General features: G+C 68.5%; 49 protein-coding genes, 1 tRNA gene and 2 riboswitches (2 of these 52 running past the window's edge). Of the genes, 29 read left to right on the top strand and 21 right to left on the bottom strand.

From position 1 onward, the window contains the following. The 8 genes from CUJ89_RS00780 to CUJ89_RS00815 all read right to left on the bottom strand — a co-directional run. A protein-coding gene (locus tag CUJ89_RS00780) for an L-serine ammonia-lyase (RefSeq protein WP_114175491.1) crosses the window boundary here: on the bottom strand, positions 1–417 show its 5' end (the start). The gene continues 972 nt to the left of window position 1, outside the view; only the first 417 of its 1389 coding nucleotides appear in the window; it begins with the start codon at positions 415–417; the stop codon falls past the left edge of the window. A gap of 27 nt (positions 418–444) precedes the next feature. Then, a complete protein-coding gene (locus tag CUJ89_RS00785) occupies positions 445–1587 on the bottom strand; it encodes an alginate lyase family protein (protein ID WP_114178441.1) in 1143 nt (380 codons plus the stop codon). Between the two features lie 151 nt (positions 1588–1738). Next, positions 1739–4666 (bottom strand): aminomethyl-transferring glycine dehydrogenase, encoded by a 2928-nt coding sequence (gcvP, locus tag CUJ89_RS00790; RefSeq protein ID WP_114175493.1) that lies wholly within the window; start codon positions 4664–4666, stop codon positions 1739–1741. A 55-nt stretch (positions 4667–4721) separates the two neighbouring features. Then, entirely contained in the window at positions 4722–5102 is a 381-nt protein-coding gene (gene gcvH / locus CUJ89_RS00795) for a glycine cleavage system protein GcvH (RefSeq protein ID WP_114175495.1), read from the bottom strand. A 97-nt stretch (positions 5103–5199) separates the two neighbouring features. Then, complete coding sequence (gene gcvT, locus CUJ89_RS00800; protein WP_114175497.1) at positions 5200–6318, bottom strand: glycine cleavage system aminomethyltransferase GcvT; 1119 nt, start codon at positions 6316–6318, stop codon at positions 5200–5202. A gap of 83 nt (positions 6319–6401) precedes the next feature. Continuing rightward, a riboswitch (glycine riboswitch) is annotated at positions 6402–6535 on the bottom strand. Between the two features lie 33 nt (positions 6536–6568). Continuing rightward, positions 6569–6672: riboswitch (glycine riboswitch) on the bottom strand. Between the two features lie 118 nt (positions 6673–6790). Next, on the bottom strand, positions 6791–7153 hold the full coding sequence (locus tag CUJ89_RS00805) for a hypothetical protein (RefSeq protein WP_114178442.1): 363 nt from the start codon (positions 7151–7153) through the stop codon (positions 6791–6793). Between the two features lie 158 nt (positions 7154–7311). After that, positions 7312–8364, bottom strand: coding sequence for an oxidoreductase (locus CUJ89_RS00810; RefSeq protein WP_114175499.1), 1053 nt, complete (start codon positions 8362–8364; stop codon positions 7312–7314). A gap of 233 nt (positions 8365–8597) precedes the next feature. Next, on the bottom strand, positions 8598–9305 hold the full coding sequence (locus CUJ89_RS00815) for an SGNH/GDSL hydrolase family protein (RefSeq protein WP_114178443.1): 708 nt from the start codon (positions 9303–9305) through the stop codon (positions 8598–8600). Positions 9306–9572: 267 nt separating this feature from the next. Between CUJ89_RS00815 and CUJ89_RS00820 the strand changes: the two genes are divergently transcribed. Next, a complete protein-coding gene (locus CUJ89_RS00820; RefSeq protein ID WP_114175501.1) occupies positions 9573–11660 on the top strand; it encodes a UvrD-helicase domain-containing protein in 2088 nt (695 codons plus the stop codon). A gap of 93 nt (positions 11661–11753) precedes the next feature. Here the strand turns inward: CUJ89_RS00820 and CUJ89_RS00825 are convergent, their stop codons facing one another. Beyond that, positions 11754–12650 (bottom strand): c-type cytochrome, encoded by an 897-nt coding sequence (locus CUJ89_RS00825; RefSeq protein WP_114175503.1) that lies wholly within the window; start codon positions 12648–12650, stop codon positions 11754–11756. A 254-nt stretch (positions 12651–12904) separates the two neighbouring features. Between CUJ89_RS00825 and CUJ89_RS00830 the strand changes: the two genes are divergently transcribed. The 4 genes from CUJ89_RS00830 (at position 12905) to CUJ89_RS00840 (ending at position 15362) form a co-directional block, all read left to right on the top strand. Beyond that, positions 12905–12980 (top strand) — tRNA-Arg (locus CUJ89_RS00830). A gap of 85 nt (positions 12981–13065) precedes the next feature. Further along, the gene (locus CUJ89_RS37955) at positions 13066–13215 is read left to right on the top strand and encodes a hypothetical protein (protein ID WP_161556521.1); all 150 of its coding nucleotides are present in this window, start codon (positions 13066–13068) and stop codon (positions 13213–13215) included. Then, entirely contained in the window at positions 13212–13541 is a 330-nt protein-coding gene (locus tag CUJ89_RS00835) for a helix-turn-helix domain-containing protein (RefSeq protein ID WP_114175505.1), read from the top strand. Before CUJ89_RS37955 ends, CUJ89_RS00835 begins: the two co-directional genes overlap by 4 nt. A 183-nt stretch (positions 13542–13724) precedes the next feature. Next, a complete protein-coding gene (locus tag CUJ89_RS00840) occupies positions 13725–15362 on the top strand; it encodes a TIGR04222 domain-containing membrane protein (RefSeq protein ID WP_114175507.1) in 1638 nt (545 codons plus the stop codon). Positions 15363–15409: 47 nt separating this feature from the next. On the opposite strand, the gene CUJ89_RS00845 is transcribed toward CUJ89_RS00840, so the two are convergent. From CUJ89_RS00845 to CUJ89_RS00870, 6 genes are read right to left on the bottom strand one after another with little or no spacing between them, the layout of a single operon-like run. Then, on the bottom strand, positions 15410–18184 hold the full coding sequence (locus tag CUJ89_RS00845; protein ID WP_114175509.1) for a glycosyltransferase family protein: 2775 nt from the start codon (positions 18182–18184) through the stop codon (positions 15410–15412). Positions 18185–18228: 44 nt separating this feature from the next. After that, the gene (gene rffA, locus CUJ89_RS00850) at positions 18229–19389 is read right to left on the bottom strand and encodes a dTDP-4-amino-4,6-dideoxygalactose transaminase (protein WP_114175511.1); all 1161 of its coding nucleotides are present in this window, start codon (positions 19387–19389) and stop codon (positions 18229–18231) included. 52 nt (positions 19390–19441) lie between these two features. Then, a complete protein-coding gene (locus tag CUJ89_RS00855; RefSeq protein WP_114175513.1) occupies positions 19442–20092 on the bottom strand; it encodes a class I SAM-dependent methyltransferase in 651 nt (216 codons plus the stop codon). A gap of 10 nt (positions 20093–20102) precedes the next feature. After that, positions 20103–20810, bottom strand: coding sequence for a WbqC family protein (locus CUJ89_RS00860; RefSeq protein WP_114175515.1), 708 nt, complete (start codon positions 20808–20810; stop codon positions 20103–20105). Positions 20811–20815: 5 nt separating this feature from the next. Further along, positions 20816–22201 carry an NAD(P)/FAD-dependent oxidoreductase gene (locus tag CUJ89_RS00865; RefSeq protein WP_114175517.1) on the bottom strand — a complete coding sequence of 462 codons (1386 nt, stop codon included), beginning with the start codon at positions 22199–22201 and terminating at the stop codon, positions 20816–20818. Further along, complete coding sequence (locus CUJ89_RS00870) at positions 22198–22983, bottom strand: class I SAM-dependent methyltransferase (RefSeq protein ID WP_114175519.1); 786 nt, start codon at positions 22981–22983, stop codon at positions 22198–22200. Before CUJ89_RS00870 ends, CUJ89_RS00865 begins: the two co-directional genes overlap by 4 nt. Positions 22984–23525: 542 nt before the next feature. Here CUJ89_RS00870 and CUJ89_RS00875 point away from each other — a divergent pair. From CUJ89_RS00875 to CUJ89_RS00900, 6 genes are read left to right on the top strand one after another with little or no spacing between them, the layout of a single operon-like run. Continuing rightward, positions 23526–25325 (top strand): tetratricopeptide repeat protein, encoded by a 1800-nt coding sequence (locus CUJ89_RS00875; RefSeq protein ID WP_114175521.1) that lies wholly within the window; start codon positions 23526–23528, stop codon positions 25323–25325. Next, positions 25322–26263, top strand: a complete 942-nt coding sequence (locus CUJ89_RS00880) for a UDP-glucuronic acid decarboxylase family protein (protein WP_201752258.1) — start codon at positions 25322–25324, stop codon at positions 26261–26263. Before CUJ89_RS00875 ends, CUJ89_RS00880 begins: the two co-directional genes overlap by 4 nt. Beyond that, a complete protein-coding gene (locus tag CUJ89_RS00885; protein ID WP_114175525.1) occupies positions 26260–27465 on the top strand; it encodes a class I SAM-dependent methyltransferase in 1206 nt (401 codons plus the stop codon). Before CUJ89_RS00880 ends, CUJ89_RS00885 begins: the two co-directional genes overlap by 4 nt. A gap of 12 nt (positions 27466–27477) precedes the next feature. After that, positions 27478–29979 carry a tetratricopeptide repeat protein gene (locus CUJ89_RS00890; RefSeq protein WP_114175527.1) on the top strand — a complete coding sequence of 834 codons (2502 nt, stop codon included), beginning with the start codon at positions 27478–27480 and terminating at the stop codon, positions 29977–29979. Then, positions 29976–32462: a tetratricopeptide repeat protein gene (locus CUJ89_RS00895; protein WP_114175529.1), complete on the top strand. Its 2487-nt coding sequence runs from the start codon at positions 29976–29978 to the stop codon at positions 32460–32462. The genes CUJ89_RS00890 and CUJ89_RS00895 overlap by 4 nt, the downstream gene beginning before the upstream one ends. Next, entirely contained in the window at positions 32459–34735 is a 2277-nt protein-coding gene (locus CUJ89_RS00900) for a tetratricopeptide repeat protein (RefSeq protein ID WP_114178444.1), read from the top strand. The genes CUJ89_RS00895 and CUJ89_RS00900 overlap by 4 nt, the downstream gene beginning before the upstream one ends. Before the next feature lie 133 nt (positions 34736–34868). Here CUJ89_RS00900 and CUJ89_RS00905 read toward each other — a convergent pair whose 3' ends face one another. The 3 genes from CUJ89_RS00905 to CUJ89_RS00915 all read right to left on the bottom strand — a co-directional run bounded on the left by CUJ89_RS00905 (position 34869) and on the right by CUJ89_RS00915 (position 37635). Beyond that, positions 34869–35177 (bottom strand): flagellar protein FliT, encoded by a 309-nt coding sequence (locus tag CUJ89_RS00905; RefSeq protein ID WP_114175531.1) that lies wholly within the window; start codon positions 35175–35177, stop codon positions 34869–34871. A 35-nt stretch (positions 35178–35212) separates the two neighbouring features. Next, complete coding sequence (gene fliD / locus CUJ89_RS00910; protein WP_114178445.1) at positions 35213–36625, bottom strand: flagellar filament capping protein FliD; 1413 nt, start codon at positions 36623–36625, stop codon at positions 35213–35215. 185 nt (positions 36626–36810) lie between these two features. After that, positions 36811–37635: a flagellin domain-containing protein gene (locus CUJ89_RS00915; RefSeq protein ID WP_114175533.1), complete on the bottom strand. Its 825-nt coding sequence runs from the start codon at positions 37633–37635 to the stop codon at positions 36811–36813. A 541-nt stretch (positions 37636–38176) separates the two neighbouring features. On the opposite strand from CUJ89_RS00915, the gene rpsU reads away from it, so the two are divergent. Beyond that, positions 38177–38389 carry a 30S ribosomal protein S21 gene (gene rpsU / locus CUJ89_RS00920; protein WP_006401410.1) on the top strand — a complete coding sequence of 71 codons (213 nt, stop codon included), beginning with the start codon at positions 38177–38179 and terminating at the stop codon, positions 38387–38389. Positions 38390–38575: 186 nt separating this feature from the next. Here rpsU and CUJ89_RS00925 read toward each other — a convergent pair whose 3' ends face one another. Beyond that, positions 38576–39178, bottom strand: a complete 603-nt coding sequence (locus CUJ89_RS00925) for a DNA-3-methyladenine glycosylase I (RefSeq protein WP_114175535.1) — start codon at positions 39176–39178, stop codon at positions 38576–38578. A 142-nt stretch (positions 39179–39320) separates the two neighbouring features. Between CUJ89_RS00925 and CUJ89_RS00930 the strand changes: the two genes are divergently transcribed. Together CUJ89_RS00930 and CUJ89_RS00935 are read left to right on the top strand one after the other, a co-directional pair. After that, complete coding sequence (locus CUJ89_RS00930) at positions 39321–40202, top strand: BadF/BadG/BcrA/BcrD ATPase family protein (RefSeq protein WP_114175537.1); 882 nt, start codon at positions 39321–39323, stop codon at positions 40200–40202. 114 nt (positions 40203–40316) lie between these two features. Beyond that, positions 40317–41141 (top strand): Cof-type HAD-IIB family hydrolase, encoded by an 825-nt coding sequence (locus tag CUJ89_RS00935; RefSeq protein ID WP_114175539.1) that lies wholly within the window; start codon positions 40317–40319, stop codon positions 41139–41141. A gap of 118 nt (positions 41142–41259) precedes the next feature. On the opposite strand, the gene aqpZ is transcribed toward CUJ89_RS00935, so the two are convergent. Further along, complete coding sequence (gene aqpZ, locus CUJ89_RS00940) at positions 41260–42000, bottom strand: aquaporin Z (protein WP_114175541.1); 741 nt, start codon at positions 41998–42000, stop codon at positions 41260–41262. 299 nt (positions 42001–42299) lie between these two features. On the opposite strand from aqpZ, the gene CUJ89_RS00945 reads away from it, so the two are divergent. Then, positions 42300–42596 (top strand): H-NS histone family protein, encoded by a 297-nt coding sequence (locus CUJ89_RS00945; RefSeq protein WP_114175543.1) that lies wholly within the window; start codon positions 42300–42302, stop codon positions 42594–42596. A gap of 103 nt (positions 42597–42699) precedes the next feature. On the opposite strand, the gene CUJ89_RS00950 is transcribed toward CUJ89_RS00945, so the two are convergent. Then, positions 42700–43764, bottom strand: a complete 1065-nt coding sequence (locus CUJ89_RS00950) for a glycosyltransferase family 4 protein (protein ID WP_114175545.1) — start codon at positions 43762–43764, stop codon at positions 42700–42702. Between the two features lie 667 nt (positions 43765–44431). On the opposite strand from CUJ89_RS00950, the gene flhD reads away from it, so the two are divergent. The 14 genes from flhD to CUJ89_RS01025 all read left to right on the top strand — a co-directional run. Next, entirely contained in the window at positions 44432–44752 is a 321-nt protein-coding gene (gene flhD, locus CUJ89_RS00960; RefSeq protein WP_236654906.1) for a flagellar transcriptional regulator FlhD, read from the top strand. A gap of 92 nt (positions 44753–44844) precedes the next feature. Further along, positions 44845–45399, top strand: coding sequence for a flagellar transcriptional regulator FlhC (gene flhC / locus CUJ89_RS00965; protein ID WP_114175549.1), 555 nt, complete (start codon positions 44845–44847; stop codon positions 45397–45399). A 180-nt stretch (positions 45400–45579) separates the two neighbouring features. Beyond that, complete coding sequence (motA, locus tag CUJ89_RS00970; protein ID WP_114175551.1) at positions 45580–46440, top strand: flagellar motor stator protein MotA; 861 nt, start codon at positions 45580–45582, stop codon at positions 46438–46440. A 13-nt stretch (positions 46441–46453) separates the two neighbouring features. Continuing rightward, positions 46454–47473, top strand: coding sequence for a flagellar motor protein MotB (motB, locus tag CUJ89_RS00975; RefSeq protein WP_114175553.1), 1020 nt, complete (start codon positions 46454–46456; stop codon positions 47471–47473). Between the two features lie 107 nt (positions 47474–47580). Beyond that, complete coding sequence (locus tag CUJ89_RS00980; RefSeq protein WP_114175555.1) at positions 47581–47958, top strand: response regulator; 378 nt, start codon at positions 47581–47583, stop codon at positions 47956–47958. Positions 47959–47991: 33 nt separating this feature from the next. Next, positions 47992–50211 (top strand): chemotaxis protein CheA, encoded by a 2220-nt coding sequence (gene cheA, locus CUJ89_RS00985; RefSeq protein WP_114175557.1) that lies wholly within the window; start codon positions 47992–47994, stop codon positions 50209–50211. A 48-nt stretch (positions 50212–50259) separates the two neighbouring features. Then, positions 50260–50775, top strand: a complete 516-nt coding sequence (gene cheW, locus CUJ89_RS00990; protein ID WP_114175559.1) for a chemotaxis protein CheW — start codon at positions 50260–50262, stop codon at positions 50773–50775. A 37-nt stretch (positions 50776–50812) separates the two neighbouring features. Then, positions 50813–52777, top strand: coding sequence for a methyl-accepting chemotaxis protein (locus CUJ89_RS00995; RefSeq protein WP_114175561.1), 1965 nt, complete (start codon positions 50813–50815; stop codon positions 52775–52777). 3 nt (positions 52778–52780) lie between these two features. After that, entirely contained in the window at positions 52781–53773 is a 993-nt protein-coding gene (locus tag CUJ89_RS01000; protein WP_114175562.1) for a CheR family methyltransferase, read from the top strand. Further along, positions 53770–54510 carry a chemoreceptor glutamine deamidase CheD gene (gene cheD / locus CUJ89_RS01005; protein WP_114175564.1) on the top strand — a complete coding sequence of 247 codons (741 nt, stop codon included), beginning with the start codon at positions 53770–53772 and terminating at the stop codon, positions 54508–54510. Before CUJ89_RS01000 ends, cheD begins: the two co-directional genes overlap by 4 nt. Next, positions 54507–55598, top strand: coding sequence for a protein-glutamate methylesterase/protein-glutamine glutaminase (locus tag CUJ89_RS01010; RefSeq protein WP_114175566.1), 1092 nt, complete (start codon positions 54507–54509; stop codon positions 55596–55598). The genes cheD and CUJ89_RS01010 overlap by 4 nt, the downstream gene beginning before the upstream one ends. A gap of 67 nt (positions 55599–55665) precedes the next feature. Then, a complete protein-coding gene (cheY, locus tag CUJ89_RS01015; RefSeq protein WP_006485893.1) occupies positions 55666–56061 on the top strand; it encodes a chemotaxis response regulator CheY in 396 nt (131 codons plus the stop codon). A 1-nt stretch (position 56062) separates the two neighbouring features. Beyond that, positions 56063–56794: a protein phosphatase CheZ gene (gene cheZ, locus CUJ89_RS01020; RefSeq protein ID WP_114175568.1), complete on the top strand. Its 732-nt coding sequence runs from the start codon at positions 56063–56065 to the stop codon at positions 56792–56794. 263 nt (positions 56795–57057) lie between these two features. Further along, on the top strand, positions 57058–57491 hold the 5' portion of the coding sequence (locus CUJ89_RS01025) for a DUF2844 domain-containing protein (RefSeq protein WP_114175570.1). It continues 70 nt past the right edge of the window; 434 of the gene's 504 nt are visible here — the first part of the coding sequence; it begins with the start codon at positions 57058–57060; the stop codon falls past the right edge of the window.

Below are 57491 nucleotides of genomic sequence, written 5' to 3' on the forward strand. Positions count from 1 at the left end.
CAGCACCGCGCCGTTCGCGTCGCTCGCGCGCAGCTTCATCCCGTTCGGGTGCTCGGGCAGCGCCTGGCGGTAGAACGCGATGTTGTCCTTCAGCACGAACGGCACCGGATGCGTGCCGAGCAGCGCGAGCGTCTTCGACTTGCGCACGGCGTCGAGCCGCGCGTCGATCGTGTCGGGATCGACGGTGTCGGGCGCGTCGCCGAGCAGGCCGAGCATCACGCCGCGGTCGGTGCCGTGGCCCTTGCCGGTCGCGCCGAGCGAGCCGTACAGCTCGACCTTCACGTGGGCCGTCGCATCGAGCAGCCCGTCGCGCTCGAGGCCCTGGACGAACATCAGCGCCGCGCGCATCGGCCCGACCGTATGCGAGCTGGACGGACCAATGCCGATCTTGAAGAGGTCAAACACGCTGACTGCCATTTCGATACCTGCCTTGCTGTAAGAATACTACCGCGCCTGCAATGGCAGGCACGCGGCGAGCCATGCGGGCGGTGTTGGGGAAAGCTGCTGCGCGACGCGGGCGTAGCGCCCGTCGAGCCGCGCGGCCAGATGAAAGAGTTCGGTGGCGTTTTTCGGGTCCCACTGCCCCGTGTAGCCCGGCAGGCCGGCCTCGCGGCGCTTCGCGTCGAACGGCACCGGCGAATTCACGAATTCCTCGTGCGTCTTCTCGCCGAGCGTGTATGGCACGAGCCAGTCGAGCGCGGCCGCGAGCGTCGCGCCGTTTGCGCCGCGCTCGCGCAGCCAGTTGCGGTTGAAGCGGCGCGCGGCGAGCGCGGCGGTGACGAGCGGCTGCAGGTCGTAGACCGCGTAGTGCAGCGCATCGCGCTCCTCGAAATCCCAGGTCTTGCCGTCCGGGCCGATGTTGTCGGCGAGATGCTCGACGAACAGCCGCTGCGCGGCGTTCATCATCTTGCGGTCGCCGAGCGTGAACGCGGACAGCGCGATCAGCTTGATCCGGTGGCTCTGCCAGTTGTTGCGCCACGTGCCCGTGAGCGGGCGCTTCTGCGCGTCGATCTGCGCGACATAACCGGCGCCGAGCTTCGCGATGAATGCCGCCGTCGCGTTGCGGGTCTTCACCGGCAGCGCGCTCGCCGTCACGTCGTACGCGACGATCAGGCTGTCGAAGTGCGTTTCGTCGATCGGGTTGAAGCTCGGCTGGTAGGTCGCGACCCACGCGGACAGGAGGCGGTCGACGAGCTGCAGGTAGCGCGGCGCGTTCGTCACGCGCCACGCGAGCGCCGCGTCGCGCATCAGGTCGAGGTCCTTCAGCGCGGCGGCGCTCTGGTCGTAGATGCCTTCGTGCGGCAGCGTGCCCTCGGTATGCACGCGCGGCATCGCCTTCGGCTGCTCGCCGATGCGCGCGTCGACGCTGCGGATCAGCGCCTGGACGCCCGGCTCGGCCTGCGTCGTCTCGCTCGCCTGCAGTGCCGGCGCCGCGCAGAAATTCATCGCCGCGCGCGCGCTGCCGGCCGCGCCGAGGCCGGCAGCGGCGAACGACAGCGACGCGACGAGCATCGGCACGAACCGGCGCGCGCGCATGCGCGGCCGCCTCTGCGTTGCACCATGGCCCGGAAACATCGGACGCACCATGCGGAACTCCTTCATTGGCTGGATCGCGTGTGATGTTAGCCGGATTGGCGGACGAACGTGAACCGGTTCGAGCAGCGAACGCAAAAACCGCACGCAACACGGGGTTGCGTGCGGTGTGGTCACCATCGGACGGCTCCGGGCCTGGCGCGCGTTATGCGTATTCCGACATCGGCACGCACGAGCAGAACAGGTTGCGGTCGCCGTAGGCGTTGTCCGCGCGGCCGACCGGCGGCCAGTACTTGTTCGTGCCGAGCGATGCGACCGGGTACGCAGCCTGCTCGCGCGAGTACGCGTGCGGCCATTCGTTCGCGGTGACGACGGCCGCCGTGTGCGGCGCGTGACGCAGCGGGTTGTCCTCGCGGTCGGCGCGGCCTTCCTCGACTGCGCGGATTTCCTCGCGGATCGCGATCATCGCGGCGATGAAGCGGTCGAGTTCCTCCTGCGATTCCGATTCGGTCGGCTCGACCATCAGCGTGCCCGGCACCGGGAAGCTCATCGTCGGCGCGTGGAAGCCGTAGTCCATCAGGCGCTTGGCGACGTCGTCGACGCTGATGCCACTCGATTCCTTGATCGGACGCAGGTCGAGAATGCATTCGTGCGCGACCAGCCCGCCCGGGCCCGAGTACAGCACCGGGTAGTGCGGCGCGAGGCGCTTCGCGATGTAGTTCGCGTTGAGGATCGCGGTTTCCGTCGCGGCGGTCAGGTTCTTCGCGCCCATCATCGCGATGTACATCCACGAGATCGGCAGGATCGACGCCGAGCCGTACGGGGCGGCCGACACGGCACCGATGCCGTCTTCCGCGCGCGCGTAGCCGGTCGAACGCTGGTTCGGCAGGAACTTCGCGAGGTGCGCGCCGACCGCGACCGGGCCGACGCCCGGGCCGCCGCCGCCGTGCGGGATGCAGAAGGTCTTGTGCAGGTTCAGGTGCGACACGTCGCCGCCGAACTGGCCCGGTGCGGTCAGGCCGACCATCGCGTTCATGTTCGCGCCGTCGACGTACACCTGGCCGCCGTGCGCATGGACGATCTCGCAGATCTCGCGGACGTTCTGCTCGAACACGCCGTGCGTCGACGGGTACGTGATCATGATCGCCGCGAGGTCCTTCGAGTGCTGCTCGGCCTTCGCCGTCAGGTCGGCGATGTCGACGTTACCCTGCGCGTCGCACGCGACGACCACGACCTTCATGCCGGCCATGTGCGCGGATGCCGGGTTCGTGCCGTGCGCGGACGCCGGGATCAGGCACACGTCGCGGTGGCTTTCGCCGCGCGACGCGTGGTAGGCGTGAATGATCAGCAGGCCCGCGTACTCGCCCTGCGAGCCGGCGTTCGGCTGCAGCGACACTGCCGCGTAGCCGGTCGCCGCAACCAGCATTGCTTCGAGCTGGTCGATCATCTCGCGGTAGCCGACCGTCTGCTCTGCGGGTGCGAACGGGTGGATGCCGCCGAACTCGGGCCACGTGACGGGCAGCATTTCCGACGTCGCGTTCAGCTTCATCGTGCACGAGCCGAGCGGGATCATCGAGCGGTCGAGCGCGAGATCCTTGTCCGACAGGCTGCGCAGGTAGCGCAGCATTTCGGTTTCGGAATGGTGACGGTTGAACACGTGGTGCGTCAGGTACGCGCTCGTGCGCTCGAGGCCGGCCGGCAGCGCGGCGACGCCGGCTGCGCCCGCGTCCAGCGCGTCGACGGCCGGCGCGGTGCCGCCCGCGGCCTGCGCGAACACGGCGAGGAGATCGGCGAGGTCGTCGCGCGTCGTCGTTTCGTCGACGGACACGCCGACTTGCGTGTCGCTCGTGCGGCGCAGGTTGATGCGCTTCCCCTTCGCGAATTCGTGAACCTGCGCGGTGCGCGCGCCGGTGTCGATCGTCAGCGTGTCGAAGAAGGTATCGTTGACGGTCGCGAAGCCGAGCTGCTTCACGCCGGCGGCGAGCAGCGCCGCGATGCGGTTCACGCGCAGCGCGATAGTCTTCAGCCCGTGCGGGCCGTGGTAGACCGCGTACATGCTGGCCATGATCGCGAGCAGCGCCTGCGCGGTACACACGTTCGACGTGGCCTTCTCGCGGCGGATGTGCTGTTCGCGCGTCTGCAGCGCGAGACGCAGCGCGTGCTTGCCCTGTGCGTCGACGGTCACGCCGACGAGGCGGCCCGGCATCTGGCGCTTGAATTCGTCGCGCACCGCGAGATACGCGGCGTGCGGGCCGCCGAAGCCCATCGGCACGCCGAAGCGCTGCGTGTTGCCGACCGCGACGTCCGCGCCCCATTCGCCGGGCGGCGTCAGCACGGTGAGCGCGAGCAGGTCGGCCGCGACCACTACGTGGCCGCCGGCCGCGTGGATCGCGTCGGTGAGTGCGCGGTAGTCGCGCACGTCGCCGTTCACGCCCGGGTACTGCAGCAGCACGCCGAACGCGTTCGATTGCGCGGCGTCGGCGGCCGGGCCCGTCTTGACTTCGATGCCGATCGGCAGCGCGCGCGTGCGGATCACTTCGAGCGTTTGCGGCAGCACGTCGTCGGCGACGTAGAACACGTTCGACGCCGGCTTGCCGGTGCGTTGCAGCAGCGTCATCGCCTCGGCTGCGGCAGTGGCCTCGTCGAGCAGCGACGCGTTCGAGATCGCGAGGCCCGTGAGGTCGGCCACCATCTGCTGGAAGTTCAGGAGCGCCTCGAGGCGGCCCTGGGAAATTTCGGGCTGGTACGGCGTGTAGGCCGTGTACCACGCCGGGTTTTCGAGCACGTTGCGCAGGATCACGGCCGGCGTGTGCGTGTCGTGGTAACCCTGACCGATATACGAGCGGAACACCTGGTTCTTGTCCGCGAGCACACGCAGCGCGGCGAGGGCTTCGGCCTCGCTCTTCGGCTGCGCGAACGGGCCGAGCGGCAGCGTTTCGGCGCGGCGGATCGGGGCCGGGATCACGGCGTCGATCAGGGCGGCGCGCGACGCAAAGCCGAGCGTATCGAGCATGGCCTGCTGGCTGGCGGCGTCGGGGCCGATGTGGCGTTCGGCGAACGCGTCGTGCGTTTCGAGCGCGGCGAGCGAGAGGGGCGTGCGGTTCATCAGGCGGTCCGGGTGTTCGAGCTTCATGGCGTGACTCTTGTCCCGCGCAGGGTGGCTGCCCTGCGCGGGTCGGGTAAGGAAGTTAGTCGATCAGCTTGGTATAGGCGGCAGCGTCGATCAGCTTGTCGGTCGATGCGCCGGCCGCGAGCTTGATCTTGAACAGCCACACGCCGTACGCGTCGCTGTTCACCTCTTCCGGTGCGTCGGCGGCTTCCGTATTGACGGCGGTGATCTCGCCGGACACCGGCGAGTAAATGTCGGATGCCGCTTTCACCGATTCGACGACGCCGACGGCATCGCCTGCCGACACCGTCTTGCCGACTTCGGGCAGCTCGAGGAAGACGATGTCGCCGAGCGTGCTCTGCGCGTGATCGGTGATGCCGACCGTCAGCGTGCCGTCTGCCTCGGTGCGGATCCACTCGTGTTCGTCGGTGTATTTCAGATCGGCCGGGACGTTGCTCATCGGATGCTCCTGGATAGAAAGGATGTGATTCGTTGTTCTGGCACGCCGCGCGGGCGCGCCGGGTGTGATTTCGCAGGGCGGCACGCCGCCCGGCCCGTTACGCAGCGAGGACCTTGCCGTTGCGCACGAACGGCAGTTTTACCACGCGCGCGGGAAGTTGCTTGTCGCGAATCTGCACCTGCACGGTGTCACCGATCTGCACGGCCGCCGGCACGCGCGCGAATGCGATCGATTCCTGCATCGACGGCGAGAACGTGCCGCTGGTGATCTCGCCTTCGCCGTGCGGCGTGATGACCTTCTGGTGCGCGCGCAGCACGCCGCCCGCCTTGCCGTTTTCCTTCTGCAGGATCAGGCCGACGAAAGCGGCGCGCGAGCCGTCGCGCTCGAGCACGTCGCGGCCGACGAACGGGCGCGGTGCTGTCAGGTCGACCGTCCACGCGAGGCCCGCGTCGAGCGGCGAGACGGTGTCGTCCATGTCCTGGCCGTACAGGTTCATGCCGGCCTCGAGGCGCAGCGTGTCGCGCGCGCCGAGCCCGCACGGGCGCACGCCGTTTTGCTGCAGCGCGTTCCACAGCGCTTCGACGTGCACGGCCGGGACGATCACCTCGAAGCCGTCTTCACCGGTATAGCCGGTGCGCGCGACGGTGAGATCGCCGAACGGCGTGCCGGCGACCTGCGCGGCGTTGAACGGCTTCAGCTCGCTCGTCGCGGCGCGCGCGGCGGGCACCGTCGTCCAGGTCTTTTCGCGGGCGTTCGGGCCCTGTACGGCGACGATCGCGAAATCGCGGCGTGGCGCGATCGTGACGCCGTAGCCGCCTTGCTCGTTCAGCTGGTTGAACCACGCGATGTCTTTCTCGGCAGTGCCGGCGTTGACGACGACGCGGAAGAATTCTTCGGTGAAGTAATAGACGATCAGGTCGTCGATGACGCCGCCCTGCGGATTGAGCAGGCACGAGTAGAGCGCCTTGCCGGGCGTCTTGAGCTTGCCGACGTTGTTTGCGATCGCGTGCTCGAAGAATGCGCGCACGCGGCTGCCGGTGAAATCGACGACGCACATGTGCGACACGTCGAACATGCCGGCGTCGGTGCGCACGGCTTCGTGTTCTTCGATCTGCGAGCCGTAGTTGACGGGCATGTCCCAGCCGCCGAAGTCGACCATGCGGGCATTGAGCGCGCGATGCGCGGCGTTGAGCGGGGTGTGATTCAGTGCAGTCATCGAGGCCTCAGGCAAGGCGCTTGCGCGCGGATCAGAACGGCCATGTGCCGACCGCCGCGGCCGATGCCTGCGAGCGATCCGGTACATGCCCCTCTGTCCTCGATACCTGAGAGATTGCGCTGCGGGCAAAGCCCGGCGAACGCGCGCCCCTTCGGTGGGCAGCTTGCCCGCGCAGCATGTGCGCAGCGGGCTACTGCCGCTCTCCAGAGTGCGGGGAGAGTGCAGCCCGCGCAATGCGCGGACGGGATTCCCCGACGCGGTCGGTCCTTTTGCCTGAGAGTTTGCGGGTGTGCCCCTTCGGCGGCGCGACCGGTGTTGAAGCAACACGGTCACACTCTCTCCCGACGCGTGCGGGCGACTGTACGCGAGCGGGTGGGCATTGTCAATTTGAGCAAAAGAATGTCGCTTCGCGACAAGCGGCGGCAGCCTGTGCCGCCGCTTTTTCCGCTCCGCTCCGGCGGGCGCCGGGGCGTTACTCGCCGATCGCGCGCGCGGCCGTGTCGAGTTCCTGGTTCAGCACGCGCTGCTCGTCGCCGGACAAGCCGCCGCTGTGCTGCGCGGACATGTCGTTCGCTTCCTGGCGGATCACGTCGAGGCGGTGGTGAAGCTGCGCGCCATACGGCGGCGGGTAGTAGCCGCCGTTCACGCGCGCATCGGTGCGGCGGTGCAGGTTATCGATCCGGCCCTGGATCTGCTGCATCCGCTCGTTCGCGACGACCTGCGGATTCGGCCGCGGCGGGGGCGCCGGACGGACCGGCTGCTGCGGCTGCACGATACAGGCCGCGAGCGAGGAAACCAGCACGCAGCACGCTGCTGCGCGAATCAACCGTTGCATCAACATTCTCCTGACGGATTGGTGTCGGATCGACTTTTTTGAGAAACGCGTCAGACCGGTCTATCGCTGACTTTCGTTCCCCGGGCATTTGTAACCGAATGTTCCGGCTGATCCAGGCGCATGCGTGCCGGCCGGCCGCAACCGGCCGGCGCGCGGCGTCAGACCGTGCGGCGCACGAACGGCAGCCGGCGGCCGTCGTGCTCGCTTTGCGCGGCGAGTTCGATGATCGCCATCACGTCGACGGCGTCCTGCGCCGTGACGGGGAACGGCGCGCCGTCGCGGATCGATGCGGCGAGCGCGCGGTAGAACTCCGCGTACTGGCCGTCGAGCGTCGGCACCGGGCGCTCGACCTCGACGTCGCCGTCGAGCACGCGCAACAGGCCGGGCGGGTTGCCGCCGCCGAATTCGACGTCGTCCGCGGTGAGGCCCGCCTTGAGCTGGTCCTCCTGCGTGTCGAGCCCGAACTTCTGATAGCTGCCGCGCGTGCCGTGCAGCGTGAAGCGGGCGGGTTCGATCGCCGCCAGCGTGCTGGCATGCAGTGCGACGTCCTTGTCCGGATAGCCGAGCAGCAGGTGCACGAAATCGGGCGCCGTGCCGTGGTCGCGGCGCGTCTTGACGGTCGCGCCCACCGTTTCCGGCAGGCCGAACAGCGCGAGCGCCTGGTCGATCAGGTGCGGGCCGAGGTCGAGCAGCAGGCCGCCGCCGCGTGCGGGCTCTTCGCGCCAGCGCGTGCGCGGCGTCGGCCGGAAGCGGTCGAAGTGCGACGCGAAGTAGGTGAGCCGGCCGAGCTCGCCCGATTCGACGATGCGGCGCACGGTGAGGAAGTCGCCGTCCCAGCGGCGGTTGTGGAACGGCGCGAACAGGCGGCTGCGCGCGTTCGCGAGCCGCGCGAGCGCGAGCGCCTCGTCGGCGGTGAGCGTGACGGGCTTGTCGACGACCACGTGGCGGCCGGCTTCGAGTACCTGGCGCGCGAGCGTGAAGTGCGTGTCGTTCGGCGTGGCGATCACCACGCACTCGATGTCGTCGAGGCCGAGCAGCGTGTCGAGGTCGGGGACGACGCGCGCGTCCGGATACGCGGCTTGCGCACGATCGGGCTGACCCGTCGCGATCGCGGCGACCTCGGTGCGGCCGCTCGTGGCGATCACGGGCGCGTGGAACGTCGCGCCGGCGAAACCGAAACCCATCAAACCAATCCTGAGCAATGACGACATGGCAATCCCTGGCTGCGAAGGAAACTAAAGGATGGCGCGCCGAGACGGCGCGAATACGACCGGCTATTTTGGCATGGCGCCGCCGCTTGCACCGGCGCGCTGGGCGAAACGCGCGGGATGACGCGGCGCGTGCGCGAGGGAAGCCGGCATTTTGCGCGGACCCGCGCGCCGCGCGTACTTGGCCGCCTGCCCGGCAACGCGGTGGACGGCCGGCGCCCGGGCGCCGTGCCGCGTCATGCAGCCGCCCGCTGCAGCACGGCGGCCGCGACCTGCGCGGCCCACGCCGTGCATGCGGCTGCGCCGGGATGGAAGCCGTCGGCGGCCATCAGGCGGCGCTCGAGCGGCAGCGCGACCCGCAGGAACGTACAGTGCGGCTGCGTGGCGGCCCAGTTGGCGAGCGCCGCGTTGAGCCGCTTCGCGCGCCGCCCGAGATACCACGCGAGCGGTTGCGGCAACGCCGGAAAGCGCTCCATCGGCGGCACCGCCGACAGGATCGCGTGCCCGACCCGGAAGCGCGCGGCGAGCAGCCGGACGAGCTCGGCCTGCTGCGCCTGCCAGCGGGCCGGCGGCACGCCGCCCGTCACGTCGTTGACGCCGAGCGACGTCACGGCCACGTCGAACGGTTCGGCCGGCTCGGCGGCGAGCCAGTCGACGAGATCCTGCGTGGTCAGGCCCGTGCGCGCGAGCAGCTTCCAGCTCACGCGGTGCGTGGCCGCCAGCGCGCTCGCCAGTTGCCCGGACAGCGCGTCGCGCTGCGTCGCGACGCCGACGCCCGCGGCGGCCGAATCGCCGACCAGCAGCACGCGCAGCGGCGGGCCGTTGCCGGCAACGCCCTCGCGCGGGCCGGCCGCCTCGGGCAGCCGCGGCGTGACGCGACGCACGTAGCGCCCCTGCGCGAACAGCAGCGGGCCGAGGGCGGCAGTGGCGAGCGGGTATCCCATGATGATGTCGATCCGGTAGCGGTTCATGCGGGCCGGCGCGGGGCGGCGCCGGGGTCTGCGTATTGTGGCCGATCAGTGCGCGAACGGGGCCGGATTGGCCGGACGGACAGGGTGCGGCCGGGCGGCCCCGTCCGGCGGCGCTCCCGAAATGCGCGCCGCCGACGTGTTAACATGCGCGTCCTGCCCGCGTGTCCGCCTGCTTCGCCAGCCCGCCGCGCACGGCATCCTCCCGGCATTCCGCCGTCAACCGCAACACCATCCGCCATCATGTCCGCAGGCCTCAATCCCGCCCAGAACGAAGCGGTGCGCTACCTCGACGGTCCCTGTCTCGTGCTCGCCGGCGCGGGCAGCGGCAAGACCCGCGTGATCACGCAGAAGATCGCGCATCTGATCGAAGCGAAAGGCTTCGAGCCGCGCCACATCGCCGCCGTGACGTTCACGAACAAGGCCGCCGCCGAAATGCGCGAGCGCGTGTCGAAGCTGCTCGAAGGCAAGACGCTCACCACGCCCGGCAAGGAAGGCCGCAAGGTGCCCGTCAACCAGCTCACCGTCTGCACGTTCCACTCGCTCGGCGTGCAGATCCTGCGGCAGGAGGCGGAACACGTCGGGTTGAAGCCGCAGTTCTCGATCATGGATTCCGACGACTGCTTCGGGATGATCCAGGAGCAGCTCGGCACGACCGACAAGGGCCTGATCCGCAAGATCCAGAGCATCATCTCGCTGTGGAAGAACGGCCTGATCATGCCCGAGGAGGCGATGGCGATCGCGGCCAACGAAGACGAGCACCAGGCCGCGCTCGTCTACCGCAACTACGTCGCGACGCTGCATGCATACCAGGCCGTCGACTTCGACGACCTGATCCGCCTGCCCGCCGAGCTGTTCGCGAAGAACGAGCAGGTGCGCGACCGCTGGCAGAACAAGCTGCGCTACCTGCTGATCGACGAGTACCAGGACACCAACGCGTGCCAGTACGAACTGCTGAAGCAGCTCGCGGGCCCGCGCGCGGCGTTCACGGCGGTCGGCGACGACGACCAGGCGATCTACGGCTGGCGCGGCGCGACGCTGGAGAACCTCGCGCAGCTCGGCAAGGATTTCCCGAAGCTGCACCTGGTCAAGCTCGAGCAGAACTACCGGTCGACGGTGCGCATCCTCACCGCCGCGAACAACGTGATCGCGAACAACCCGAAGCTGTTCGAGAAGAAGCTGTGGTCCGAGCACGGGATGGGCGACTCGATCACCGTCACGCCGTGCAACGACGAGGAGCACGAGGCCGAATCGGTCGTGTTCCGGCTCTCCGCGCACAAGTTCGAGCGGCGCACGCAGTTCCGCGACTACGCGATCCTGTATCGCGGCAACTTCCAGGCGCGGATCTTCGAGCAGGTGCTGCGGCGCGAGCGGATCCCGTACGTGCTGTCGGGCGGCCAGTCGTTCTTCGACAAGGCCGAGATCAAGGATCTGTGCGCGTACCTGCGGCTGATCGCGAACGCCGACGACGATCCCGCGTTCATCCGCGCGGTCACGACGCCGCGCCGCGGGATCGGCAACACGACGCTGGAAGCGCTCGGCTCGTTCGCGGGGCAGGCGAAGGTGTCGCTGTTCGAAGCCGTGTACATGGGCGGGATCGAGGCGCGGCTGTCCGCGCGGCAGGTCGAGCCGCTGCGGATGTTCTGCGACTTCATCCAGCGCCTGACCGACCGCGCGGACAAGGAACCCGCGACCGTCGTGCTCGACGACATGATGGAGGCGATCCACTACGAGGCGTACCTGTACGACGCGTTTGACGAGCGGCAGGCGCAGTCGAAGTGGCAGAACGTGCTCGAATTCCTCGAATGGCTGAAGCGCAAGGGCACGAAGCCCGAGAAGGAGGCTGTCGACGGCGAGGCGGAAGGCTTCCACAACGCGGACGGGCTCGCCGATACCGGCAAGAACCTGCTCGGCCTGATCCAGACCGTCGCGCTGATGTCGATGCTCGAGGGCAAGGACGAGGATCCGGACGCCGTGCGGCTGTCGACCGTCCATGCGTCGAAGGGGCTCGAGTATCCGCACGTGTTCCTGGTCGGCGTCGAGGAGGGCATCATGCCGCACCGCGGCGGCAGCGAGGACGACGGCCCGATCGACAGCGAGCGGATCGAGGAGGAGCGCCGGCTGATGTACGTCGCGATCACGCGCGCGCAGCGCAGCCTGCATCTGAACTGGTGCAAGAAGCGCAAGCGGGCACGCGAGACGGTCGTGTGCGAGCCGTCTCGCTTCATCCCCGAGATGGGGCTCGACGAAGCGCCGCCGCCGACGCCGGAAGAGGCGCCGATGTCACCGAAGGACCGGCTCGCGAGCCTGAAGGCATTGCTGCAGAAGTGACGCAGCGGTTCCGTCAGGCGCACGGCGGTCCGATCGTGCAAAACAAAACCCCCGCGATGCGCATGCGTCGCGGGGGTTTTTTACTGGTTGGCGTTATTTCGCCGCGTTGACCATGTAGTCGACGGCCGCCTTCACGTCGGCGTCCGACGCGTTCGATCCGCCCTTCGGCGGCATCGCGCCCTTGCCGTGCAGCGCGTAGTTGTAGACCGTATCCATCGAGTCCTTCAGGCGCGGCGCCCAGTCTTCCTTGCTGCCGAACTTCGGCGCGCCGAGCACGCCTGCCGCGTGGCAGGCCTGGCAGGTCGACGTGTACAGCGCCTTGCCGGCCGATGCCGAATCGGCGCCGGCCGGTGCGGCTGCGGGCTTTTCGCCGGCCTTCGGGATCGCGGCGAGCGCAGCCTGCGCCGCGGCGATTTGCGCGCTGGCGGCATCGGCCGTGCCCGATGCGCCTGCCGCGCCGCTGGCGGCCGTCGCTGCGTTGGCGGCGGGCGCGGCCGGTTCGGGGAAGTTCGCGCCGTCGTTGTTCGCCATGTAGACGATCGCGCGGGCGATTTCATAGTCGCTGACGTCGTCGGGGCTCGTGCCGCCGCGCGGCGGCATCGCGCCCTTGCCTGCGAGGGCCGTCTTCAGCAGCGTGTCGAAGCCTTGCGAGATGCGCGGCGCCCAGTCGTCCTTGTTGCCGAACTTCGGTGCGCCGGCGGCGCCTGTGCCGTGGCAGGTCACGCAGACGGCCTTGTAGACTGCCTCGCCGGTCTTGTACGTGCGTGGCGCGTTGGCGTCCTTCACGTCGACCTGCGCGAGCGGTGCGACGCGCGTGGCGACCTGTTCGTCGGAGAGCGCATCCGTGCCGGCGCCCGAACGGAGCGCGTGATTCGCATAGTTGGCGAGCAGGATGATGATGACGATCGGAATCGCGAACGACGCGATGATGACGGCAATCAGTTGCCCGGGGGTTTTGACGGGAGATTCATGGTTGGGTGCTTCGCTCATGCTTGCCTCGTCTCCGTGAATAGGAATTGTGAGCGCGGTGCAACGGCAAAATGGCTGTCCAAAATGAAGCTCGGACGATTATAGACGGAACGTTTACATCACGGCGAGCGGCGCGATGGCGCGTGTTTACCCGCACGCGGGGCGGCTGTGCGGGCATTCGGCGGGCGCGGTGGACGCGTCATGGGAAACCGGGTATCCTTGCCGTCTTGCCAATCGTGGGCGGCCTGTTTATTGGGGTCGCTTCACTGTCTCACGCGCCCGTAGCTCAATGGATAGAGTACTGCCCTCCGAAGGCAGGGGTTGCTGGTTCGATCCCAGCCGGGCGCGCCAAAACATGCCTGTTCAGGCTCTCGGCGGTTTCGCCGCCTTCCCGTTTATTTCTCGCAGTGATCTTGCCGCCATTGGGTAGCTATCGGTGTTTTCGACGCTGTGCGCGCATCCGCTCGGGCGAAACGATTTGCCGGCCGGATTCGACGTGCCGGCGGTCCATTTGAACGCGCCGATCGAACCTGTCGATCGAAATGGGAAAAGCCGCGTCGCATCCGGCGCGGCGATCATCGGATGAGCACATCACCTTCTGTTCAGTTCATCAACGGGCCGGACGGTACGCCGGCCTTCGTCGTGATTCCGTACGCCGACTATCTCGCGCAGCAGCGTGACGAGCGCGTCGCGATTCCGCACGAAGTCGTGACCCGCGCCGTGTTCGACGGCAGCTCGCCCGCGCGCGCATGGCGCGAGTATCTCGGCCTGACGCGGGCCGAGGTCGCGCAGCGGCTCGGTATCAGCCGCGCGACCTACGCGAAACGGGAGAAGCGCGAGAAGCTGCGCAAGTCGATGCGCAAGAAGATCGCGGCCGCGCTCGACATCACGCTGGCGCAGCTCGATTTCTGACGCGCGGCGCGGCGCGGCGCGGCGCGGTGCGTGTCGTGCCGGCCGGGCCTTGCCGCGATCGGGCGGGATGCCGGACAGCGCCGGGGCGGGCGTCGTGCGGCGTCGCCGTTGTGCGAGAATCCCCCGCAACGACAACTCAAAGCGTCGATCGCGGCGGCCGTCCGCGCGTCGCGCCGACCCCCGATGGCTGCCATTCCGTCTACCCCGACCGCAGTCGATGCCCGCGTGCTGCCCGACACGCAGCAGGCGCTGCTCGCACGCCTGCATGCGTACTCCCCTGACGATCCCGACGCGCCGCTGCCGTACAGCCGCCGCCTTGCCGAAGCCGAAGGCTGGCCGCACGCGCACGCGCTGGCCGTGATCGACGAATACAAGCGCTTCGCGTTTCTCGCGCAGGCGGCTGGGCATCCGGTTACGCCCTCGGTTGCCGTCGACGCCGCCTGGCATTTCCATCTGCAATACACGATCGAATACTGGGACGTGTTCTGTGCCGACGTGCTGTGCGCGCGGCTGCATCACATGCCCGGCACCGGCGCGCCGGATGAAGCGACCGTGTACGCGCAACGCTACCGCGACACGCTGGACAGCTATCGCCGGCTGTTCGGCTGCGAGCCGCCCGAATCGATCTGGCCGCCGTCCGCCGGCCTGCAAGCCGTGCCCGGATCGCCGGAGCTGGACGTGACGGTCACGGGCGGGCCGGGGGAGCCGGATTCGCCGGCCGCCCCGACGGCCGGCAGGACCTGGCGTGACCGGCTGCCGAAATTCGTCTGGCCCGCGGCCGCCGCGAGCGTCGCCGCGACCTGCGCATCAGCGCAGGACTTCAACGTGCTGAACTACACGGGGCCGCAGTTTCTCGCGTTCTACGTGCCAGCCTGCGTCGTTGCGTTGCTGCTGATCGCGGGGCTGCAATGGATCGAGTACCGGTTGCGGCGCCGGGGCGGCCGCAGCCGCAAGACGTCGCCTGCGATGTCGGCGGAGGAAGCCGCCTATCTGGTGGGCGGCGAGTCGCGGGTCGCCCAGGTCGTGACGCTGTCGCTTGCGCATGCGGGCGCGATCGAGCTGCGCACCGTTCCGAAACACGGCGGCTACGTGAAGATCGGCGACCTGGAGCGCGCGGGCCCGTACGAAGGCCACTGTGCGTGGCTGCAGGAACAGCCGGACGGCGAAGTGCGCTACGGCGCGTTTCGCCAGCGTCTCGCGCAATACGTGCAGGAGGTCCGCGACGGGCTGCATGCACAGGGCTGGTTCTGGCTGCCCGGCGAGATGCGCGCGTCGCGCATGGCCGCGCGCGCGATCGCGCTGCTCGTGCTCGGTACCGGCGCGGCGAAACTCACGGTCGGCCTGAGCCGCGGTCGGCCCGTACTGTTGCTCGTCATCTGCATGGCGGCTTTTGCCATCGCTTACCGGATCCTCGTGCGGCGCATGACGGGCTTCGGACGCGGCGGGGCTACGGCCGCCGGTCAGGCTGCGCTGATCGCGCGCCGGATCTCGCACGACGCGCGCGACGCACGTGTGGTGCGGGAGGGGCAGGATGCCGCGAGCGCACGCGACACAACGGCCGGCGAGCGCGATACATCGGACACGCTGTTGTGGACGGCCGCGCTGTTCGGCGCCGGCGCGCTCGCCGGCACCGCGTGGGCGGCCTACTCGGGCACGGTGCTGGCACCGCCGCCGCTGGGGCCGTTGGCGGCGAAGGCGGGCGGCGGCTCAACCGGCTCGAGCGACAGCAGTTGCTCATCATCGAGCTGCAGTTCATCGAGTTCGTGCAGCTCCAGCTCGTGCAGTTCGAGCAGTTGCGGCGGGTGTTCGTCGAGCAACTGAGCCGAACCGCCTGATTTCGCCGGCGCCCGGTCGCCCGGGCGTCGTCGCTAACCGATTGCCGCGTCCGCGGCCGTCGCTTCCCGCGTGCCGGTTCCGGCCTCCGCTTCCGTCGTCTCCATGATCGCGACCCAGTCGAACGCCGGCATCGCGCAGAGCTGTTCGACCGTGGCCGCGTATTCGCCGGCCGTCGTGGCCAGATAGCGCAGCCGCTCCGTCCACTCGGGCAAGCGGCCTTGCATCGTCGTCAGCACGACGGTCAGCAGATCCTGCTCCGGCCGCGCGGCGATGGCCTGCAGCGCGGCCTGGATGCGGGCGGGATCGCCGCCGGCGTCGAGGAGCAGTACGCCGGGAATCGGCGCGTCCGGCCGCGGCGGCCGCACGGCCGTGCCGCGCTTGTCGACGCCCGCCCGGTAGATCTCGCGATGCAGCGGCAACCGGACCTGCAGCGCATCGTGCTTGCAGACCCGCGCCTGCGCGGTGCGGGCGAGCCGCCGGCGCAGCGCAGGCTGCGCGATCAGCCGGTCGATCGCGTCGTGCCAGGCCTGGGCGTCGTCGCCGGCGAGCAGCGCATCGTCGCCGTCGCTCAGCGTCACGCGATTGGCTGGCAGGTCGCTGGCGACGACGGCGATGCCGGCCACCGCGAATTCCTGCCGCTGGATCGGGTTCGCGCCCGCGTCGTCGGCGAGCGGCATCAGCGCGATGTCCCAGTCCAGCGCGCGCAATTGCTGTGCATACGCATGGTAGGCGTCGGGTGCAGGCCGCCATTCGGCCGCCGGATGGTCTTCCCAGCCGGTGGGCGCGTGCGCGCCGAAGAACTGCACGGCGACGCGGCCGGCGTGGCGTGCGCAGATCGACCGCAGCGCGGCGTCCACGCGCGCGAAATGCGCCGGCAGCAGTGCCTCACCCGCGACGCCGATGGTTACGCGACCGTCCGCGCGGGTCGGCACCGGGCGCTGGAACAGGTCGAGGTCGACGCTGTCCGGCAGCACGAACACGCGCGGATTCCACGGCCGGTATCGGTTCGCGAGATCCGGCGTCGGGACGACGACCGCGCATGCGTTGCCGAGCGTATAAGCGATGCCGGCCCACGTCGGGTCGTCCTGCGCCGAAGCCTGCGCGGCCGGCGGGCTGTCGGTCGCGTAGATCACAGGCTTGTCGAACGCGAAGATCGCCCGCAGCCCGTCGGGCGACAGCAGGCCCGGCGTGCGGCGGTCGAGCAGCACGGCATCGGCCGTGGCGATCGCATGGCCGTCGATCCTGCCGTCGACAATGCCCCACACGAGTTCCCACGCGTCGCCGAGCCGCGCGAACGGCAGCGCGACGCGCCGCTGCAGCGAGGCACCGTCGACCCGGTCGAACGCGTAGACGACGAGACGCTTCTTTCGCGGCACGGGCACGGGCGCGGGCGTGACGGCCGGGCGGCGCCCCTGTTCGGCGAGCCGCGCGTACAGCGTGCCGTAGCGCGCGGCATCGGCTTCGGCGGGCAGCACGTGCACCGATGCGTTGACGTGCCGGCCGGTGCGGGCCAGCGCATCCGACGGCACCGCGAGCGCATCGGCGCGCCGCAGCGCATCGTGCAGGGCGGCGCGCCCGCGCGCGTTGCCGGCGATTTCCGGCCAGGCCGACGCGAATGCGTCGAGCGGCCGGTCGACGTCGCAGACAACCGGCTTGCCGAGCGCGAACAGCTGCTCCTGCGCGGCGGACGACAGCAGGCCCGCGATCGCGCCGTGCAGGACGATCAGGTCCGCCCGCTGCAATGCGTCGAGATCGATGCCTTGCTCGCCGACCGGGAAATCGAGCGCCCACTCCCGCTCGAGCCGCCCGAACGCGTCGCCGAAGCGCACGCGCGCGGCCGGCTCGGCCGTCATGACGGCCAGGCGCCGCTTCGCACTCGCCGGGCGGCGCGCGGTCGACGGCCCGTGCGGACCGAGTTCGACGTCGCGTTCTTTTGCGCGTGCCTGGGTCTTGTCGACGAAGCGTCGAAGCTGCAGCCAGAAGGTCAGCTCTTCTTCCCGATAGACGTCGCGCGCTTCGTGCACGGTCGCCTTCGCACGCGCGATCTCGTCCGGATCCAGTCCCCACGCGATGCCCTTGCCGTTCATGACCCAGCGCTCCGCGTTCGGCAGCGACGCGTCGTTCAGGATGCACACGACCGGGCAGCCGCACATCAGCGCCTCGAAGGCCGCCGTGGACCACTCGTACAGGTACACGCATTCGACACGGCGAAACAGCTCGGCGAGTTCGTGCGCCGAGCGTTCCGGCACGCGGCCCGAGATCTCGATCGACCCGGCCGTGGCCGGATGCAGGCTGCCGCCGCGCCGCAGGTGACGGTTGATGAAGACGGCCGTGCCGCTGCGGGCTGCGTCGTCGACGCCGTCGCCGTGGAAGATGCGCGTGTCGACGAGCGGGATTCGCAGCAGGTCGGCCTGCCATCCGTCGGGCACGATCGTGGGACCGAACGCGAACACGAGGTCGCTCGGCGCGAGGTCGATCGGATTGCCGTTGATGCGGCCGGGCTCCGCGAGCAGATAGCGGGCGACGCAGCGCGCGCCGAACGGGTTGCCTTCGACGATCTCCGGATAGATCGCGATCGGGCTGCGCCCCGCGTCGGCGTGCGCCTGGACGATCGCCGGCGTCAGCACCGGCGTGCGCAGTTCGGGGTGCACGTCGGGCGTCTGGACATAGGCCTCGCAGCCGAGCAGGTTCAGCGTGTGGCACAGGTAGTGCATCGCGCGGACGCCGCCGGATGTCTGCAGGAAGGCGGGCACGGCGAGGTAGTACGGATGGTCCAGCGGGGCGAAGAGACGGGGCGCGTCGTTCATGGGTCGGGGGCGGAAATGCGTAATGGAGGGCGGCGGACGGCCGGTTACTGGCGGGCCCGGTAAAAATCGAACACCACTTGCAGGACGCGATCTTGTTCGGCCTCGCTCATCGCGTGGTATAGCGGCAGGCGCACGAGCCGGTTGGCGACGTCGTCCGTTACGCGCATGCCGGAGCCGCAGCGGCCGTAGTGCCGGCCGGCCGGCGAACTGTGCAGCGGCACGTAATGGAACACGGCGAACACGCCCGCGTCCCGGATCTGCTGCAGCAGATTCGAACGCTCGTCGAGGTCGCGCGCGAGGAAATAGAACAGGTGGCCGTTGCCATGCTCGCTCAACGGCAACGCGGGCAGCGTGATGTGCCCGGCGTCGTGAAGCGGGCGCAGCGCCTGCTCGTAGCGCCTGACCGTCGCGCGCCGCTGTTCGGTGATCACGTCGGCATGCTCGAACTGCGCGTACAGGAAGGCGGCGATCAGTTCACCCGGCAGAAAGGACGAGCCGACATCGACCCACGTGTACTTGTCCACCTGGCCGCGAAAGAATTGGCTGCGGTTCGTGCCTTTCTCGCGGATGATCTCCGCGCGCTCGACGAGTTGCGGATCGTTGACCAGCAGCGCGCCGCCTTCGCCGGCGATCACGTTCTTGGTCTCGTGAAAGCTGAGGCACGCGAGGTGGCCGATGCTGCCGAGCGGCTTGCCTTTCCACGTCGACTGGATCGCCTGTGCGGCGTCCTCGACGATCCATAGCCGGTAGTCGGCGGCGAGGTGCGCGAGCGTGTCCATGTCGCACGGCACTCCCGCGTAATGGACCGGGACGATCGCGCGCGTGCGGTCGGTGATCGCCGCCGCGACGAGTTTCTCGTCGAGGTTCAGCGTGTCGGGTCGAATGTCGACGAACACGGGCGTCGCGCCGCGCAGCACGAACGCGTTGGCGGTCGACACGAACGTGTAGGACGGCATGATCACTTCGTCGCCGGGCCCGACGTCGGTGAGGATCGCGGCCATCTCCAGCGCGGCCGTGCACGAGTGCGTGAGCAGCGCGCGTCGGCAGCCGATGCGCGCCTCCAGCCACGCGTGACACAGCTTCGTGAATGCCTGGTCGCCGGCCAGTCCGCCCTGCTCGACGGCCTTCGCGATGTAGTAGAGCTCCTTGCCGACGATGAAGGGGCGGCCGAACGGAATGCGGTCGAGGTTGGGGGGAGCGAACATGGCGGGACTCCGCGGGAGCATGGAGACGGGGGATCGACCGACGTCGGTCGGGTCAAGTGCTGGTTCTGACGAGCATCGTGAACTCGTAGAGCCCGTAGTCGTGCAGTAGCGCGACCTGCCGCGAGTAGCGGCGCTTGCAGTGATCGAACAGCGCGCAGGGATCGGCGTAGTACAGGCGCTCCGGGCGCATGTACGGCGGATCGGAATACGACGTCAGGCAGTTGAACGAGAAGCCGAGGCGGCTTGTTTCGTGCAGCATGTCGAGCGTGGCGTGAATATGCGCCAGCCACGCATCGCCATCGTGGCCGCGATGGACGTTGAAGAGGCCCGACGCGATGCCGAAGTCCGCGACCGCCCGCGGTGTGTCGCCGAGGTGGAACGATACGTTTGCGTTGTCGCGATGGCGCTGCCGGGCGGCGGCCACCATGTCCGACGAGATGTCGTTGCCCGCGTACGCAGGGCGGCGGCCTGCCGCGTGCACCACGAGAAAATCCACCAGTGCGCCGTAACCGCATCCGACGTCGTTCAGCGAAAAGGCGTCGGCGTCCGGCGCAACGATCTTCGTCAACTGTGCGAATCGCAGTTGCTGGCTGTCCTCGCCGTTCCAGTCCACGCCGCGCGCGGTTTGCCCGTGCTCGGCCAGGCACGCGCTGTAGTAGGCGGCGACGTCTGCCAGCAGGGGTGAGTGTCGGGAGTCGTCCATCGATATGTCCTCAGGTGCGGCCGGTCACGACGTACCGGCGCGCATCGGGGCCGCAGTGGAACAGCACGTCGAGCACGGTCACGCCGTGAACGAAATCGCCCCACAGCTGCGCATAGCAGGGATAGGCCGGATAGTCGAACCAGCGCACGGCGACGCGTGCGGACGCGAACCGGATTTCGTCGAGGTAGTCCCGCGCCGCGGGGCCCGACAGGTATTCGGTCGCGCCCGCCTGCAGGCAGAGGTTCAACAGCTTCTCCGTGCGGTCGCCCTCCAGCACGTAGTCGGACGACGACGAAATCCGCGTGGCGATGCCGAGTTGCCGATTGATCCATTCCAGCATGGCGCGGTTCAGCGCACTCAACGTATCGTGCCGGTGCTCCAGATAGAGCGCTTCGAGCTGTTCCGCGTACCGCGCGAAATGCGGCGCGCGCGCGTAGTTTTGCCGAAGACGCGTCCAGTGATGCTCCGCCCAGTCCGACCCGTCGATTTCGGTTTCGCGAATGCTCTGGTGATACCGTCCCTTCACCTTCACCGGCACGGTCAGCCACTGCACGCCTTGCGGCGTCTTGATCTGGTTGCGGTTGCGCCAGTCGCGCCGCGTGTACTGCGCGTCGTCGTAGAGAATGAACTCGTCGGTTGCGGCGATCAGGTCGAAGTAGCCCTTCCACGGGATGTAGTTGGACTGCACGATCGCGATTCGCTTCTGGGGCTGCGTCATGTCGTTCAGGCCGGGATGTGGCCGTACCGGTACATGTCGACGAGTTCGGGCGGAATGCCCCAGTCCGTCGCACCGAGCCGGTCGTGCAGCGCCTCGAGATCCGCGTGGATCGCGCGTTCGAGTTGCTCCACCATGCGGCTGCGCGCGGGCACGAAGTCGTGCTGGTAGGCCGCGTTGATCTGGTGGCGAACCGTTTTGGCGATCGCCGCGTCGCGTTTCAGCTGACGGATCAGCGGCCGCTCCGGCGCGAGCTGCGCATAGCGCGGATCGATCGCGAGGCCGCGCATGGCCGCGACGAGATCGCGGCACAGCACCGGCGAAAGATGGAAACCGTCGCGCTTGGTGCCGCCGAGAATCCACAGGTCCCGCACGCTGGTGGCGCCGATCAGCGGATAGAGGTCGGACGTCGTCGGCCGCCAGCCGACGTTGATGCCGACGAGATTCGCCCGCGAGAACCGCGAGTTGATCTGGTCCATTGCCGATTTGAGCAGCGTGTACGCGCTGCCGACGTGACCATGCTCGTGCGGCACCGGGCTGATGTAGTTGCTGGCGCCGACCAGCGTGCGGTCGGCGCCGTACGGGGCGGAATAGACGCCGCATGCCAGGCCGCGATTGGTCGTGCGGATGCAGTGCGTGTGCACGTTCTCGCTGCTTTGCAGTTCGATCGACGTGCCGATGCCGTAAAACAGCCGCTGCACGGGCAGCTCGGGCAGGCTGGCCTGCAGGACCCGGGTCAGGTTGGCGCCGTTGCAGAGCACGAACCGGTCGGCCTCGAGCACGGCGCCGTCGCTCAACCGGGCGCGAGCGGCGCGGCCGTTGGCGACGTCGAGGCGCTCGACTTCGGCGGACATGAAGGTGACGTTGCCGGCGCCCGCGACATGGGCTTCGAGCGCGTCGAGAAACTGTTTCGGGTTGACCCAGCCTTCGCGCTTCAGGTACAGGGCGTTCAGCGCGCGCTGCTGCGGGTGCGGGTGATAGTTCGGAATGCCAGCGGGATCGACGGCTTCGCACGGCTCCTCGAATTCGCGGCAGAAGCGGCGTACGGCCGCGAAGTTCTCGTCGTCGAGTGCGTCGGTCGCGGCATTGTTGAGCACGTAGGTGCCGAAGCCGTGCGCGACCGCGCGATCCGCCGTGCAGATCTCGGCGAACACGTCGGGCCACGCGGCGGTCGCCGCGCGGCTCAACTCGAACTTGAAGCGTTCGAGCGGCGTGCCGAGCGAGTCGGCTTCGAGTTCGGTGAACGAGTTGAGCATCGCCGCCGCCGCGCGCGTCGCCGAGCCGGGGCGATGCGCGTGGCCGACGACGACGAGCTCGACGCCCGGCTCGGCGCGCTGCCACGCACGGGCAGTCATGAGGCCGAGAATGCCGTTGCCGAGGATCGCGATCTTCATGTGCGCACCCCGCCGCCTTCCGGAAAGACCAGGTAGCACAGCGACGGATACGACTTCGCCTTGTGGATCTGGTGCGGGTGCTTGCCGAGCAGTTCGCGCACGTAGTGCATGCCTTCGGCCGGCGTCTGGCCGCCGCGCGTGAGTTGCCAGAACGCGATCACGCCGCCGGGCACCAGCCGTTTCATCACTGCGTCGAAGGCCTGGCGGGTCGGTCCCGGTACGTTGAGGTCGAACCAGGCGAGCGCGACGGCTTCGCCGGGATGCGTTTCGTCGAACGCGGCCAGCGTGTCGCGGCAGTCGCCTTCCCATACGTGATGCTTGCCGTTGATGTGGCCCATCGCGTTGTTGCGTTCATGCAGCGAGAGCAACTGGCGCAGCAGGTCCGCATAGTCGCCGGCGAGCGAGTACGTCCCGTCCGAAAACAGCTTGCGGTCGCGCGAGTCGTTGTCGGCGAAGCCTGCATAGCCTGTGAACGTATCGAACGCGTGAATGCGGCGCTGGAAGTTGAGCGGCTCGAGGATGGCTCGGAAGTTCTCGCAGAGCACGGCCGTCTGCCCGCGCCAGGTGCCGAGGTCGAGGATCGCGCCGGGCAACGGCACGATCTGCTGATAAACCTCGAAGGTCGCGAGGATCCGCGCGAGCAGCGAACCGCGCACGAACAGGCCGAGCGAGCGTTCGAGCTCCTCGCGCGTCGCAGGATAGGTCTGCATCAGGTCGAACAGTTCGCTTCGCGCGGCGAGCTGGTCGTCGTTCGAGTTGGAGATGATTGAGGACTCGTGCATACGCGGGGCTCCAGGCACTGAAGGGGCTTGGAGGGCATCCCCGCGGCGCGTGCCGGCAAGCGGCGTGCGCCCGGCGCGATCGTCAGCGCGGTGGACGCCTCCTAGTCTGATGCCGAGTCTATCGGCCACGGTCAAGATCAAACGACGGATTAGCGGGCCGTTTCACCCCGCATTTCGGTGAATGCCGCGCATGCCGCCACGGCGGCGGACCGTGGCCGAATGCACCGGTGCTGCTGGCGATCGTTGATGGACAAGGCTCGGCGCGATCGGGTGCGGTGGTTCGACGCCACCCGGCGACGCACGCGACGCGTGCCCGGCGCACGATCGGCTACCTTGATCCACGTCATGCAAACGCCCCGTCGGCCGGCCCGCGGGCGGCCGCGCAGTCGCGGGAAAAGCGACCAAATCCGCCGCCTGCTCAGCCGATTGGAACGGCGTGTGCGCGTCGAGAATGCTGGCATGTCGACGGCCGTCCGCGCGCGTGCCGTGCCGGCTTCCGCGCTTGCGCGCGCCCCGAATCGAACCCAGGTTGGCTTACCACGATGACAGATCTCACGATGCCCGACTCCCCCGTCGCCACGATCGACGCGGCGCTGGCGCTCCATCAGGCCGATCGGCTCGAAGAGGCCGAGACGCTGTACCGGCGGATCCTCGACGCCGAGCCGCGGCACGCGGATGCGCTGCACCTGCTCGGCCTGATCGGTCATCAATACGGGCGCTATCACGAGGCGTCCGAGCTGATCATGGCGGCGATCGAGATCCGGCCCGACGCGATCTACTACTACAACCTCGGCAACGTGATGCAGGCGCACAACCGCCCGGCCGCGGCCGCCGAGTGCTTCCGTCTCGCGACCGAGCTGCGGCCCGGCTACGTCGATGCGTACAACAACCTCGGCAACGCGCAGCGGCTCGCGGGCAACGCGCGCGCGGCCGTCGACGCGTTCTGCCAGGCGATCGCGCTGCAGCCCGACCACGGGCAGGCGTACAACAATCTCGGCAACGCGCTGCTCGACCTGAACGAGATTCCGGCCGCGCTCGAGGCGTACCAGCACGCGGTCGCGCTGCGGCCCGAGTTGCCCGAGCCGCGCAGCAACCTGCTGTTCGCGTATCACTACAGCGATGCGTTCGACCCGCGCGCGTATCTCGACGAAGCGGCCCGTTTCGACGCGCTCGTCAGCGCTCGCGCGCAGCCGTGGTCGACGTGGCTCGTCGACCTGACCGCGCGCATCGGCCGGCCGCTGCGCGTGGGCATCGTGTCGGGCGACCTGAAGTCGCACCCGGTCGGTTACTTCATCGAAGGGATGCTCGCGCACCTGAAGCGTGAGCGCATCGAATTGCATGCATATCCGACGCGCGACGTCGAGGACGACATCACCGTGCGGCTCAAGCCGCGTTTCGCGTCGTGGACCTGTCTCGCGGGCATCGGCGACGAAGCCGCCGCTGCGCGGATCCGCGACGACCGCATCGACGTGCTGATCGACGCGTCGGGGCACACGATCCACAACCGCCTGCCGCTGTTCGCGTGGAAGCCAGCGCCGCTGCAGGTGAGCTGGCCCGGCTATTTCGCGAGCACCGGCATGCGCGCGATCGACTACGTGCTCGGCGACCGCTACGTGATGCCGGCCGACGAGGCCGCGCATTTCGTCGAACGCGTATGGCACCTGCCCGACAGCTATCTCTGCTTCACGCCGCCCGCCGTCGAGCTCGACGCTGGGCCGCTGCCGATGCTCGCGAACGGCTATCCGACCTTCGGCTATTTCGGCAAGCTCGCGAAGATCACCGATCACGTGATCGGGGTATGGGCGCGCGTGCTGCGCGACGTGCCGCACGCGAAGCTGTTCGTGAAGGCGCCGCATCTCGACGACGCGCGCGAGCAGGAAGCGCTCGCGGCCCGCTTCGCGGCGCACGGCATCGACGCGGCGCGCCTGCTGTTCGAAGGCCGCTCGCCGCGCGGCGAGTACCTGGCCGCCTACCGGCGCGTCGACCTGATGCTGAGCCCGTTCCCGTACCCCGGCGGCACGACCACGGCGGAAGCGCTGTGGATGGGCGTGCCGGTGCTCGGTCGCCGCGGCGCGCGCTTCCTGTCGCACATCGGCGAAAGCCTGTTGCACGCGGCGCGCCTGCCGGAATGGATCGCGGACGACGATGACGACGCATACGTTGCGAAGGCCGTCGCGTTCGCGCGCAATCCGGCCGAGCTGGCGGTGCTGCGCACGACGCTGCGCGCGCAGGTGCTCGCCGCGCCGCTGTGCGACGCGCCCCGCTTCGCGCGCCATTTCGAGGACGCGCTGCACGCGATGTGGGCCCGCCACGTCGAGGCCGCGCCGGGAGCCACATCGTGAACGGCAAGTCCGTGCTCATCACCGGCGGCGCGGGCTTTCTCGGCTCGCACCTGTGCGAGCGCCTGGTCGGCGCCGGCTACGACGTGATGTGCGTCGACAACTTCTACACCGGCAGCAAGCACAACATCGCGCACCTGATGGGGCGCATCAATTTCGAACTGATTCGTCACGACGTGTGGCTGCCGCTCTACGTCGAAGCCGACCGCGTGTTCAACATGGCGTGCCCGGCGAGTCCGGTGCACTACCAGAGCGATCCCGTGTCGACGGTGAAGACGGCCGTGCTCGGCGCGATCAACATGCTCGGCCTCGCGAAGCGCTGCGGCGCGCGCATCCTGCAGGCGTCGACGAGCGAGGTGTACGGCGACGCGCAGCAGCATCCGCAGCAGGAAAGCTACTGGGGCAACGTCAATCCGAACGGGCCGCGCGCGTGCTATGACGAAGGCAAGCGCTGCGCCGAAACGCTGTTCTTCGACTATCACCGGCAGCACGGCGTCGACATTCGCGTCGTGCGGATCTTCAACACCTACGGCCCGCGCATGCGCGCCGACGACGGGCGCGTCGTGTCGAACTTCATCATGCAGGCGTTGCGCGGCGAGCCGATCACGCTGTACGGCGACGGCAGCCAGACGCGCTCGTTCTGCTACGTCGACGATCTCGTCGAAGGCCTGCTGCGGATGATGGACCAGGACGACGACACCGGCCCGATGAACCTCGGCAACCCGAGCGAGATCACGATCCGCGAGCTGGCCGAATGCGTGCTGCGGCTCACGGGCTCGAAAAGCCGCATCGAATATCGCCCGCTGCCGGCCGACGATCCGCTGCAGCGCCGCCCCGACATCGGCCGCGCGCGCCAGCGCCTCGACTGGCAGCCCGGCATCGCGCTCGAGGACGGCCTGAAGGAAACGATCGCCTATTTCCGCAAACAGGTGAATGCATGAGCCCTGATCTGATCGACGCCGCTTGCCCCGTCTGCGCGCACACCGTTGCCGCGCCGTTCTTCCCGGCCGGCGAGCGCACGCTCGCGACGCTCGCGTGGCCGACGTCCGCCGAAGCGGCGCGCCGGCTTCCGCGCCATTCGCTCGACTTCGTCCAGTGCCCGCAGTGCTCGCACGTGTGGAACCACCGGTTCAGCTACGACGCGATTCCGTACCAGAGCAACCCGAACCGGATGTTCAACAGCGGCGGGATCTGGAAAGGCCATCTCGCGGCCACCCGCGACCTGTTGCTCGGCGCGCTGCGGCCCGAACCGACGGTCGTCGAGATCGGTTGCGGCGAAGGGCATTTCGTGCGCGGGCTCGCGCAGGCGAGCCGCGGCGGCCGTTTCGCCGGCTTCGATCCGAACGCGAGCGCGGGCACCGGCCACGGCATCGAGTTTCATGCGCGGCTGTTCGAGCCGCTCGCCGACATGCCGACCTTCCGGCCCGATGCGATCGTCATCCGCCACGTGCTCGAGCACCTGACCGAACCAGCGAAGCTCGTCGAGCAGCTTGCCTGGGGCGCCGCGCGCCAGCCGAACGCGTGCTGGCTGTTCGCTGAAGTGCCGTGCATCGACCGCGTGTTCGAGACCGAGCGCCTTGCCGATTTCTTCTACGAGCACGTGTCGCAGTTCACGACGGAGTCGTTCCGCACGCTGATGGCGCGTGCGGGCGAGGTCGTCACGCTCGCGCACGGCTACGACGGCGAAGTCGTCTATGCGCTGGTGCGGCTCGGCGTGCCGGCGCAAGCGCGTGCACGCGCCGACGCGTCGACGCGGTTCGCGGCCCGGACGGTCGAGCACCGCGCGGCGATCGCCGGGCAGCTCGCGGCGCTGGCTGAATCGGGTCGGCGCGTCGCGATCTGGGGCGGCACCGGCAAGGCCGCCGCGTTCATCCATCACTTCGATGCCGACGCCGCGCGTTTTCCGCTCGTCGTCGATTCGGACCCCGACAAGGTCGGCAGCTACGTGCCGGGCACGGGCCAGAAGATCGAATTCCGCGACGCGCTGAAGGGAGCGCCGGCCGACGTGATCATCATTCCGACGCAGTGGCGCGCGCGCGACATCGTCGCCGAGATGTCGCGCGAAGGGATCGCGGCCGCGGCCGTGATGATCGAGCACGAAGGCCGGCTGATCGACTTCGGGCGCGAACCGCATCCGTATTGAGCGGCGCGCGCGATGGAGCCGATTGAACTGCAGTTGCGGGCGGCGCTCGCGCATCACGAGGCTGGCCGACTCGCGGAAGCGAAAGCGTTGTACGACGCGATTCTTCACGCGCAGCCGGGCCAGCCGGACGCGATGCACTTCCTCGGGCTGCTGGCGTGCCAGCTCAAGCAGTACGACGCGGGCCTCGCGTTGATGGAGCGCTCGCTCGCGGCGCGGCCCGATGCGTCGTACTTCAACAATCTGGGCAACATGCTGCGCGAATGCGGGCGGCTCGACGACGCGATCGCGCACTACCGCCGCGCGGTGGCGATGCGGCCCGACTATCCGGAAGCGCACAACAACCTGGGCAATGCGCTGCGCGACGCGCGCGACCCGGCCGAGGCGATGGCGAGTTGTTCGCGCGCGATCGAGCTGCGCCCCGGCTATGCGGAGGCATACAACAATCTCGGCAACGTGCTGCAGGATCTCGGTGAACTCGATGCGGCCGCGGCAAGCTACAGCAAGGCGATCGCATTCCATCCCGCGTATGCGGAAGCGAACAGCAACCTCGGCAACGTGCTGCGCGCACAGGAAAAGCACGCGGATGCAATCGCGCACTACCGTCGCGCGCTCGAGCTGATCCCGGCGCTGCCCGCCGCGCGCCACGGTCTTGGCCTGTCGCTGTGGGCGCTCGGCGAACTCGACGAAGCCGCGCACGTGCTGCGTGCGGCCGCGGCCGAATCCGGCGACGCGAGCCTGCACAACAACCTGGCCGGCGTCCTGCGCGACGCAGGCGACCTCGAAGGCGCCGCGTCGCAGTATGCGCGCGCGATCGCGCTCGATCCGTCGATGGCCGTCGCGCATGCGAACCTGAGCGGCGTGCGCCGCCGTCAGGCGCGTTACGCGGAAGCGCTCGCGCATGCGCGGGATGCGATCCGCATCGCACCCGGTCTCGCCGACGCGCACAACCACGCGGGCAACGCGCATCACGGGCTGGGCGATCTCGACGCGGCGCAAGCGTGCTATCGCACCGCGCTCGCGCTGAACCCGGTCGACGCCGGCGCAGCCCACAACCTGTCGGTCGTGCTGCTCAAGTGCGAGCGGCACGACGACGCGCTCGCGTATTGCCGGCAGGCGCTGGCGGCCGGCCGCCCGAGCGCGGCGATGCACGTGAATCTCGGCGACATCCTGCGCGGCCAGGGCAACGTCGACGCCGCCGTGCCCGCATACCGCGATGCGCTCGCGCAGGTGCGCGACGACGCGGACGACGGCGCAGCCGAAGTACTCAGCCGCCTGCTGTTCGCGTCGGCCGCATCGGCGAACGTGCCGCCCGACGATTACCTGAACGACGCGCGTCGCTACGGCCGGCATCTGGCGGCGCGTTCGATGCGCTATCCGCACGACGGGCGCGACCGCGCGGCGCGCGCACGGAATCGTCCGTTGCGCGTTGGCTTCGTGTCGGGCGACCTGCGCCTGCACCCGGTCGGGATCTTTCTCGAAAGCGTGTTCGCGCATCTCGACCGCACGCGCATCGCACCCCATGTCTATGCGACGACCGACGAAGAAGATGCGGTCACCGCACGGCTAAAACTGCATGCGGCCGTCTGGCGTTCGATCGCCGCGCTCGACCCGCAGGCGGCCGCGCGCACCATTTACGACGACGGCATCGACGTGCTCGTCGATCTCGCCGGCCATACGCAGGCGAGCGGGCTCGCCGCATTCGGCTGGAAGCCCGCGCCGGTGCAGGCGAGCTGGCTCGGCTTCTTCGCGTCGACCGGCTGCGATGCGATCGACTACTTCATTGGCGACGCGCACACGCTGCCGGCCGGCGAGGCGCATCACTTCGTCGAGCGGCCGTGGCGGCTACCGGACAGCTACCTGTGCTTCACGCCACCGGCTGACGACGTCGCGGTCGGCCCGCTGCCGATGGCGGCGAACGGCCACGTGACGTTCGGCTGCTTCGGCAAGCTGGTGAAGCTCGGCGACGACGTCGTGCGCGTGTGGTCGCGCGTGCTGCATGCACTGCCGTCGTCCCGGCTGCTGCTGAAGGCGCGCGAGCTCGAATACGCGGCCGTGCGCGACGCGACCGCCGCGCGTTTCGTGCGGCACGGGATCGATTCGAGCCGGCTCGCGTTCGAAGGCGCATCGCCGCGCGCGGAATACTTCGCCGCGTACAACCGGATCGACATCGCGCTGAGTCCGTTCCCGTACCCGGGGGGCACTACGACGGCCGAGGCGCTGTGGATGGGCGTGCCGGTGATCGGCATGAAGGGCGGGCGCTTCGTCACGCACATCTGCGAGAGCCTGCTGCACGCGGCCGGCATGGAAGACTGGATCGCCGGCGACGAAGACGACTATGTCGCGAAGGCGGCCGCGGCCGCCGTGGACAGCACGCGACTGGCGGCGCTGCGCGCGGGCTTGCGGGCCCGGCTGCTCGCGTCGCCGCTGTGCGACGCGGCACGCTTCGCACACCATCTCGAAGACGCATTCCACGGCATGTGGGAACGCTATACGGAAACGGCACACGCAACATGAACGACATCAACGACACCTTGCAACGCGCGCTCGCGCATCACGAGGCCGGCCGACTCGCGGAAGCGAAAGCGTTGTACGACGCGATTCTTCACGCGCAGCCGGGCCAGCCGGACGCGATGCACTTCCTCGGGCTGCTGGCGTGCCAGCTCAAGCAGTACGACGCGGGCCTCGCGTTGATGGAGCGCTCGCTCGCGGCGCGGCCCGATGCGTCGTACTTCAACAATCTGGGCAACATGCTGCGCGAATGCGGGCGGCTCGACGACGCGATCGCGCACTACCGGCGCGCGGTGGCGATGCGGCCCGACTATCCGGAAGCGCACAACAACCTGGGCAATGCGCTGCGCGACGCGCGCGATCCGGCCGAGGCGATGGCGAGTTGTTCGCGCGCGATCGAGCTGCGCCCCGGCTATGCGGAGGCATACAACAATCTCGGCAACGTGCTGCAGGATCTCGGTGAACTCGATGCGGCCGCGGCAAGCTACAGCAAGGCGATCGCATTCCATCCCGCGTATGCGGAAGCGAACAGCAACCTCGGCAACGTGCTGCGCGCACAGGAAAAGCACGCGGATGCAATCGCGCACTACCGTCGCGCGCTCGAACTGAATCCCGCACTGCGCGTCGCGCATCGCGGGCTGGGTGCCGCGTTGCGGGCGACCGGCGATTTCGACGGTGCGCTCGCGCATGTGCGTGCCGGACTCGAGCCGGACGATGCCGACGCGCACTGCTCGCTCGGCATCTCGTTGCGCAGCATCAACGACTTCGACGGCGCCGCGCAGTTGTTCCAGCGCGCGTGCGAGATCGACCCGGGCTATGCGCCGGCCTGGAGCCGGCTCGGCGAGTTGCGCTGCCAGCAGGGCGAATACGAGGAGTCGGTACGCCTGTGCCGGCACGCGATCGAACTGGCCCCCGAACTGGCGGACGCATACAATTTTCTCGGTCTCGCATATCACAACCTCGACCGGATGGCGGCTGCGGAGCTCAGCCATCGCCACGCGATCGACCTGAACCCGGACGATGCGGACGCGCACCACAACCTTGCGGCCGCGCTGTTTCGCCTCGACAAGTTCGACGAGGCGATGGAGGAATACCGGGTCGCGCAGGAACTCGGCATCGATCCGGTGAAGATCCAGTTGACGCTCGGCGACATCCGCTGGGCAAAGCGCGATTTCGCGGGCGCCGTCGCGGCGTTTCGCGAAGCCATCGAGCACGATCCGCATCGTGCGTACGCGCGCCTGCTATTCAACATGTCGAGCTCGCCGGCGTTCGCGCCGCGGGACTGGGTGGTCGAAGCGCATCGCTACGGCGACTACCTGGCGCGCGGCGTGCGCCCGTTCGATCACGATCGCGCGCAGCGTGCGCGGCACGCGCACGGCCGCCCGCTGCGGGTCGGCTTCGTGTCGGGCGACCTGCGCCAGCATCCGGTCGGCATCTTCCTCGAAAGCGTGCTCGCGCATCTCGACCGCACGCGCATCGAGCCGCACGCATACGTGACCTTCGTGGTCGAGGACGAAGTGACCGCACGGCTGAAGTCGGGCTTCGCGAGCTGGAAGAAGCTGACCTGCATGAACCGCGAGCAGGCAGCACAGATGATTCGCCACGACGGCATCGACGTGCTCGTCGACCTGGCCGGCCACACGAACTGGAGCGGGCTGCCGATCTTCGCGCACCGGCCCGCACCGGTGCAGGCGAGCTGGCTCGGCTTTTTCGCGACGACGGGCTGCCGTGCGATCGACTATTTTGTCGGCGATGCACACACGCTGCCGGCCGACGAGGCCGATCACTTCGTCGAAACGCCGTGGCGGCTGCCGGACAGCTACCTGTGCTTCACGCCGCCGGCCTACGACGTTCCGGTCGGCCCGCTGCCGATGGACACGAACGGCGGCGTGACGTTCGGCTGCTTCGGCAAGCTCACGAAGATCAGCGACGACGTCGTCGCGTTGTGGTCGCGGCTGCTGCACGCGCTGCCCGATGCACGCCTGCTGCTGAAGGCGCACGAGCTCGGCGCGGGCGACCTGAACCAGGCGACGCGCGCGCGCTTCGCACGGCACGGCATCGGTGCAGAGCGGCTGATCCTCGAAGCCGGTTCGCCGCGCGCGGAATACTTCGCCGCGTACAACCGAATCGACATCGCGCTGAGTCCGTTCCCGTACCCGGGCGGCACGACGACGGCCGAGGCGCTGTGGATGGGCGTGCCGGTGATCGGCATGAAGGGCGGGCGCTTTGTCACGCACATCTGCGAGAGCCTGCTGCACGCGGCCGGGATGGGCGACTGGATCGCATCGGACGAAGCCGCGTATCTCGCCAAGGGCATCGCGTTCGCACGCGATCGCGACGGGCTGGCCGCGTTGCGCGTGACGTTGCGCGAACGCACGCTGGCGTCGCCGCTGTGCGATGCCGCGCGGTTCGCACGCAATCTCGAGGACGCGTTTCACGGGATGTGGGCGCGCTACGCGGGCGGAGCGACGTCGGAGTCGCGCGCATGACGAGCCCGGTCGCGGAACGGTTGAACGCGGCGCTCGCGCACCACCAGGCCGGGCGTCTCGACGATGCGCGCGTGCTGTACGAGGCGATCCGCCGAGACGCGCCCGACCACCCGGACGCGACGCATTTCCTCGGGTTGCTCGCGTGCCAGCTCGGCCAGTTCCCGGCGGGCCTCGCGCTGATGGAGCGCGCGATCGCGCTGCGCGCCGATCCCGTCTACCTGAACAACCTCGGCAACATGCTGCGTGCGCACAGCCGGCTCGACGACGCCATCGGCGCATACCGCCGCGCGCTCGCGCTCGCGCCCGGCTATGCGGAAGCGCACAGCAATCTCGGCAACGCGCTGCGCGAGGCGCGCGACCCGGATGCCGCGATGTTGAGCTGCGCGCAGGCGCTCGCGCTGCGCCCCGATTACGCGCCGGCCTACAACAATCTCGGCAACGCGCTGCAGGACAAGGGCGAGCCGGATGCCGCGGCGCGCGCGTACGAGAAGGCGCTCGTGCTCGATCCCGCCTATGCGGAAGCCTGTTTCAACCTGGGTAACGTGTGCGGCGCGCAACGCCGGCACGATGACGCGATCGCGCACTACCGCAGTGCGATCGCGCTGCAGCCGAGCCTGCACGCCGCGCATCACGCGCTGGGCGTGCTGCTGCTGGAGCGCGGCGAACTCGACGCCGCGGTCGCGAGCCTCGCGCGTGCGGCGGAATCGGGCGAAGTCGACCGGCTGTTCAGCCTCGCGGCTGCGCTCGATCGCGCGGGCGATCTCGACGGGACCGTCGCAAGCCTGCGGCGCGCGTTGGCCGTCGCGCCCGATCGCGCCGAGCTGCATCACCATCTTGCGCAGACACTCGTGCGGCAGGGCAAGCGGCGTGAGGCGCTCGACAGCTGTCGTATCTCGCTGTCGCTGCCGAACCCGACCGCGCAGATGCACGCGGTGATGGGCGACATCCTGTGCGCGCTGTGGCACATCGACGCGGGGCTCGCGAGCTACGACCGCGCGCTCGACCTGGACCCCGCGTTCCGCAACGCACACTCGGGCCGCATGTTCCATGGGGCCGGCACTGACCGGCTGTCGCCGGCGCAACTGCGCGAGCGCGCGTGCGCGTTCGGCGCGCAGATGGCGGCGCAGGCGGCGCCGCGGCAGCATGCGCTGCAGCCGGCGAACGGGCGCGCACTGCGCGTCGGCTTCGTGTCCGGCGACCTGAAGTCGCATCCGGTTGCGGTGTTCCTGCTGAGTCTCGTCGCGTCGCTCGATCCGTCGCGCATCGAACTGGCGGCCTATGCGACGCAGCCGGTCGAGGACGACACGACCGCGGCGCTCAAACGCCACTTCGCGCTGTGGCGCGACATCACGCCGCTCGACGACCGGGCAGCCGCGGACCTGATCGCGGGCGACCGCATCGACGTGCTGGTCGACCTGAGCGGCCACACCGCGTCGAACCGGCTGCCGCTGTTCGCGTGGAAGCCGGCGCCGGTGCAGGCGACCTGGCTCGGCTACTTCGCGACGACGGGCATCGCTGCCATCGACTACGTGATCGGCGATCGCCACGTGCTGCCGGCCGACGAAGCGTCGCATTTCATCGAGCGGCCGTGGCGGCTGCCGGACAGCTATCTGTGCTTCATGCCGCCCGCGCTGCCGCTCGACGTCGGCCCGCTGCCTGCCGACGGCAACGGGTGCGTCACGTTCGGCTGCCTGAACAACGCGAACAAGATCGGCGAGCCCGTCGTCGCGCTGTGGGCACGCGTGCTGCACGCGGTGCCCGGCTCGCGCCTGCTGCTGAAATCGGCGCAGCTCGACGAGGCAGCGCTGCGCGCGAGCGTCGCCGCGCGCTTCGCCGCGCACGGGATTCCCGCCGAACGGCTGCTGCTGCGCGGCGGCTCGAAGCGGCTCGCGCACATCGGTACGTTCAACGACATCGACATCGTGCTCGATCCGTTCCCGTATCCGGGCGGCACGACGAGCATGGAGGGGCTGTGGATGGGCGCGCCGTTCGTCACGCGGCGCGGCGACCGGTTCCTGTCGCATATCGGCGAAAGCATCCTGCATACGCTCGGCATGCCCGAATGGATCGCGGCCGGCGACGACGACTATGTTGCGAAGGCGGCCGCGTTCGCGCACGACCTGCCGCGCCTGGCCGCCGTGCGGGCCGGGCTGCGCGAGCGGCTGCTGCGCTCGCCGCTGTGCGACGCGCCGCGCTTCGCCCGCCACCTCGAAGCGGCTTTCGCGCAGATGCACGCGGCGGCGGTCGAACAGGCCGCACGCGCCGCGCGGTAGCCCGCGCCGTGCGGGTGCGCACGGCGTCTCCTCCTTTTCCCGACACGCACGACACGCGAAAAAAGAGCCGCACGAATGCGGCTCGACGATACGGCGTCGGCGCCTGCTCGACGGCGGCGCGCGTTGTTGTTCGTCAGGCTTGCAGCATGCCGGTCGTCTGGTAGGCGCTCGCGGCGCGGATCCGGTCGCGCGATTCGGTGAACTGCTGCGCGAGCTGGTCGCGATCGGCCTGCGCGTCCTGCGCGATCGATGCGTCGATGTCCATGATCCGGCGGATCGTGTCGAGCGCGGCAGGCGTCTGCTCGGGCGACAGGCTCATCAGCAGCGGCGAGCGCTCGTCGGCCAGCGCCGCGACGCGCTCCCAGTCGCGCAGCGCGGTGGCCGACTGCATCGCCTGGGTCAGGTGAAACGCGTGGTTCAGGGTATCGATCGTCGTGGTCATGGTCGTCGTCCTGCGTCGTCGCGCAAAGTGGCGGCTTACTTGTTGGTGGCGAGCGCGCCGGCGCTGTTGGTGCCGCCGAACAGTTGCGTCAGGTACTTCGTGTTGTTCGCCATCGTCGCCATCAGGTTGTTCAGCGCGGTGAACTGCGCGTTGTACTGCGTGGTGAGCTGAGTCGAATAATTCTGCAGCTGCGTCGCCTGGTCGGACAGGTTCTTCAGGTCCGTGTTGAGCGCGGTGGTGCGCTGGTCCATCAGGCCGTTGGTCTGCGTGTAGGTGTTGACCAGGTTGTTGAGCGTCTGGCCGACGCCGTTCGTCGTGTTGAACAGGCCGGCGACGGCCGGGCTGTTCGACGTGAGCGCGGTGTTCAGCGCGGTCGAGTCGACCTGCAGCGTGCCATCGGCCTGCAGGCCGATGCCGATTGCCGCCAGCGAATAGGTCGAGCCGCCCGTCGTGACGCCGCCGCTGATCGCGCTCGCGAGGCCGTTCGAGATCGTGTTCAGCATCGAATCGCCGAGCAGCGGGCCGGCCGTCGACGTGTTCGGATCGTACGACGACAGCGACTTCGCGGTCGTCACGTAGGTGTTGTACGCGCTGACGAACGCGTTGATCGCGGTCGTCGTGGCCGTCGTGTCGGGCGCGAGCGTGACCGTCTGGGTCGTGTTCAGCGCCGCCGTCGTCAGGTTCAGCGTGACGCCCGTCAGCACGCCCGACACGCTGTTGGACGCGCTCGTCACCGGCGTGCCGTCGACCGTCAGTTTCGCGTCGGCGGCCGGGGTCACGTTCGTGTAGCCCGAGGTCAGCTTCGAGTTCACGCCGGTGCCGGTTACCGACACCGTGTTGGCCGCGCCGGTGTTGTTCGACTGGATCACCAGGTGCTGGCCGTCCGAGCCCGTGATGACCGACGCGGTGACGCCCGGGTTGCCGGTCGTCGTATTGATCGATTTAGCGATGTCGGACAGCGATGCGCCGGCCGCCACGCTGACGTTGAAGGGCGTGCCGGTGCCGAGCGTGATGCTCAGCGAACCGGCCGAAATCGTGTCCGTCGACGTGATGCCGGCCGACGACAGCTTGTTCGCGGTGGCGAGCTGCGTGACGTTGACCGCATAGTTGCCGGCTACCGCGCCGCCGCCGCTCTTGACCGACGCGGTGATGCCGTTGCCGCTTGCGGTCGTTGCGAGGCCGCTCAGCGTCGTGCCGTTCGAGAGGCCCGTGACCGCGGTCTGCAGCGCGGACAGCGCGGATTTCAGCTTGCCGACCGCCGACAGCTCGGTGTTGTCGGCCGTCTGCTTGTTCGTGATGGTGGTCTGCTGGCCGATGGTCTTGGCCTGAACCAGCGTCGAGACGAGCGAACTGACGTCGAGCGTCGAATTGGTCGCGCCGCTGATGATCGATTGTCCGGCCTGCGCCAGAATGCTGCCGATATCCGTCGTGCTGCTCGTCGTGGTCATGCGGTTGCTCCTGTCGTGCGCGCCGTTGCGCGCCATCCGGCGGGTCGCCGTGCTTCAATGCAAGCAGGGAGGCGTGCCTCCCTGGAGTGTCGGGTTCGATGTGTCGAACCGGCGTCGTCGCGCGCCGCAACGCGGACGCCGCCGTGTGTGGACGGGCAGGGTGCCCGCCGCGGGTGCTTCCCCGATTACTGCAGGAGCTTCAGGACTTGCTGCGGCAGCGAGTTCGCTTGCGCGAGCACCGAGATGCCGGCTTGCTGCAGCACTTGCGCCTTGCTCAGGTTCGCCGTTTCCGTTGCGAAGTCCGCGTCGGTGATCTGCGAACGCGCTGCGCTCATGTTCGTTGCCTGGGTCTGCGTCGTGGTGATCGCAGCCTGGAACGTGTTCTGCGCTGCACCCAGCGTTGCCTGGAACGTGTTGACGTTCTTCAGCGCCGCGTCGATCGACGTGATGGCCGACTGTGCGCTCGTCTGGTCGCTGACCGACAGGCCGCTGAGGCTCAGGCCTGCGCCCGTGCTCGTCCACACCGTCGCGCCGAAGTTGACGGCAACGGTCTGGTTCGCTGCTGCGCCGACCTGGAACGTGACGTTGCCGGCTGCGCTCAGGATGGTCTGGCCGTTGAACGACGTCTGCGTGGCCACGCGGTCGATTTCGCCGAGACGCGTCGTGACTTCAGCCTGCAGGTTCGCACGTGCGTTCGAGTCCAGCGAGCCGTCGCCTGCTTCGACTGCCAGCGTACGGATACGCTGGAGGTTGTCGACGGTCGACTGCAGCGCGCCGGCTGCGGTCTGGATCATCGAGATGCCGTTGTTCGCGTTCGAGACGCCTTGCGTCAGCGCGTTGATCGCGGCCGTTTGCGACGTCGAGATCGCGAGACCTGCCGCGTCGTCGGCTGCCGTGTTCACGCGCTTGCCCGACGACAGGCGGTTGATGGCTTGCGACAGGGCGCTTTGCGAGCCCGACAGATTCGTCTGCGTCGTCAGCGAAAGAATGTTGGTGTTGATGTTCAGCATTTGCTTCCTCGTTTTGGAAAATGCCTGAGATACAGACAGGTTCTGATTTCGGCGTTGCGCTTTATCGCGACTGGCGCTGCCCGCCTTTCCTGGTTGACGGCGGCACCCGGCGAAAACTTTAGAGAGATGTTCGAGGAAATTCGGGGCGGAAGGGCGCTGTCGCCGCGAAGTCCGTGCCGGGCGCGGTCGGCAGCGATTCCAGCCTGGCCGCGGGACAGCCTCGCTGGACGGCGTGCGCGGCCGCGCCGCGCGGGGCGGTCAGCCGCAATCGACAAAAGGATGGTTTTGTCTGTGATTCCCTGCTATGATGGCGGGCTGAATTGAGATTTCTGTCACGCCTCTGCCGTTTTCGGCATGTCTGCTGGCAGTCAAACGCGGCGCTGCACGTGGCTGTGAAGCGTATTCGCGGTGCTTTTCGCCTCTCTTTTCCGGCCTCCGAGGCCGTATTTCCGCCGTTTCGCCTGTTGTGGGAACGCCCGGATGGCCGGTGCGTGGCGCTTGGCCGCTACGTTTTTGACCGTATAAGCAATTTAGGAACGACATGACGACGATTCTTCTGAAGGAAAACGAGCCGTTCGAAGTGGCGATTCGCCGCTTTCGTCGCGCTATCGAAAAGAATGGCCTGATCGCTGAGCTGCGCGAGCGCCAGTCCTACGAAAAGCCGACCGCAGTCCGCAAGCGCAAGAAGGCAGCAGCCGTCAAGCGCCTGCACAAGCGTCTGCGCAGCCAGATGCTGCCGAAGAAGCTCCACTAAGAGCGTCTTACGGTTCGCCGCGAAACGGCGGAGTGTGCTTCGAAAGAAGCCGCTCCGCCGTTTTGCTTTTGGGGCCGGGAAAGCCCCGATGTCGTAGTGGCGTCGTCACGCGCCGCACGGTGACTGGACGGTGGCGCCTTCGCGGGGCCGGGGTGACGGGTGGACGGCCGGCTGCGGCCGACGCCGTCAGCCCGCCTTGCGCCGGCGCGCCGGCTGTTTGCCGCCGAGCGCCGCGCATTGCGCGTGGCACGGGCAGCCGACCTCGTGATCGTTGACCATTCCGGTCGCCTGCATCAGCGCATAGCAGATCGTCGAGCCGACGAACTTGCAGCCGTAAGCCTTCAGCGCCTTGCTGAGCGCGTCGGACTGTTCGGTCGACGCGGGCGCGTCGCGGTACGACTGCCACTCGTTCCGGACCGGCGTGCCGCCGACGAACGACCACAGGAACGCGGCGAGCGACCCGTGCTCGTCGCGGATGCGCTGCACGGCGCGCGCGTTGGTCACCGCGGATTCGACCTTCGCCCGGTTGCGCACGATGCCGGGGTTCTCCAGCAGCTTCTCGATGCGCTTCGGCGTGAAGCGCGCGACGGCGTCGACATCGAAATTCGCGAACGCGTCGCGATAGCCCGCGCGCTTGTTCAGGATCGTCGACCACGACAGCCCGGCCTGCGCGCCTTCCAGGATCAGCATTTCGAACAGGTGGCGATTGTCATGCGACGGCACGCCCCACTCGGTATCGTGATAGTGAGCGTCCGCTTCGGTCTTCACCCAGTTGCACCGCTGCGACATCGTCTGCCTCGTTGTCAGTGTCGATTCGATCGCGCCAGCATAGCGGAAGCCCTTTTGGCGGGATAGCCGGCCGAACGGCAGATGGGCGCGCGGCGCCGATCCGGTTAAGCTTGGCGCCTGTTCGAATCAGCGGGATGAAGGCATGGCGGCATTACTTTTTGCGATCGGCATCGACGGCGGCGGCACGGGCACGCGCGCGGTGCTGGCCGACCGGCACGGGCGCGAACTCGCGCAGGGGCGCGGCGGCCCGTCGGGGCTCGGTCTCGGCATCGAGCGCGCGTGGGCGTCGATCGGCGCGGCCTGCGCGGACGCGTTCACGCAGGCCGGTTTCGCGTTCGACTGGGCGCAGTGCGCGCTCGGTTGCGGGCTGGCAGGCGTCAACAATGCGGCGTGGCTCGCCGCGTTCCGCGCGCAGGCGCCGCTCGGCGCGCTCGCGATCGAGAGCGACGCATATACGACCGTCGTCGGCGCGCACGGCGGCGCGCCGGGGCTCATCGTCGCGCTCGGCACCGGCAGCATCGCGGCGGCGCTCGATGCTACCGGCGCGTGCCGGATCGCGGGCGGATTCGGCTTTCCGTCCGGCGACGAGGCGAGCGGCGCGTGGCTCGGTGTGCGTGCGCTCGCGTATGCGCAACAGGCGCTCGACGGCCGGGTACCGCGCGATGCGTTCGCCAACGCGCTGCTCGCGGAAACGGGCGCGCAGGATCGCGACGCGCTCGTCCAGTGGTCGTGCGATGCGAACCAGACGATCTACGCACGTCTTGCGCCGATCGTGTTCGCACACCGCTTGCATCCGGTCGCGGGCGCGCTGATCGCGCTGGCGGGCGACGAGATCGGCAAGATGATCGATGCGCTCGATCCGCAGCAGGCACTGCCGGTCGCGCTGTGCGGCGGGTTGGCGGACGCGCTCGCACCGGCCGTGCCGGCGCGCCACGCCGCGCGGCTGCGCGCGCCGCTCGACGATTCCGCGCACGGCGCGCTGCGGCTCGCGCTGCAGGCGCTGCGGGCGGCGGAAGGCGGTTGAAGGCGCGCTGAAGCAGGGCCGAAGGCGGCGATCGGCCGGGAACCTCCGGCGCGCAACCGGGCACGACGTTAAAATGGCCGTTCCGCAGAGCCCTGAGCGCCATTCTTCCGTCCCATGTACAAAGTCATCGCCACCGATCTCGACGGTACCCTGCTGAACAGCGATCACCAGCTCGATCCGTACACGATCGACACCGTCCGCCGGCTCGACCGTGACGGCCTGCAGTTCGTGATCGCCACGGGGCGTCATTACGCGGACGTCGCCGGCATTCGCGACGTGCTCGGCATCCGGCCGTACCTGATCACGTCGAACGGCGCGCGCGTGCATGCGCCGGACGATACGACGATCCATGCGCAGGACCTCGATCCCGCGATCGTCCGCGGCCTCGTGCAGCCGGGCGTCGCCGGCGCGCACGGCCGCGTGATCGTCAACCTGTTCACCGACCAGGGCTGGTTGATCGACCGCGATGCGCCGCACCTGCTCGAATTCCACCAGGATTCGGGCTTCCGGTACGACGTGATCGACATGGCCGCGCACGACGGCGCGGATATCGCGAAGGTGCTGTACATCGGCGATCCGGCCGATCTGGCAGTGGTTGCGGAGCAGATGCGCGTGCGCTTCGGCGACGCGCTGTACGTCACGTACTCGCTGCCCGACTGTCTCGAAGTGATGACCGCGAACGTGTCGAAGGGCCGCGCGCTGCGCACGGTGCTCGCGCGGCTCGGCGTCGACACCGGCCACTGCATCGCGTTCGGCGACAACATGAACGATATCGACCTGCTCGAAACCGCCGGTCACGCGTTCATGATGAACAACGCGAACCCCGACCTGGTCGCACGGCTGCCGCATATCCCGCGAATCGGCAACAACTTCGACGCGGGCGTCGCCCGCCACCTGCGCACGCTGTTCTCGCTCGAAGGCAACGTCGCCGCTTCCTGAGCACCGTTTCCCGAGCGGAAATGAAAAACGGGCGCCAAAGGCGCCCGTCGAAATTGCCTGCCTCGTATTCTTCGACAGCGTGAGGCTCGCTGCTCTGCTCGCGTGACCCCGTAGTGTTTTATTCGCTTGTGCGAGCCGATGCCGGCAGCAGGTCGACGGCGTCTTCACGCCCCGCGACCAGCGGGTAGATGATTCCTGCGAGTGCCGCGCCGATCATCGGCGCCACCCAGAACAGCCAGAGCTGGCCGATCGCGTCGCCGCCCACGAACAGCGCGGGGCCGGTCGAGCGGGCCGGGTTCACCGACGTGTTGGTGACCGGAATCGAGATCAGGTGAATCAGCGTCAGGCACAGGCCGATCGCGATCGGCGCGAAGCCGGCCGGCGCGCGCTTGTCGGTCGCGCCAAGGATCACGAACAGGAAGAAGCCCGTCATCGCGACTTCGCAGATGAATGCCGCGCTGAGCGAGTAGTGGCCGGGCGAGCGATCGCCGAAGCCGTTCGTCGCAAAGCCACTGCCGACCAGGTCGAAACCCGGCTTGCCGGTCGCAATCAGGTACAGCACGAACGCGCCGAGCGTTGCGCCGACCACCTGCGCGACGATGTACGGCGCGAGATCGCGTGCCGGGAAGCGGCCGGCGACCGTCAGGCCGACGCTCACCGCCGGGTTCAGATGGCAGCCCGAAATATGGCCGATCGCGAATGCCATCGTCAGCACGGTCAGGCCGAAGGCGAGTGCGACGCCGGCAAAGCCGATGCCGAGGCCCGGAAAGGCGGCGGCCAGCACGGCGCTTCCGCACCCGCCGAGCACCAGCCAGAACGTGCCGAATACCTCTGCAGCGAGACGCTGAGAAAGATTCATGTAAGGAACTCGTTCAAGTGGGTTGAAGACGACCGGACGACGCAACGGATTTATTCCGTCGCCCGGAATTGGTCTGGATTATAGGAAATGAATCGGGTCCCGGAGGGTCAACGATTGTTAAATTTGAATGGCTGCCGAATGCCTTTTATTAGAATAAGTCCGCATTCTCGATATAGCCGAATCGGTTAAAGATGACAGCATTTATTTCGAAGAGCAGGGCGGCAGTGCGGATGGCGTAACGGATGTCTGTGTCCTGGCCGGATTCGCCGGGGCCGCATCATCGAAAAGGGAGTCGAAAAATGTCTCAATACGCGAAACTCAAGGCGCAGATCGCCGATCTGCAGGCCCAGGCGGACGACGTGCGCCGCCAGGAAGTGGCGACGGTCATTGCCGACGTCCAGCGATTGATTGCCGAATACGGCCTGACGGCCCAGGACCTGGGCTTCGCGGAGCGGGCACGGCGCGGCCGCCCGCCGAAGAAGGCGCCGCTGCCGCCGAAATACCGCGATCCGAAGTCGGGTGCAACCTGGAGCGGGCGCGGCAAGCCGCCGAATTGGATCGTCGGGAAAAACCGCGATCGTTTGCTGATCGAATGACGGACAGCCAAAACAAAAGAGCCGCATCGACGATGCGGCTCTTTTGTTTTGCGCGCCGATTTCGGCGCGGATTTTACGGAATATTTCCGCGCGGATTTCCGCGTCAGGCGCCTGCGACCCGGCGCAATGCCGGTTGCTTGGTCGCCGCGCAAAGCGATTCGTAAGTTTCGACATAACGCCGCGCCATTGCTTTCGAGCTGAAACGCGTGTCGAAACGTTCGCGGATCGCGGTGCGCGACAGGCTGTCGATCCGATGCAGCGCGCCGACCGCACCCTGCACGTCCTCGACGATGAAGCCGGTCACGCCATCCTCGATCACTTCCGGCACCGAACCGCGGTTGAACGCGACGACCGGCGTGCCGCAGGCCATCGCCTCGATCATCACGAGGCCGAACGGCTCCGGCCAGTCGATCGGGAACAGCAGCGCCTTCGCGCCGGACAGGAACGCGGGCTTCTGCGCTTCGTTGATCTCGCCGATGAACTCGACGTGCGCCTCGCCGAGCAGCGGCTCGATCACTTCCTTGAAGTAGTCGGCGTCGGCCTTGTCGACCTTCGCGGCGATCTTCAGCGGTAGCCCGCTTTGCGCGGCGATCCGGATCGCGGTGTCGACGCGCTTTTCGGGACAGATCCGGCCGAGGAACGCGAGGTATTCGGGCTTCACGCCCGGCTGCGGCGTGAGCAGCGTGTCGGGCAGCCCGTGATACACGGTGCCGGCCCACGCGGCTTGCGGCAGCGGCTTGCGCTGATTGTTCGAGATCGACACGACCGGCGCGTCCGGGAACGCATCGAACACCGGCTGCAGCTCCGGCAGGTCGAGGCGGCCGTGCAGCGTCGTCACGTACGGCGTGTCGAGGCGCGACATCAGCGGGAACGGCAGGTAGTCGAGGTGGAAGTGCAGCACGTCGAATTCATGCGCGACACGGGCGACCTGCTCGAGGAGCCGCATATGGGGCGCCATCGAATCGCGGATCGACGGGTCGAGCCGCAGGGCGCGCGGCCACGCAGCCTCGAGACGGGCCGACGTGACGGAGTCGCCGCTGGCGAACAGCGTCACGTCGTGGCCGAGTTCGACGAGCGCCTCGGTGAGGTAGGACACGACACGCTCGGTGCCGCCGTAGAGTTTCGGCGGGACGGCTTCGTAAAGCGGCGCGATCTGGGCAATTCGCATGGGTGTTCTCCAGTGTCGATCCGCGTGGGCGCTTCGGCGCTGATACGGATCCCGTACAAGGTTGCGGAACTCGCCGACGCACGCTGTTGGCGGTACGTGGCCGGGCCCTGGGCGGGGTGCGCGGGGCGCCGGACGGTGAGCTGCGGGGCGGGCCGGCACGGCTCGCGCCGCCGCCCATTGGAGTCCATTATCGATATCGCCCTGAGGGGTTCGAGTGTTTTTTCAAACACTTAAGGCTTGTTACACGATGAAATACGCGAAAACCCCGATAAAAAGGGCGCGGAATCAGAAATCGAGACAGACGCATCTATTGTTGCGCCGGTGTGAAAAAGGACTATAATTTTTACCGATCCGATTGTCGGCAGCCTTGCCGGCAAGCCTCCCGCCACCGCGCGGCGGCCGTCGGACCCATCGCCGCCGAATCCGCTCTGCCGCCCGCTTTCCCGATTGCTCCTATCAATCCGCCTTGTCGGAAAAATTCCTACACGGTTTACAGACAAATCCTGCATGGCATACGCCACTTCGCTGATACCGGCGTAAATGCCGTTTGGCCAAAATTCGCCCTGTAAGACTTATAAGCGAGCCGACCAAGTGCCAAGAGGCCCTGATCGAGCAAACGTTTCCATAAACACGAATGGCCAAAGCAAAGCTCTTTAACGGGGGAATCATGAGCGCTACCAGCGAAATGCTCAGTGAGATCAAAGAGGTCAACCTGTCGTACCTCCTCCTCGCGCAACGCCTGCTGCGGGAAGACAAGGCGATGGGCATGTTCCGGATGGGCGTTTCCCAGGAACTGGCCGACGTGCTCGCGAACCTCACGCTCGCACAGACCGTGAAGCTCGCCGCGTCGAACCAGATGCTGTGCCGCTTCCGCTTCGATGATCACGCGCTGCTGTCGTCGCTCGCCGACAAAGGCCGCAGCGATGTCGTCGCGCACGCACACTCGGCCATCCTGATGGCCGGGCAGCAGGTCGAAAGCGTCCGCTGATCCATCCCGCCTTGCGTTAGTCCCGGCGTGCCGCGCCGGCCGGCAGCGTATGGGCCACCCATCCGAACAACGTCACGCGGACGGTTATCACCATGGCAAGCAAAAGCGTCGTGATCGAGGTGAAGGAAATCACCCTCGCCATCGAACTGATCGAACTGGGCGCCCGGCTGCAGCTGCTGGAGGCGGAGACGAGCCTGTCGCGGGACCGTCTGATCAAGCTGTACAAGGAACTGAAGGGCGTGTCGCCGCCGAAGGGGATGCTGCCGTTCTCGACCGACTGGTTCATGACGTGGCAGCCGAACATCCACTCGTCGCTGTTCTACAACATCTACCGGTTCATGCAGGACCACGGCCGCTGCGAGCCGATCCAGTCGATCGTGAAGGCGTACCGGCTCTATCAGGAGCACGTGAACCTGTCCGGCGACGAGGCCGCGCTGAGCCTCACGCGCGCCTGGACGCTCGTGCGCTTCTTCGATTCGAGGATGCTGCAGATGACCCCGTGCACGCGCTGCGGCGGCCACTTCGTCGCACATGCGCATGATCCGCATCAAGGTTTCGTCTGCGGCCTGTGCCAGCCGCCGTCGCGCGCGGGCAAGACGCGCAAGGCCGCCGCCGCGCGCGCCGAACTGGCCGCCGCCGCGGCCTGAGCGCCGGGCCGGGCAGGGCCGGGCGGGGCGCGAGCGGCCGCTTCGGGCCGCGCGAACCGTCCGCGAATTGCTGGTAAACACCGTCGGGCCGCCGCCGGGCGGCCGCGAAAGTTTTCCTGCCGACTGCCGTAAACCTGTTTAACGGCGGTCTTCCCGCCGGTCTTTCGTGAGGGGCAGGCAGTGTTGATTATCGTGGGAACACTCGTGACGTTGTTGTCCGTCTTCGGCGGTTATGCGCTGGCAGGCGGGCATCTGGCCGCATTGATCCAGCCCGTCGAGATCCTGATGATCGTGGGCGCCGGCGTCGGCGCATTCATTCTCGGCAACGGCGGCAAGACCATCAAGGCCACGGTGCGCGTACTGCCGACGCTCTTCAAGGGCTCGAAATACACGAAGGACGTCTATATGGAGCTGATGGCGCTCCTGTACGTGCTGCTCGCGAAGGCGCGCAAGGAAGGCACGCTGACGCTCGAGGCCGATATCGACGATCCGGAAAAGAGCCCGATCTTCACGCAATACCCGAAGATCCTCGCCGATCACCACATCGTCGAATTCCTGACCGACTACCTGCGCCTGATGGTGGGCGGCAACATGAACGCGTTCGAGATCGAGAGCCTGATGGACGAGGAGATCGAGACGCACCACGCGGAAGGCGAAGGCCCCGCGCACGCGCTGATGCGCGTCGGCGACGCGATGCCGGCGTTCGGCATCGTCGCGGCGGTGATGGGCGTCGTGCACACGATGGCGTCCGCCGACAAGCCGCCCGCGGTGCTCGGCGCGATGATCGCGCAGGCGCTGGTCGGCACGTTCCTCGGGATCCTGCTGTCGTACGGGCTGATCGGGCCGCTCGCGAGCCTCGCGGAGCAGCGCGTCGCCGAGTCGACCAAGATGTTCCAGTGCATCAAGGTGACGATCCTCGCGACGCTGAACGGCTATGCGCCGGCGATCGCCGTCGAGTTCGGCCGCAAGGTGCTGTTCTCGACCGAGCGGCCGTCGTTTTCCGAGCTCGAAGAGCATGTGCGCCGTGTGAAGGCGAAGTGACGCGGAGCACCCGATGAGCAAGAGCAAGGATCGCGCAATCGTCGTCAAGCGGGTGGCCCCGGCGAAGAAGGGCCACCATGGCGGCGCATGGAAGCTGGCATACGCGGATTTCATGACCGCGATGATGGCGTTCTTCCTGCTGATGTGGCTGCTGAGTTCGGTCACGCCGGTGCAGTTGAAGGGGATCGCCGAATACTTCAACACGCCGCTGAAGGCCGCGCTGTTCGGCAGCGGCGACCGCAGTTCGCAGGACTCCAGCATCATCAACGGCGGCGGCCGCGACCTGTCGAGCGTCGACGCCGGCACGCTGCGCCGCACCGACGGCACGACGTCGCTCGCCGAGCGCGTCGCGAAGCCGGTCGACGAGCATGCGCAAGCGCAGGCGCAGGGCGCGCTCGAGCGGCTCGAGCAGGCGCGCCTGCACGACCTGCAGATCAAGCTGATGGCGGCGATCGAGGCCAACCCGACGCTGCGCCAGTTCAAGCAGCAGATCCGCATCGACTCGACGCTGATGGGGCTGCGCATCGAGATCGTCGATACGCAGAAGCGGCCGATGTTCGCGATGTCGAGCGACCACGTCGAGCCGTACATGCGCGACATCCTGCGCGAGATCGGCAAGACGCTGAACGACGTGCCGAACCGGATCATCGTCCAGGGCCACACCGACGCCGTGGCGTACGCGGGCGGCGAGGGCGGCTACAGCAACTGGGAGCTGTCGGCCGACCGCGCGAACGCGTCGCGCCGCGAGCTGATCGCCGGCGGCATGGACGAGGCGAAAGTGCTGCGCGTGCTCGGCCTCGCGTCGACGCAGAACCTGAACAAGGCCGATCCGCTCGATCCGGAAAACCGCCGGATCAGCGTGATCGTGCTGAACCGCAAATCCGAAGAAGCGCTGATGCGCGACGACGCGACGACCACGACGCTGTCGGCCGACGCGGCGGGCTCGAAGCTGCTCGCGCAGCAGCTCGGCGGCCCGTCGCCGGCCGCGCGTCCGGTACTCGCCAGCGCCGTCGCCGTGGCGCCGAAACCCTGACGTTTCCCAGATTCCGAGACACGCATGAAACAACCCTCACGCTCACTTTGTTCGCTGCCCCCTGAGGGGGCGGTCAGCCACTTTGGGGCGGCCCTGCGGAGGCTGACATGATCCGAACCATTCTCGCCATCGACGACTCCGCGACCATGCGTGCGCTGCTGCAGGCAACGCTTGCGCAGGCCGGCTACGACGTGACGGTGGCGCCGGACGGCGAAGCCGGCTTCGACATGGCCGCGACCGCGCCGTACGACCTGGTGCTGACCGACCAGAACATGCCGCGCAAGAGCGGGCTCGAGGTGATCGCCGCGCTGCGCAAGCTGACCGCGTATGCGGACACGCCGATCCTCGTGCTGACGACCGAGGGCAGCGATGCATTCAAGGACGCCGCGCGCGACGCGGGCGCGACCGGCTGGATCGAGAAGCCGATCGACCCGGCCGTGCTGGTCGACCTGGTCGCGACGCTGTCCGAGCCGGCCGCCTCCTGACATGAACGCGACGAATCCAACCGGTGACCGGGCATGACTCTCGACATCACGCAGTTCTACCAGACCTTTTTCGACGAAGCGGACGAGCTGCTCGCGCAGATGGAGCAACTGCTGCTGAACCTCGACGTCGGCTCGCCCGACCCCGAGGATCTCGCCGCGATCTTCCGCGCCGCGCATTCGATCAAGGGCGGCGCGGCGACGTTCGGCTTTTCCGCGCTGACCGATACGACCCACATCCTCGAATCGCTGCTCGACCGCGCACGCAATCATGAGCTGACGCTGACCAAGGAAATGGTCGACGCGTTCCTCGAGACCAAGGACGTGCTGTCCGATCAGCTGGTCGACTACCGCGCGAGCGCCGAACCGGACACGGCGGCCGCCGCGACGATCTGCGCGAAGCTCGAACGGCTGAAGGCCGAGAGCGGCGCGGGCGCGTCGGCGGCCGTTGCGGCCGCGCCTGCGGCGCCTGTCGCCGTTGCCGTTGCTGCTGCACCGGCCGCGGAGCCCGCCGCCGGCGGCGATCGCGCGCCCGATCATGTGGTCGAGCAGGCCGTCGCGGCCGCGCATCCGACGGCTGACGCAGGCGTTGGCGGCCCGCACCTGAAGATCACGCTGGTGGGCGTCGACGCGAAGGACCAGGCGCTGCTCACCGAAGAACTCGGCAACCTCGGCCGGATCGCCGGCCGCGAGGAAGCGGGCGCCGACCTGACGCTGTGGCTCGAATCCGACGTGCCGTCCGACGACATCGTCGCCGTGTGCTGCTTCGTGATCGACGAAAGCCAGATCCGCGTCGCGCACGGCACGGCGCCGGCAGCACCGGCTGTCGCGCCGGGCACCGCCGAACCGGCCGAACCCGCCGCCGTCGCGCAGCCCGCGCGGGTCGAGGTATTCGCCCCGCAGGCTGCCGCGCCGCAACCGGCCGCACCGGCTCCCGCTCCCGCCGAGCCGGCCGCCGCCGAGCAACCGCCGCAGGCCGAACACGCGGCGCAGGCCGCCGCGCACCACGACGACAAGCGCGCGCGCCCGGCCGCCGCGGCCGCATCGGGCGCCGAAGGCAGCTCGATCCGCGTCGGCGTCGAGAAGGTCGACCAGCTGATCAACCTCGTCGGCGAGCTCGTGATCACGCAGGCGATGCTTGCGGAGACGGCGACCGCGTTCGATCCGGCACTGCACGATCGGCTGTTCAACGGGATGGCGCAGCTCGAGCGCAACGCGCGCGACCTGCAGGAAGCCGTGATGTCGATCCGCATGATGCCGATGGACTACGTGTTCAGCCGCTTCCCGCGGCTCGTGCGCGACCTCGCCGGCAAGCTCGGCAAGCAGGTCGAGCTCGTCACGTTCGGCCAGGCGACCGAGCTCGACAAGAGCCTGATCGAACGGATCATCGATCCGCTCACGCACCTCGTGCGCAACAGCCTCGACCATGGGATCGAGACGGTCGACAAGCGCGTCGCCGCCGGCAAGGACGCGGTCGGCCAGCTCGTGCTGTCGGCCGCGCATCACGGCGGCAACATCGTGATCGAGGTGAGCGACGACGGCGCGGGCCTGAACCGCGAGCGGATCCTCGCGAAGGCCGCGAAGCAGGGCATGCAGGTGTCCGACACCATCAGCGACGAAGAAGTGTGGAACCTGATCTTCGCGCCGGGCTTCTCGACCGCCGAGACGGTGACCGACGTGTCGGGCCGCGGCGTCGGGATGGACGTCGTGAAGCGCAACATCCAGTCGATGGGCGGTCATGTCGAGATCACGTCGCTGGCCGGCCGCGGCACGACCACGCGGATCGTGCTGCCGCTCACGCTCGCGATCCTCGACGGGATGTCGGTGAAGGTCGGCAACGAGATCTTCATCCTGCCGCTGAACTTCGTGATGGAGTCGCTGCAGCCGTCGACCGACGACATCTACACGGTCGGCAACGGCGAGCGCGTGGTGCGCGTGCGCGGCGAATACCTGCCGCTCGTCGCGCTGCACGAGGTGTTCTCGGTCGAGGACGCGCGCACCGACCCGACCCAGGGGATCGTCACGATCATGGAAACCGAGGGGCGTCGCTTCGCGATGCTGATCGACGAGCTGGTCGGCCAGCAGCAGGTGGTCGTGAAGAACCTCGAAACCAACTACCGCAAGGTGCACGGCATCTCGGCGGCGACCATCCTCGGCGACGGCAGCGTCGCGCTGATCGTCGACGTCGCGGCGCTGAACCGCGAAACCCGTGCGATGCACGGCGCCCGGGCGGGCGCCGAGCTCGCGATGTTCTGACTCTCGCCATTCAACCGATTGGGGGCAAACGTGCCTGCTGAAGTCCAAATGATCAATCCGGCCGCGGCGAACGCGGCAACCAGCCGCCGCGACGTGGCACACGGCGACGCGACGGGCCAGGAATTCCTCGTGTTCACGCTCGGCGACGAGGAATACGGGATCGACATCCTGAAGGTGCAGGAAATCCGTGGCTACGACAGCGTCACGCGCATCGCGAACGCGCCGGAGTTCATCAAGGGCGTGATCAACCTGCGCGGGATCATCGTGCCGATCGTCGACATGCGGATCAAGTTCCATCTCGGCCGCGTCGAGTACGACCACCAGACCGTCGTGATCATCCTGAACGTCGCGCATCGCGTGGTCGGGATGGTGGTCGACGGCGTGTCGGACGTGCTGACGCTGCAGACCGACCAGATCATGCCGGCGCCGGAATTCGGCGCGACGCTGACGACCGAGTACCTGACGGGCCTCGGCACGGTCGATGGCCGGATGCTGATCCTGATGGACATCGAGAAGCTGATGTCGAGCCGGGAAATGGCGCTGATCGAGTCGCTCGGCGGGTAAGCGCGCCGCGCGCGCAGCAATTTCGGGAGAATCTGCAATGTTGCATAACTGGTCGATACGCACGACGCTCACGGCGGTCGGACTCATCCTCGTGTGCCTGGCCGCGGCGGTCGGCGGGCTCGGCCTCTACGCGCTCAATCAAGCGAGCCGCTCGCTCGACGAGATCGCGCACGTCGACCTGCCGGCGATCCATACGCTCGACGACACGTCGTCGTACCTGCTGCGCGCACGCGTGTCGCTCGACCGCTTCCGCTCGCTGACGGAGGCCGGCAATACGGCCGACGCGGGCAAGGTGCTCGACCGCGCGCAGGTGCTGTACGCGAAATCGAACGAGAACTGGCAGGCGTTCCAGGCGACGCCGAAGCTCGGGGTCGAGCAGGCGCTCGTCGACGAGTTGTCCGCCCGCTACGCGACGATCGTGAAGGACGGCGTCGAGCCCGAGTTCGCGGCCGCGCGCGCGGGCGACATGGCCGCGTACCACGCGGTCGCCGACACCAAGATCAGCCCGATGTTCGTCGCGTACGACCTGGCCGCGTCGGCCGTGATCGCGTCGCTGCAGAAGCGCGCGGAAGAGCGCCAGGCCGCGACGCAGTCGCAGATCTCGCTGATGGTCGCGCTGATCGCGGCCGGCATCGCGATCGCGTTCGTGGTCGTGATCGCGATCCGCTTCGCGCTGCGCGGGCTGATCGTGAAGCCGCTCGAGGACGCGATCGCGCACTTCGAGCGCATCGCCGGCGGCGACCTCACGCAGCCGGTGAACGTGTTCAGCACGAACGAGATCGGCCGCCTGTTCGGCGGCATCAAGCGGATGCAGGACGCCGTCACGACGATGGTGCAGGCCGTGCATCGCGGCACCGAGTCGATCGACGTCGGCGCGCGCGAGATCGCGACCGGCAACATCGACCTGTCGCAGCGCACCGAGGAGCAGGCCGCGTCGCTGCAGGAAACCGCGTCGAGCATGGAGCAGCTGACCGGCACCGTGCGGCAGAACGCCGAGAACGCTCGGCAGGCGAGCCAGCTCGCGGTGAACGCGTCGGACATCGCGACGCAGGGCGGCGACGTGGTCGGCCAGGTCGTGTCGACGATGCAGGACATCGCGGCGAGCTCGGGCAAGGTCGTCGACATCATCGGCACGATCGAGGGCATCGCGTTCCAGACCAACATCCTCGCGCTGAACGCGGCGGTCGAAGCCGCGCGCGCGGGCGAGCAGGGCCGCGGCTTCGCGGTGGTCGCGGGCGAGGTGCGCTCGCTTGCGCAGCGCAGCGCGAGCGCCGCGAAGGAAATCAAGCAGTTGATCGGCGATTCGACCGAGAAGGTCGACAGCGGGTCGGCGCTCGTCGCGCGCGCGGGCTCGACGATGGACGAGATCGTGCAGGCCGTGCGCCGCGTGACCGACATCATGGGCGAGATCAGCGCCGCGTCGGACGAGCAGTCGACCGGCATCGAGCAGGTCAATCGCGCGGTCAGCCAGATGGATTCGGTCACGCAGCAGAACGCGGCGCTCGTCGAGCAGGCCGCAGCCGCGGCCGCGTCGCTCGAGGAGCAGACCCGCCAGATGAAGGCGATCGTGTCGGGCTGGCGCGTGACGGGCGGCATCGTGCTCGCACCGGCGCGCGGCGCCGTGCGGCCGGTCGCGCATGAACCGGCGGCCGTGCCCGCCTTGCCGTCGGAGCCGCGTTACGACGCTGCGCCGGTCGCCGCGCTGCCGGCACCGAAGGCCGCCGCGCAACCGGCACGCCGCGCCACGCCGGCGTCGCATGCGGCCGCGTCGGGCGCAGGCCACGAACCGAAGCGCGCGGCCGCCGCCGGTGCGCGCACGCAGAAGGACGCGCCGGCGTCCCGCGGCGCCGCCGCGGGCGGTTATGGGCCGCGTCTCGCGAAGACGGACGCACCGGCGGACCAGCCGGCCGCGAAGCCCGCGCTCGTGCGCCCGGCGCTGAACGGCCAGAAGCCGGCGCTGGCCGCGGCCGGCACGTCCGACGACGACTGGGAGACCTTCTAAGCCATGTCGCACGCGCGCGCGCCGTTTCGACCCGATGCACCGGATGCCTCGCCTCGCGCGGGCGAGCCGGGGCGCGACTTCGCGTTCACGGGCGCGGATTTCGCACGCATCCGCGCGCTGATCCACCAACGCGCGGGGATCTCGCTGTCCGAGCACAAGCGCGACATGGCGTACAGCCGTCTCGCGCGGCGGCTGCGCGCGCGCGGCCTCGACACGTTCCGCGACTACCTCGACCTGCTCGAGCAGGAAGACGATCCGCTCGAGTGGGAAGCGTTCATCAACGCGCTGACGACGAACCTGACCGCGTTCTTCCGCGAGTCGCACCATTTCCCGATCCTGTCGGATTTCGTGAAAGGGCGGCCTGCGCCCGTGTCGGTCTGGTGCTCGGCGGCGTCGACCGGCGAGGAGCCTTATTCGATCGCGATCACGCTGATCGAGGCGCTCGGCGAATCGGCGGCGCGCGGCGCGTCGATCCTCGCGACCGATCTCGACACGCAGGTGCTGGCGAAGGCGGAAGCCGGCATCTATACGTACGACCAGGTCAAGCACCTGGCGCCGGAGCGGCTGAAGCGCTTCTTCCTGAAGGGCACGGGCCCGCAGGCCGGCCGCGTGAAGGTGCGCCCCGAGCTGCGCGCGATGATCCGCTTCGAGCAGCTGAACCTGACCGATGCGGACTACGGGATCGCGAAGCCGTTCGACGCGATCTTCTGCCGCAACGTGATGATCTACTTCGACAAGCCGACGCAGGGGCAGGTGCTGTCGCGCTTCGAGCCGCTCGTGAAGCCGGGCGGGCTGCTGTTCGCCGGCCATTCGGAAAACTTCACGTATGTCACGCAGGCGTTCCGGCTGCGCGGGCAGACGGTGTACGAACTGACCCGCGACGCCGCGCAGGGTGCGCGGCCGCGTGGCACGCAGGCGCCCGCGGCGGCGGCCATGCCGTCGCCGGTGCGTGCGCGGGCCGCGGGCACCGCGCCCGCCTATGGAGATCGGGGATGAGCGCACTGCCGATCGCGACCAATCGCTACTTCGACAATCACTTCGGCCGTCCCGGCGTGAAGCTGTTGCCGAACGAGTTCTATACGACGTCCGAGGACATGGTGCTGATGACCGTGCTTGGCTCGTGCGTCGCCGCATGCCTGCACGATCCGTTCGCGGGCATCGGCGGGATGAACCACTTCATGCTGCCGGACGACGGCGCCGATCCGGGCGCGGCCGCGTCGGAATCGATGCGCTACGGCGCATATGCGATGGAAGTGCTGATCAACGAGCTGATCAAGGCCGGCGGGCGCCGCGAGCGCATCGAGGCGAAGGTGTTCGGCGGCGCGGCCGTGCTGGCCGGGATGACGACCATCAACATCGGCGATCGCAACGCGGATTTCGTGCGCCGCTACCTCGCGCTCGAGCGCATCCGCATCACGGCGGAAGACCTGCAGGGCGTCCACCCGCGCAAGGTCGCGTTCATGCCGAACACGGGGCGCGCGATGGTGAAGAAGCTGCGGCTGCAGGTGCCTGGCGTCACCGAGCGCGAAGCCGCGCTCGCGCGCGAGGCCGATCGCGCCCGCGCCGCGCGGCCGCGCGCGCATGTGGAGCTGTTCGCGGCGAAGCGGCCGGCCGCGCCGCAGCCGGCGCGCCCGCGCATCGAGCTGTTCGGCGCGCGCGGCGCGGCGCCGGCCGGCGCGGGCAGTGCCGGCGGTGTGCGGGCGGCGAACCTATCGAGAAAGCAGGAGGCATGACCGCAGTGCAGAAGATCCAGGTATTGTGCGTCGACGATTCGGCGCTGATCCGCAGCCTGATGACGGAGATCATCAACAGCCAGCCCGACATGACGGTGTGCGCGACCGCGCCCGATCCGCTCGTGGCGCGCGAGCTCATCAAGCAGCACAACCCCGACGTGCTCACGCTCGACGTCGAAATGCCGCGCATGGACGGGCTCGACTTCCTCGAGAAGCTGATGCGCCTGCGGCCGATGCCGGTCGTGATGGTGTCGTCGCTGACCGAGCGCGGCTCCGAGATCACGCTGCGCGCGCTCGAACTCGGCGCGGTGGATTTCGTCACGAAGCCGCGCGTCGGGATTCGCGACGGGATGCTCGACTACGCGGAAAAGCTCGCCGACAAGATCCGCGCGGCGTCGCGCGCGCGCGTGCGCCAGGCGCCGCAGCCGCAGGCCGCCGCGCGCGCGGCGGACAGCCACCCGGCCGCGCCGATGATCAACAACCCGCTCGTCAGTACCGAGAAGCTGATCATCATCGGCGCGTCGACCGGCGGCACCGAGGCGATCCGCGAAGTGCTGACGCCGCTGCCGCCGGATGCGCCGGCCGTGCTGATCGCGCAGCACATGCCGCCCGGCTTCACGAAATCGTTCGCGCAGCGGCTGAACGGCCTGTGCCGGATCGCGGTGAAGGAAGCCGAGCACGGCGAGCGCGTGCTGCCGGGGCATGCGTACATCGCGCCGGGCCATGCTCACTTGCTGCTCGCGCGCAGCGGCGCGAACTATATCGCGCAGCTGTCGGACGAGCCGCCGGTGAACCGTCACCGCCCGTCGGTCGACGTGCTGTTCCGCTCGGCGGCGACCCACGCGGGCAAGAATGCGATCGGCGTGATCCTCACCGGGATGGGCCGCGACGGCGCGGCCGGCCTGCTGGAAATGAAACGCGCGGGCGCTCACACGTTCGCGCAGGATGAAGCAAGCTGCATCGTGTTCGGGATGCCGCGCGAGGCGATCGCGCTCGGCGGCGCGGACGAGATCGCGCCGCTCGCCGAGATGAGCCGCCGCGTAATGGCGCGACTGGCGACCATGGGCGACCGCGTGCAGCGCGTTTGAATGGAATGTCACGGGGCGCGTGCCACGATACGCGTCCCGACGGAAACGAATCTGGAAAGGAACGACGATGGACAAGAGCATGAAAATCCTGGTGGTGGACGATTTCCCGACGATGCGCCGGATCGTCCGCAACCTGCTCAAGGAACTGGGCTATTCGAACGTCGACGAGGCCGAGGACGGCCTGGCCGGCCTCGCGCGGCTGCGCGGCGGCGGCTACGACTTCGTGATCTCGGACTGGAACATGCCGAACCTCGACGGCCTCGCGATGCTGAAGGAAATCCGCGCGGACGCGACGCTCACGCACCTGCCGGTGCTGATGGTCACGGCCGAGTCGAAGAAGGAGAACATCATCGCGGCCGCGCAGGCCGGCGCGAGCGGCTACGTTGTGAAACCGTTCACGGCCGCGACGCTCGACGAGAAGCTGAACAAGATCATCGACAAGATGGCGAAGGCCGGGAGCTGACGTGAACGAGCCGATCCATGCGGCGTTCGCCGGCGCGGGGTTCAACGCCGACAGCCACCCAGAAGGCGCCGATTTCCCGAGCGACCGCATCCTCGCGCGCATCGGCCAGGTCACGCGCACGCTGCGCGATTCGATGCGCGAGCTCGGCCTCGACAAGCATGTCGAGCGCGCGGCGGAAGCCGTGCCCGATGCGCGCGACCGGCTGCGCTACGTCGCGACGATGACCGAGCAGGCCGCCGTGCGCGTGCTGAATGCGATCGAGATCGCGAAGCCGGTGCAGGAGCGCGTCCAGAACGAGGCCGAGGCGCTCGACGCGCGCTGGGCGCAGTGGTACGCGGCGCCGATCGAGCACACGGAAGTGCGCGAGCTGATGGACGATACGCGCACGTTCCTGCGCACGCTGCCCGAGTCGACGTCGGCGACCAGCGCGCAGCTGCTCGAGATCATGCTCGCGCAGGATTTCCAGGACCTGACCGGGCAGGTGATCAAGAAGATCATGGACATGGTCTACCTGATCGAGCAGCAGCTCCTCACCGTGCTCGTCGAGAACATCGCGCCCGAGCGGCGCGAGCAGTTCGCGGCCACCGCGGCCGCGCTCGCGGCCGAGCAGATGAGCGCGACCGGCAGCCCCGAGTCGCTGCTGAACGGCCCGCAGATCGCGCCGGAAGGCAAATCCGACGTGGTCCAGGACCAGGCGCAGGTCGACGACCTGCTCGCGAGCCTGGGTTTCTGACCCTGCCGCAGCGCATCGGCGCGCTCCGTTTCGCGGGGCCGCCCGATGCGCGTGTTGCGCCGTTCCCCCGCCGTTTCCCCACGCTCGCCGCACACGCGCGGCCCAGGGCGGCCCTGCGTCAAATTGACACTTCGGCACACGCTGCAGGCATACTACGCGTCAGCAGCAACGAAGCGTCATTCAACCGACTTTCATCTGTTGGTAGGCAGCGCGGGCCCGATGGCCGTGCCGCCGGCAACGAAGCCAGTCCCTTGGGGGGGAACGTGAAGCTGAAACGCTTGGGCTGGGCCGTCGCACATGCGGCGGCTGCAATGGGTGTGCTGTGGATCGTCCACGCACACGCGGAACTGGGCGGCGCACCGATGTCGCCGCCGGCGGACGACCAGGCCGCAACCGTGCGCGCGATGCAGCGCGCGATGCGTTCGGCCGACGGCGTGCAGACGAGCACGGCCGCCTATACCGTCCGCGAGATCACGCTCGGATCGGGCACCGTCATCCACGAATACACCTCTGCCGCCGGCAGCGTGTTCGGCCTCGCGTGGCGCGGGCCGACGATGCCGGACCTCGCGTCGCTGCTCGGCAGCTATTTCCCGCAGTACACCGCAGGCGTCCAGACGGCGCACGCGGCGCGCGGCTGGCGCGCGCCTGTATCCGTCGACACGAGCGGCCTCGTGATCCGGACGGGCGGCCACATGGG

Source organism: Burkholderia pyrrocinia, assembly GCF_003330765.1.
Taxonomy (GTDB): Bacteria; Pseudomonadota; Gammaproteobacteria; order Burkholderiales; family Burkholderiaceae; genus Burkholderia; species Burkholderia pyrrocinia_B.

Coding starts and splice junctions, on each gene's coding strand:
- CUJ89_RS00785 (WP_114178441.1), bottom strand. CDS start 1,587: ATGGTGCGTCCGATGTTTCCGGGCCATGGTGCAACGCAGAGGCGGCCG.
- gcvP (WP_114175493.1), bottom strand. CDS start 4,666: ATGAAGCTCGAACACCCGGACCGCCTGATGAACCGCACGCCCCTCTCG.
- gcvH (WP_114175495.1), bottom strand. CDS start 5,102: ATGAGCAACGTCCCGGCCGATCTGAAATACACCGACGAACACGAGTGG.
- gcvT (WP_114175497.1), bottom strand. CDS start 6,318: ATGACTGCACTGAATCACACCCCGCTCAACGCCGCGCATCGCGCGCTC.
- CUJ89_RS00805 (WP_114178442.1), bottom strand. CDS start 7,153: ATGCAACGGTTGATTCGCGCAGCAGCGTGCTGCGTGCTGGTTTCCTCG.
- CUJ89_RS00810 (WP_114175499.1), bottom strand. CDS start 8,364: ATGTCGTCATTGCTCAGGATTGGTTTGATGGGTTTCGGTTTCGCCGGC.
- CUJ89_RS00815 (WP_114178443.1), bottom strand. CDS start 9,305: ATGGGATACCCGCTCGCCACTGCCGCCCTCGGCCCGCTGCTGTTCGCG.
- CUJ89_RS00820 (WP_114175501.1), top strand. CDS start 9,573: ATGTCCGCAGGCCTCAATCCCGCCCAGAACGAAGCGGTGCGCTACCTC.
- CUJ89_RS00825 (WP_114175503.1), bottom strand. CDS start 12,650: ATGAGCGAAGCACCCAACCATGAATCTCCCGTCAAAACCCCCGGGCAA.
- CUJ89_RS00835 (WP_114175505.1), top strand. CDS start 13,212: ATGAGCACATCACCTTCTGTTCAGTTCATCAACGGGCCGGACGGTACG.
- CUJ89_RS00840 (WP_114175507.1), top strand. CDS start 13,725: ATGGCTGCCATTCCGTCTACCCCGACCGCAGTCGATGCCCGCGTGCTG.
- CUJ89_RS00845 (WP_114175509.1), bottom strand. CDS start 18,184: ATGAACGACGCGCCCCGTCTCTTCGCCCCGCTGGACCATCCGTACTAC.
- rffA (WP_114175511.1), bottom strand. CDS start 19,389: ATGTTCGCTCCCCCCAACCTCGACCGCATTCCGTTCGGCCGCCCCTTC.
- CUJ89_RS00855 (WP_114175513.1), bottom strand. CDS start 20,092: ATGGACGACTCCCGACACTCACCCCTGCTGGCAGACGTCGCCGCCTAC.
- CUJ89_RS00860 (WP_114175515.1), bottom strand. CDS start 20,810: ATGACGCAGCCCCAGAAGCGAATCGCGATCGTGCAGTCCAACTACATC.
- CUJ89_RS00865 (WP_114175517.1), bottom strand. CDS start 22,201: ATGAAGATCGCGATCCTCGGCAACGGCATTCTCGGCCTCATGACTGCC.
- CUJ89_RS00870 (WP_114175519.1), bottom strand. CDS start 22,983: ATGCACGAGTCCTCAATCATCTCCAACTCGAACGACGACCAGCTCGCC.
- CUJ89_RS00875 (WP_114175521.1), top strand. CDS start 23,526: ATGACAGATCTCACGATGCCCGACTCCCCCGTCGCCACGATCGACGCG.
- CUJ89_RS00885 (WP_114175525.1), top strand. CDS start 26,260: ATGAGCCCTGATCTGATCGACGCCGCTTGCCCCGTCTGCGCGCACACC.
- CUJ89_RS00890 (WP_114175527.1), top strand. CDS start 27,478: ATGGAGCCGATTGAACTGCAGTTGCGGGCGGCGCTCGCGCATCACGAG.
- CUJ89_RS00895 (WP_114175529.1), top strand. CDS start 29,976: ATGAACGACATCAACGACACCTTGCAACGCGCGCTCGCGCATCACGAG.
- CUJ89_RS00900 (WP_114178444.1), top strand. CDS start 32,459: ATGACGAGCCCGGTCGCGGAACGGTTGAACGCGGCGCTCGCGCACCAC.
- CUJ89_RS00905 (WP_114175531.1), bottom strand. CDS start 35,177: ATGACCACGACGATCGATACCCTGAACCACGCGTTTCACCTGACCCAG.
- fliD (WP_114178445.1), bottom strand. CDS start 36,625: ATGACCACGACGAGCAGCACGACGGATATCGGCAGCATTCTGGCGCAG.
- CUJ89_RS00915 (WP_114175533.1), bottom strand. CDS start 37,635: ATGCTGAACATCAACACCAACATTCTTTCGCTGACGACGCAGACGAAT.
- rpsU (WP_006401410.1), top strand. CDS start 38,177: ATGACGACGATTCTTCTGAAGGAAAACGAGCCGTTCGAAGTGGCGATT.
- CUJ89_RS00925 (WP_114175535.1), bottom strand. CDS start 39,178: ATGTCGCAGCGGTGCAACTGGGTGAAGACCGAAGCGGACGCTCACTAT.
- CUJ89_RS00930 (WP_114175537.1), top strand. CDS start 39,321: ATGGCGGCATTACTTTTTGCGATCGGCATCGACGGCGGCGGCACGGGC.
- CUJ89_RS00935 (WP_114175539.1), top strand. CDS start 40,317: ATGTACAAAGTCATCGCCACCGATCTCGACGGTACCCTGCTGAACAGC.
- aqpZ (WP_114175541.1), bottom strand. CDS start 42,000: ATGAATCTTTCTCAGCGTCTCGCTGCAGAGGTATTCGGCACGTTCTGG.
- CUJ89_RS00945 (WP_114175543.1), top strand. CDS start 42,300: ATGTCTCAATACGCGAAACTCAAGGCGCAGATCGCCGATCTGCAGGCC.
- CUJ89_RS00950 (WP_114175545.1), bottom strand. CDS start 43,764: ATGCGAATTGCCCAGATCGCGCCGCTTTACGAAGCCGTCCCGCCGAAA.
- flhD (WP_236654906.1), top strand. CDS start 44,432: ATGAGCGCTACCAGCGAAATGCTCAGTGAGATCAAAGAGGTCAACCTG.
- flhC (WP_114175549.1), top strand. CDS start 44,845: ATGGCAAGCAAAAGCGTCGTGATCGAGGTGAAGGAAATCACCCTCGCC.
- motB (WP_114175553.1), top strand. CDS start 46,454: ATGAGCAAGAGCAAGGATCGCGCAATCGTCGTCAAGCGGGTGGCCCCG.
- CUJ89_RS00980 (WP_114175555.1), top strand. CDS start 47,581: ATGATCCGAACCATTCTCGCCATCGACGACTCCGCGACCATGCGTGCG.
- cheA (WP_114175557.1), top strand. CDS start 47,992: ATGACTCTCGACATCACGCAGTTCTACCAGACCTTTTTCGACGAAGCG.
- cheW (WP_114175559.1), top strand. CDS start 50,260: ATGATCAATCCGGCCGCGGCGAACGCGGCAACCAGCCGCCGCGACGTG.
- CUJ89_RS00995 (WP_114175561.1), top strand. CDS start 50,813: ATGTTGCATAACTGGTCGATACGCACGACGCTCACGGCGGTCGGACTC.
- CUJ89_RS01000 (WP_114175562.1), top strand. CDS start 52,781: ATGTCGCACGCGCGCGCGCCGTTTCGACCCGATGCACCGGATGCCTCG.
- cheD (WP_114175564.1), top strand. CDS start 53,770: ATGAGCGCACTGCCGATCGCGACCAATCGCTACTTCGACAATCACTTC.
- CUJ89_RS01010 (WP_114175566.1), top strand. CDS start 54,507: ATGACCGCAGTGCAGAAGATCCAGGTATTGTGCGTCGACGATTCGGCG.
- cheY (WP_006485893.1), top strand. CDS start 55,666: ATGGACAAGAGCATGAAAATCCTGGTGGTGGACGATTTCCCGACGATG.